52 protein-coding genes (1 of these 52 only partly in view) are annotated in these 56,860 nt (G+C 71.2%); 24 read left to right on the top strand and 28 right to left on the bottom strand.

Annotated features, from left to right (window positions below; genetic code table 11):
- From glmU to ACWGKT_RS04445, 6 genes are all read left to right on the top strand, one after another.
- Positions 1–123 carry the 3' portion of a bifunctional UDP-N-acetylglucosamine diphosphorylase/glucosamine-1-phosphate N-acetyltransferase GlmU gene (glmU, locus tag ACWGKT_RS04470; RefSeq protein ID WP_453272428.1) on the top strand. Its footprint begins 1,326 nt before the window's first position, so the window shows 123 of its 1,449 coding nt (coding positions 1,327–1,449); the start codon falls outside the window, past its left edge; its stop codon occupies positions 121–123.
- A 133-nt stretch (positions 124–256) separates the two neighbouring features.
- Positions 257–1,237, top strand: a complete 981-nt coding sequence (locus ACWGKT_RS04465; protein ID WP_356144188.1) for a ribose-phosphate diphosphokinase — start codon at positions 257–259, stop codon at positions 1,235–1,237.
- A 205-nt stretch (positions 1,238–1,442) separates the two neighbouring features.
- Entirely contained in the window at positions 1,443–2,039 is a 597-nt protein-coding gene (locus ACWGKT_RS04460; RefSeq protein ID WP_453272427.1) for a 50S ribosomal protein L25/general stress protein Ctc, read from the top strand.
- Positions 2,040–2,144: 105 nt separating this feature from the next.
- Entirely contained in the window at positions 2,145–2,747 is a 603-nt protein-coding gene (pth, locus tag ACWGKT_RS04455; RefSeq protein WP_356144184.1) for an aminoacyl-tRNA hydrolase, read from the top strand.
- Between the two features lie 53 nt (positions 2,748–2,800).
- Positions 2,801–3,304, top strand: coding sequence for a hypothetical protein (locus ACWGKT_RS04450; protein ID WP_453272491.1), 504 nt, complete (start codon positions 2,801–2,803; stop codon positions 3,302–3,304).
- Between the two features lie 123 nt (positions 3,305–3,427).
- Positions 3,428–4,123 (top strand): LPXTG cell wall anchor domain-containing protein, encoded by a 696-nt coding sequence (locus ACWGKT_RS04445; protein ID WP_453272426.1) that lies wholly within the window; start codon positions 3,428–3,430, stop codon positions 4,121–4,123.
- A gap of 63 nt (positions 4,124–4,186) precedes the next feature.
- On the opposite strand, the gene ppc is transcribed toward ACWGKT_RS04445, so the two are convergent.
- Positions 4,187–6,940: a phosphoenolpyruvate carboxylase gene (gene ppc / locus ACWGKT_RS04440; RefSeq protein WP_356146066.1), complete on the bottom strand. Its 2,754-nt coding sequence runs from the start codon at positions 6,938–6,940 to the stop codon at positions 4,187–4,189.
- A gap of 300 nt (positions 6,941–7,240) precedes the next feature.
- On the opposite strand from ppc, the gene ACWGKT_RS04435 reads away from it, so the two are divergent.
- Together ACWGKT_RS04435 and ACWGKT_RS04430 are read left to right on the top strand one after the other, a co-directional pair.
- The gene (locus ACWGKT_RS04435; protein WP_356146063.1) at positions 7,241–8,251 is read left to right on the top strand and encodes an acyl-CoA desaturase; all 1,011 of its coding nucleotides are present in this window, start codon (positions 7,241–7,243) and stop codon (positions 8,249–8,251) included.
- Entirely contained in the window at positions 8,248–8,922 is a 675-nt protein-coding gene (locus ACWGKT_RS04430; protein ID WP_235458709.1) for a TetR/AcrR family transcriptional regulator, read from the top strand. The genes ACWGKT_RS04435 and ACWGKT_RS04430 overlap by 4 nt, the downstream gene beginning before the upstream one ends.
- Before the next feature lie 42 nt (positions 8,923–8,964).
- On the opposite strand, the gene ACWGKT_RS04425 is transcribed toward ACWGKT_RS04430, so the two are convergent.
- The gene (locus ACWGKT_RS04425) at positions 8,965–9,327 is read right to left on the bottom strand and encodes a VOC family protein (RefSeq protein ID WP_356146060.1); all 363 of its coding nucleotides are present in this window, start codon (positions 9,325–9,327) and stop codon (positions 8,965–8,967) included.
- A gap of 2 nt (positions 9,328–9,329) precedes the next feature.
- On the bottom strand, positions 9,330–10,142 hold the full coding sequence (locus ACWGKT_RS04420) for a trans-aconitate 2-methyltransferase (RefSeq protein WP_453272425.1): 813 nt from the start codon (positions 10,140–10,142) through the stop codon (positions 9,330–9,332).
- Positions 10,143–10,261: 119 nt separating this feature from the next.
- Between ACWGKT_RS04420 and tamR the strand changes: the two genes are divergently transcribed.
- Positions 10,262–10,759 (top strand): MarR family transcriptional regulator TamR, encoded by a 498-nt coding sequence (gene tamR / locus ACWGKT_RS04415; protein WP_235458711.1) that lies wholly within the window; start codon positions 10,262–10,264, stop codon positions 10,757–10,759.
- Here the strand turns inward: tamR and ACWGKT_RS04410 are convergent.
- Positions 10,718–11,485 (bottom strand): response regulator transcription factor, encoded by a 768-nt coding sequence (locus tag ACWGKT_RS04410; protein WP_356146054.1) that lies wholly within the window; start codon positions 11,483–11,485, stop codon positions 10,718–10,720. The two genes, tamR and ACWGKT_RS04410, sit on opposite strands and share 42 nt — an antisense overlap.
- A 260-nt stretch (positions 11,486–11,745) precedes the next feature.
- Between ACWGKT_RS04410 and ACWGKT_RS04405 the strand changes: the two genes are divergently transcribed.
- Positions 11,746–12,201, top strand: a complete 456-nt coding sequence (locus ACWGKT_RS04405; RefSeq protein ID WP_453272490.1) for a GNAT family N-acetyltransferase — start codon at positions 11,746–11,748, stop codon at positions 12,199–12,201.
- 333 nt (positions 12,202–12,534) lie between these two features.
- On the opposite strand, the gene galK is transcribed toward ACWGKT_RS04405, so the two are convergent.
- Genes galK through galT form a run of 3 tightly spaced genes read right to left on the bottom strand, consistent with a single transcriptional unit; the run spans position 12,535 to position 15,727 of the window.
- Positions 12,535–13,701: a galactokinase gene (galK, locus tag ACWGKT_RS04400; protein WP_453272424.1), complete on the bottom strand. Its 1,167-nt coding sequence runs from the start codon at positions 13,699–13,701 to the stop codon at positions 12,535–12,537.
- A complete protein-coding gene (gene galE / locus ACWGKT_RS04395) occupies positions 13,701–14,669 on the bottom strand; it encodes a UDP-glucose 4-epimerase GalE (RefSeq protein ID WP_453272423.1) in 969 nt (322 codons plus the stop codon). Before galE ends, galK begins: the two co-directional genes overlap by 1 nt.
- Positions 14,666–15,727: a galactose-1-phosphate uridylyltransferase gene (gene galT, locus ACWGKT_RS04390; protein ID WP_356146045.1), complete on the bottom strand. Its 1,062-nt coding sequence runs from the start codon at positions 15,725–15,727 to the stop codon at positions 14,666–14,668. Before galT ends, galE begins: the two co-directional genes overlap by 4 nt.
- A gap of 126 nt (positions 15,728–15,853) precedes the next feature.
- Between galT and ACWGKT_RS04385 the strand changes: the two genes are divergently transcribed.
- Together ACWGKT_RS04385 and ACWGKT_RS04380 are read left to right on the top strand one after the other, a co-directional pair.
- Complete coding sequence (locus ACWGKT_RS04385; RefSeq protein ID WP_453272422.1) at positions 15,854–17,575, top strand: sodium:solute symporter family protein; 1,722 nt, start codon at positions 15,854–15,856, stop codon at positions 17,573–17,575.
- Positions 17,576–17,596: 21 nt separating this feature from the next.
- A complete protein-coding gene (locus ACWGKT_RS04380; RefSeq protein ID WP_453272421.1) occupies positions 17,597–17,968 on the top strand; it encodes a hypothetical protein in 372 nt (123 codons plus the stop codon).
- Between the two features lie 62 nt (positions 17,969–18,030).
- Here the strand turns inward: ACWGKT_RS04380 and ACWGKT_RS04375 are convergent, their stop codons facing one another.
- The 4 genes from ACWGKT_RS04375 to ACWGKT_RS04360 all read right to left on the bottom strand — a co-directional run bounded on the left by ACWGKT_RS04375 (position 18,031) and on the right by ACWGKT_RS04360 (position 24,846).
- Positions 18,031–18,714, bottom strand: a complete 684-nt coding sequence (locus ACWGKT_RS04375; RefSeq protein WP_356146037.1) for a helix-turn-helix transcriptional regulator — start codon at positions 18,712–18,714, stop codon at positions 18,031–18,033.
- 275 nt (positions 18,715–18,989) lie between these two features.
- The gene (locus tag ACWGKT_RS04370; protein WP_453272420.1) at positions 18,990–20,870 is read right to left on the bottom strand and encodes an outer membrane protein assembly factor BamB family protein; all 1,881 of its coding nucleotides are present in this window, start codon (positions 20,868–20,870) and stop codon (positions 18,990–18,992) included.
- Positions 20,871–20,994: 124 nt separating this feature from the next.
- Positions 20,995–22,803, bottom strand: coding sequence for an outer membrane protein assembly factor BamB family protein (locus ACWGKT_RS04365; protein WP_453272419.1), 1,809 nt, complete (start codon positions 22,801–22,803; stop codon positions 20,995–20,997).
- A 234-nt stretch (positions 22,804–23,037) separates the two neighbouring features.
- The gene (locus ACWGKT_RS04360) at positions 23,038–24,846 is read right to left on the bottom strand and encodes an ABC-F family ATP-binding cassette domain-containing protein (protein ID WP_453272418.1); all 1,809 of its coding nucleotides are present in this window, start codon (positions 24,844–24,846) and stop codon (positions 23,038–23,040) included.
- 159 nt (positions 24,847–25,005) lie between these two features.
- On the opposite strand from ACWGKT_RS04360, the gene ACWGKT_RS04355 reads away from it, so the two are divergent.
- Positions 25,006–25,623 carry a Uma2 family endonuclease gene (locus ACWGKT_RS04355; protein WP_453272417.1) on the top strand — a complete coding sequence of 206 codons (618 nt, stop codon included), beginning with the start codon at positions 25,006–25,008 and terminating at the stop codon, positions 25,621–25,623.
- Positions 25,624–25,626: 3 nt separating this feature from the next.
- On the opposite strand, the gene ACWGKT_RS04350 is transcribed toward ACWGKT_RS04355, so the two are convergent.
- The 6 genes from ACWGKT_RS04350 to rsmI form a co-directional block, all read right to left on the bottom strand.
- Positions 25,627–26,520 carry a 4-(cytidine 5'-diphospho)-2-C-methyl-D-erythritol kinase gene (locus ACWGKT_RS04350; protein ID WP_453272416.1) on the bottom strand — a complete coding sequence of 298 codons (894 nt, stop codon included), beginning with the start codon at positions 26,518–26,520 and terminating at the stop codon, positions 25,627–25,629.
- Positions 26,517–27,386: a 16S rRNA (adenine(1518)-N(6)/adenine(1519)-N(6))-dimethyltransferase RsmA gene (gene rsmA, locus ACWGKT_RS04345; protein ID WP_453272415.1), complete on the bottom strand. Its 870-nt coding sequence runs from the start codon at positions 27,384–27,386 to the stop codon at positions 26,517–26,519. The genes ACWGKT_RS04350 and rsmA overlap by 4 nt, the downstream gene beginning before the upstream one ends.
- Before the next feature lie 50 nt (positions 27,387–27,436).
- On the bottom strand, positions 27,437–28,864 hold the full coding sequence (locus tag ACWGKT_RS04340; RefSeq protein ID WP_453272414.1) for a ubiquitin-like domain-containing protein: 1,428 nt from the start codon (positions 28,862–28,864) through the stop codon (positions 27,437–27,439).
- 157 nt (positions 28,865–29,021) lie between these two features.
- Positions 29,022–29,900, bottom strand: coding sequence for a TatD family hydrolase (locus ACWGKT_RS04335; RefSeq protein WP_235458924.1), 879 nt, complete (start codon positions 29,898–29,900; stop codon positions 29,022–29,024).
- Positions 29,901–29,947: 47 nt separating this feature from the next.
- Positions 29,948–30,361 (bottom strand): hypothetical protein, encoded by a 414-nt coding sequence (locus ACWGKT_RS04330; protein ID WP_453272413.1) that lies wholly within the window; start codon positions 30,359–30,361, stop codon positions 29,948–29,950.
- Between the two features lie 686 nt (positions 30,362–31,047).
- Positions 31,048–31,905 (bottom strand): 16S rRNA (cytidine(1402)-2'-O)-methyltransferase, encoded by an 858-nt coding sequence (rsmI, locus tag ACWGKT_RS04325; protein ID WP_356146010.1) that lies wholly within the window; start codon positions 31,903–31,905, stop codon positions 31,048–31,050.
- 180 nt (positions 31,906–32,085) lie between these two features.
- Between rsmI and ACWGKT_RS04320 the strand changes: the two genes are divergently transcribed.
- The 4 genes from ACWGKT_RS04320 (at position 32,086) to ACWGKT_RS04305 (ending at position 38,260) form a co-directional block, all read left to right on the top strand.
- A complete protein-coding gene (locus ACWGKT_RS04320; protein ID WP_453272412.1) occupies positions 32,086–33,825 on the top strand; it encodes a dolichyl-phosphate-mannose--protein mannosyltransferase in 1,740 nt (579 codons plus the stop codon).
- Positions 33,826–34,005: 180 nt separating this feature from the next.
- Positions 34,006–34,665, top strand: coding sequence for an NADPH-dependent FMN reductase (locus ACWGKT_RS04315; RefSeq protein ID WP_453272411.1), 660 nt, complete (start codon positions 34,006–34,008; stop codon positions 34,663–34,665).
- A gap of 193 nt (positions 34,666–34,858) precedes the next feature.
- Positions 34,859–36,481: a penicillin-binding transpeptidase domain-containing protein gene (locus ACWGKT_RS04310; RefSeq protein WP_453272410.1), complete on the top strand. Its 1,623-nt coding sequence runs from the start codon at positions 34,859–34,861 to the stop codon at positions 36,479–36,481.
- A 114-nt stretch (positions 36,482–36,595) separates the two neighbouring features.
- Entirely contained in the window at positions 36,596–38,260 is a 1,665-nt protein-coding gene (locus ACWGKT_RS04305) for a penicillin-binding transpeptidase domain-containing protein (RefSeq protein ID WP_453272409.1), read from the top strand.
- A 41-nt stretch (positions 38,261–38,301) separates the two neighbouring features.
- Here the strand turns inward: ACWGKT_RS04305 and ACWGKT_RS04300 are convergent, their stop codons facing one another.
- Complete coding sequence (locus ACWGKT_RS04300; protein WP_356145993.1) at positions 38,302–38,664, bottom strand: SsgA family sporulation/cell division regulator; 363 nt, start codon at positions 38,662–38,664, stop codon at positions 38,302–38,304.
- Between the two features lie 177 nt (positions 38,665–38,841).
- Here ACWGKT_RS04300 and ACWGKT_RS04295 point away from each other — a divergent pair, with 177 nt between their 5' ends.
- The 6 genes from ACWGKT_RS04295 (at position 38,842) to ACWGKT_RS04270 (ending at position 43,809) form a co-directional block, all read left to right on the top strand.
- Positions 38,842–39,891 carry an energy-coupling factor ABC transporter permease gene (locus tag ACWGKT_RS04295; protein WP_453272408.1) on the top strand — a complete coding sequence of 350 codons (1,050 nt, stop codon included), beginning with the start codon at positions 38,842–38,844 and terminating at the stop codon, positions 39,889–39,891.
- 1 nt (position 39,892) lies between these two features.
- Positions 39,893–40,654, top strand: coding sequence for a cobalt ECF transporter T component CbiQ (gene cbiQ / locus ACWGKT_RS04290; RefSeq protein WP_453272407.1), 762 nt, complete (start codon positions 39,893–39,895; stop codon positions 40,652–40,654).
- On the top strand, positions 40,642–41,439 hold the full coding sequence (locus tag ACWGKT_RS04285) for an energy-coupling factor ABC transporter ATP-binding protein (RefSeq protein ID WP_453272406.1): 798 nt from the start codon (positions 40,642–40,644) through the stop codon (positions 41,437–41,439). The genes cbiQ and ACWGKT_RS04285 overlap by 13 nt, the downstream gene beginning before the upstream one ends.
- A 10-nt stretch (positions 41,440–41,449) precedes the next feature.
- The gene (locus ACWGKT_RS04280) at positions 41,450–41,941 is read left to right on the top strand and encodes a MarR family winged helix-turn-helix transcriptional regulator (protein ID WP_453272405.1); all 492 of its coding nucleotides are present in this window, start codon (positions 41,450–41,452) and stop codon (positions 41,939–41,941) included.
- A gap of 138 nt (positions 41,942–42,079) precedes the next feature.
- Positions 42,080–42,565 carry an organic hydroperoxide resistance protein gene (locus ACWGKT_RS04275; RefSeq protein WP_453272404.1) on the top strand — a complete coding sequence of 162 codons (486 nt, stop codon included), beginning with the start codon at positions 42,080–42,082 and terminating at the stop codon, positions 42,563–42,565.
- 74 nt (positions 42,566–42,639) lie between these two features.
- On the top strand, positions 42,640–43,809 hold the full coding sequence (locus tag ACWGKT_RS04270; RefSeq protein WP_356145984.1) for a serine hydrolase domain-containing protein: 1,170 nt from the start codon (positions 42,640–42,642) through the stop codon (positions 43,807–43,809).
- A 29-nt stretch (positions 43,810–43,838) separates the two neighbouring features.
- Here the strand turns inward: ACWGKT_RS04270 and ACWGKT_RS04265 are convergent, their stop codons facing one another.
- The 6 genes from ACWGKT_RS04265 to ACWGKT_RS04240 form a co-directional block, all read right to left on the bottom strand.
- Positions 43,839–44,114, bottom strand: coding sequence for a DUF1876 domain-containing protein (locus ACWGKT_RS04265; protein ID WP_356145981.1), 276 nt, complete (start codon positions 44,112–44,114; stop codon positions 43,839–43,841).
- 86 nt (positions 44,115–44,200) lie between these two features.
- Entirely contained in the window at positions 44,201–45,091 is an 891-nt protein-coding gene (locus ACWGKT_RS04260; RefSeq protein WP_453272403.1) for an NAD(P)-dependent oxidoreductase, read from the bottom strand.
- 86 nt (positions 45,092–45,177) lie between these two features.
- Positions 45,178–46,023, bottom strand: coding sequence for an EamA family transporter (locus ACWGKT_RS04255; protein WP_453272402.1), 846 nt, complete (start codon positions 46,021–46,023; stop codon positions 45,178–45,180).
- A complete protein-coding gene (locus ACWGKT_RS04250; RefSeq protein ID WP_356145975.1) occupies positions 46,020–46,541 on the bottom strand; it encodes a YbaK/EbsC family protein in 522 nt (173 codons plus the stop codon). Before ACWGKT_RS04250 ends, ACWGKT_RS04255 begins: the two co-directional genes overlap by 4 nt.
- Before the next feature lie 123 nt (positions 46,542–46,664).
- Positions 46,665–48,893 carry an MMPL family transporter gene (locus ACWGKT_RS04245; protein WP_453272401.1) on the bottom strand — a complete coding sequence of 743 codons (2,229 nt, stop codon included), beginning with the start codon at positions 48,891–48,893 and terminating at the stop codon, positions 46,665–46,667.
- A 129-nt stretch (positions 48,894–49,022) separates the two neighbouring features.
- Complete coding sequence (locus ACWGKT_RS04240; protein ID WP_453272400.1) at positions 49,023–49,625, bottom strand: TetR/AcrR family transcriptional regulator; 603 nt, start codon at positions 49,623–49,625, stop codon at positions 49,023–49,025.
- Between the two features lie 178 nt (positions 49,626–49,803).
- Here ACWGKT_RS04240 and ACWGKT_RS04235 point away from each other — a divergent pair, with 178 nt between their 5' ends.
- Positions 49,804–53,037: a S41 family peptidase gene (locus ACWGKT_RS04235; protein ID WP_453272399.1), complete on the top strand. Its 3,234-nt coding sequence runs from the start codon at positions 49,804–49,806 to the stop codon at positions 53,035–53,037.
- A gap of 87 nt (positions 53,038–53,124) precedes the next feature.
- Here the strand turns inward: ACWGKT_RS04235 and ACWGKT_RS04230 are convergent, their stop codons facing one another.
- The 4 genes from ACWGKT_RS04230 to ACWGKT_RS04215 form a co-directional block, all read right to left on the bottom strand.
- Positions 53,125–53,331, bottom strand: coding sequence for a hypothetical protein (locus tag ACWGKT_RS04230; RefSeq protein ID WP_453272398.1), 207 nt, complete (start codon positions 53,329–53,331; stop codon positions 53,125–53,127).
- Between the two features lie 111 nt (positions 53,332–53,442).
- Positions 53,443–54,327 (bottom strand): SDR family oxidoreductase, encoded by an 885-nt coding sequence (locus tag ACWGKT_RS04225; protein WP_453272397.1) that lies wholly within the window; start codon positions 54,325–54,327, stop codon positions 53,443–53,445.
- Positions 54,324–55,280 (bottom strand): alpha/beta fold hydrolase, encoded by a 957-nt coding sequence (locus ACWGKT_RS04220; protein ID WP_453272396.1) that lies wholly within the window; start codon positions 55,278–55,280, stop codon positions 54,324–54,326. The genes ACWGKT_RS04225 and ACWGKT_RS04220 overlap by 4 nt, the downstream gene beginning before the upstream one ends.
- On the bottom strand, positions 55,277–56,803 hold the full coding sequence (locus tag ACWGKT_RS04215; RefSeq protein ID WP_453272395.1) for a flavin-containing monooxygenase: 1,527 nt from the start codon (positions 56,801–56,803) through the stop codon (positions 55,277–55,279). Before ACWGKT_RS04215 ends, ACWGKT_RS04220 begins: the two co-directional genes overlap by 4 nt.
- Positions 56,804–56,860 lie beyond the last annotated feature (57 nt).

Here is a 56,860-nt window from a genome sequence, read left to right as displayed (position 1 = left end):
TCGCTGGCCGTGGCCCGTGGTCAGCAGCGGAATATCGAGGGTTGGGTGGCTCGCAAGCGTCCGGGGAGCGCGGCGGCGAAGGCTGCGGAGGCGGCCTCGCGGCAGGGCGAGGGCGAGGACTGACCGGAATCGGGTGCGCCGAACACGGCGTACCGTGATAAGTGCACACCCGCACCCCACCAGCTGAGACGGCCTCTCACGCCCAGCCGAGAGGTCGCTGGACACCCAGCTGTGACACCTCTGAGGAGACAGTGCTGTGACCGGGATCAAGACGACCGGCGAGAAGAAGATGATGTTCTTCTCCGGCCGCGCCCACCCCGAGCTTGCCGAGGAGGTCGCCCAGCAGCTGGGTGTCGGGGTCGTCCCGACGAAGGCCTTCGACTTCGCCAATGGCGAGATCTACGTGCGGTACCAGGAGTCGGCGCGTGGTGCGGACTGCTTCCTGATCCAGAGCCACACGGCTCCGATCAACAAGTGGATCATGGAGCAGCTGATCATGATCGACGCGCTGAAGCGCGCGTCGGCGCGTTCCATCACGGTGATCGTGCCGTTCTACGGTTACGCCCGGCAGGACAAGAAGCACCGTGGACGTGAACCCATTTCGGCGCGTCTGGTCGCGGACCTGATGAAGACGGCGGGTGCGGACCGGATCCTGACCATGGATCTGCACACGGATCAGATCCAGGGCTTCTTCGACGGTCCGGTGGACCACCTGTTCGCGCTGCCGCTGCTGGCGGACTACGTGGGCCGGAAGGTGGACCGGGAGAAGCTGACGGTCGTGTCGCCGGACGCGGGTCGTGTGCGGGTGGCGGACCGGTGGTGTGACCGGCTGGGTGCGCCGCTGGCGATCGTGCACAAGCGGCGCGACAAGGACGTGGCGAACCAGGTGACGGTCCACGAGGTCGTGGGTGAGGTCAAGGGCCGGGTGTGTGTCCTGGTCGACGACATGATCGACACGGGTGGGACGATCTGCGCGGCGGCGGAGGCGCTGTTCGCGCACGGTGCGGAGGACGTCATCGTGACGGCGACGCACGGTGTGCTGTCGGGTCCGGCGGCGGACCGGCTGAAGAACTCCCGGGTGGGTGAGTTCGTGTTCACGAACACGCTGCCGACGCCGGGTGAGCTGAGCCGTGAGCTGGACAAGATCACGGTGCTGTCGATCGCGCCGACGATCGCGAGCGCGGTGCGTGAGGTGTTCGAGGACGGTTCGGTGACGAGCCTCTTCGACGAGCAGTGAGGTTTCTGCACTAGCGGATCCCGCGGCCTCTGAAGATCCTTTTGGGTCCGGCCTCCCCTCCGAGTAGACTGCTGCAGTTGCTCGGCGAGGGAGGCCGTTCCCGTTCTCAACGGGGTACGGCGATCCGTTATCGACGCGCTCTTCGTAGCAGGCCGTTCGTGGCCGGGTGACCACGTTCGTTCCCTATGTACTACGAGGAGTGATCATGTCCGAGGTCAAGATCTCCGCCGAGACCCGTACCGAGTTCGGCAAGGGTGCCGCCCGTCGTATCCGCCGTGACTCGAAGGTCCCCGGCGTTCTGTACGGCCACGGCTCGGACCCGCTGCACCTGACCCTTCCGGGCCACGACCTGCTGCTGGCGCTGCGTACGCCGAACGTCCTGATCTCCCTGGACATCGACGGCAAGTCCAACGAGCTGGCGATCCCGAAGTCCGTGCAGCGCGACCCGATCAAGGGCTTCCTGGAGCACGTCGACCTGCAGCTGGTCAAGCGCGGCGAGAAGGTCACGGTCGAGATCCCGGTGCACGCCGAGGGTGAGCTGGCCGCCGGTGGCAACCTGCTGGAGCACGTCCTGAACGCGCTGCCGGTCGAGGCCGAGGCCACGCACATCCCCGAGGGCCTGACGGTGTCCGTCGAGGGTCTGGAGGCCGGTGCCTCGGTCCTGGCCAAGGACATCACCCTGCCGTCCGGTGTCACGCTGGCCGTCGACGACGACGCCGTCGTCCTGCAGGTCCTGGCCGCGCAGGCCGAGGAGGCCGTCGAGGGCGAGGCCGCCGAGGGCGAAGAGGTCGCCGAGGCCTGATCCTCGCCGTCGTCGTTCTGTCAGCCGCTGTTCCCGTCGGGGACGGCGGCTGGCGTGTATCAAGAAGACGTACCGGCGCGTATCGTCGGCACGTATCGAGGAGACATGGACGTGAGCACCCCCGCCAATGCCCCGTGGCTGATCGTAGGCCTGGGTAATCCCGGACCCGAGTACGCGATGAACCGGCACAACGTCGGGTTCATGGTGGCCGATCTGCTGGCCGAGCGGATCGGGGGGAAGTTCAAGCGCGCCGGGAAGGCGCAGGCACAGGTTCTGGAGGGGCGGATCGGTCCGCCCGGGCCGGCGAACCGCCGTGTCGTCCTGGCCAAGCCGATGTCGTACATGAACCTGTCGGGCGGCCCGGTCAACGCGCTGCGGGACTTCTACAAGGTGCCGCTCGCGAACATCGTGGCGGTGCACGACGAGCTGGACATCGACTACGGGATCCTGCGGCTGAAGCTGGGCGGCGGGGACAACGGGCACAACGGGCTGAAGTCGATGACGAAGGCGATGGGGCCGGACTATCACCGGGTGCGGTTCGGGATCGGGCGTCCGCCGGGCCGTATGCAGGTGGCCGATTTCGTGCTGAAGGACTTCGCGTCGGCGGAGCGCAAGGAGCTGGACTACTTCGTGGACCGGGCGGCGGACGCGGTGGAGTGTCTGGTGATCGAGGGGCTGGAGCGGGCGCAAAGCTCGTACAACTCCTGACTTGTCCGCCCGGTGGACCCGGCCGGAGTTGACCGGGCGTGCGGGCATGGCCAATGATCCCGGCCATGCCTGCCTCAGCCATCTCCTCCCGTCAGGCCTCGGCCGCCGCGCTGCGGTTCGGGCAGCTCGCGGCGATGGGTACGGTCGCCGTTCTGATCCTGATCGCGGGTGTGTTCGGTTCCTGGTCGACGGCGCAGCACGTGATGCTGACGAAGGGCCGCGAGCGCGGCACGATCGAGGTGACGCGGTGCGGGAAGGACACCTGCACGGGGCCGTTCACGCCGCTGTCCGACGGGGCGGGGGCGCGGCGGCAGGTCGTCATCGAGAAGACGGTGGCGGTGCGGCGGGGGCAGACGTACACGGTCGTGATCAAGCCCGGTACCGATGAGGTCGTCCGTTCGGGTCCGGCCGGGGTGCTGTACGCGTGGGTGCCGTTCGGCGGGGCGCTGTTGCTGGCGTCGGTGGTCGTCGCGGGCGGGCTGCGGCGGACGCGGGCGGCGTGGGTGCTGGCGGGGGCCGGGGCCGTGTTGCTGACGGCGGCGTTCGCGGTGATCTGAGCCCTGTGGGCCTGGTGGAATCCGAGTGTTGTGTGTTCGTGATTGACCGCGGGTCAGTCGGGGCTGGAAGCTGAGCCGCCCCCTCCACATCTTCCCGTCCGTAACTCGAAGATGGACTGCCCCATGCGAACCCTCACTCGCGCCGGCGCCCTGTGCGCCGTCTCGGCGGCCGCGCTGTTCGCCGCCCCTTCCGCCTACGCCACCGCTCCGGGTGACAACGGCACAGTGAAGATCCACGATGCGAAGACGGGCGAGGAGTTGCGCCGCAACGAACCGCACGTCTGCACGTTCTACCTGGACGCCTTCGGCTTCGACGGCGTGCAGAAGGTCGACTGGCACATCGAGGCGTGGGCTCCCACGGCCGCCCCGAAGGGCGAGACCGTGAAGTCCGGAGCCATCACCCTGGACGGCGAGGGACACGGCCGGACCCAGGACCTGTCGCTGCCCGACGGCCACTACAAGCTGTTCTGGAACTTCGACGGCGAGAAGGGCGCGGCCAAGCACAAGGTGTTCTGGACGGACTGCACCGACTCGGAGGGCGGCGGTACGACGCCGTCCGCGTCCCCGAGTTCGTCCGCCAGTCAGCCGACGAGCCCGTCCGGTTCCGCGTCCCCGAGCGCGTCCCCCAGCGAGTCGGCGGGCGGAAGCGAGTCGACGGCGCCGGCCGCGTCGTCGTCGCCCTCCGCGCCGGGCGGTGGCTCGGGCGGTCTGGCCGAGACGGGCAACGGCGCCCCGGTGGGGCTGCTGTCGGGTGTCGCGGCCGCGCTGGTCGGCGCGGGCGGCTACCTGGCGTTCCGGCGCCGCAAGGTCCAGGGCTGACAGACGAACGGTGCCCCCGTGCCGCGTACACGGCACGGGGGCACCGTCATGGTGTGGGCGCGGTCAGCCGGTGTTGCGCAGACCCGCCGCCACGCCGTTGACGGTCAGCAGGAGGGCCCTGGACAGCAGCGGGTCGGCTTCCTCGCCGGCGGCCGCCGCGTCGCGCTGCCGCTTGAGCAGGGCGACCTGGAGGTAGGAGATCGGGTCCAGGTAGGCGTCGCGGATGGCGAAGGTCTGCTCCAGCTCGGGCTGGGCGTCGAGCAGTTCCTTCTCCCCGGTGACGCGGAGCACCTCGCTCACGGTGAGCTCGTGCTCGGCGCGAATGGTGTCGAACACGTGCTTGAGCTCGTCGGGGACGAGGGTGTCGACGTAGTGCTGGGCGATCCGCAGGTCGGTCTTGGCCAGGGTCATCTCCACGTTGGAGATGAAGTTCTGGAAGAAGTGCCACTGCTCGTGCATCTCGCCGAGGACGGTGTCCCCTTCCTGCCGCAGGCCGGCCTCGCGCAGCGCCTTCAGTCCCGAGCCGACGCCGAACCAGCCGGGGACGATCTGCCGGGACTGGGTCCAGCCGAACACCCAGGGGATGGCGCGCAGGCCGTCGAGTCCGGCGCCGGAGTCGGGCCGCCGCGACGGCCGCGAGCCGAGGTGCAGGTCGGCGAGCTGGTCCACGGGGGTGGAGGCGAAGAAGTACGCGGGCAGGTCGGGGTCCTCGACCAGCTTGCGGTAGGCGGCGTGGGCGGCGTCGGAGACGACGTCCATGGCCGCGTCCCAGCGGGCGAGGGCCTCCACGGACTGGCGCGGGGAGGTGTGCAGGGCGGAGGCCTGCAGCGTCGCCGCCACGGTCAGTTCCAGGTTCTCCCGGGCGAGGGAGGGGATGAGGTACTTGTCGGAGATGACCTCGCCCTGCTCGGTGACCTTGATCTCGCCCTCCAGGGTGCCCCAGGGCTGGGCGAGGATCGCGTCGTGCGAGGGGCCGCCGCCGCGGCCGACGGTGCCGCCGCGGCCGTGGAAGAGGCGCAGCCGGACGCCGTAGCGGTGGGCGACGTCGCGCAGGCGGCGCTGGGCGCGGTGGATCTCCCACTGGCTGGTGGTGATGCCGCCGAACTTGGAGGAGTCGGAGTAGCCGAGCATGACCTCCTGGACGTCCCCGCGCAGTGCCACCAGGCGGCGGTAGGACGGGTCGGAGAGCATGTCCTCCAGGATGGTGTCGGCGGCCTTGAGCTCGTCGGTGGTCTCCAGGAGCGGGACGATGCCGATCTTGGCCCAGCCGGCGTGCAGGTCGACGAGGCCGGCCTCGCGGGCGAGGACGGCGGCGGCGAAGACGTCGTCGGCGCCCTGGCACATGGAGATGATGTACGACTCGATGACCTCGGGGCCGAACACCTCCAGGGCCTTCTTGACGGTGAGGAAGACGCCGAGGGTCTTCTCGCCGGCCGCGTCGACGGGTGCCGGGGTGGGGGCGAGGGGCCTGCGGGAGCGCAGTTCCTTGGCGAGGAGCTTGGCCCGGTACTCGCGGGGCATGTCGGCGTAGCGCCAGGACTCCTCGCCGAGGCGGTCGAAGAGCTGGCCGAGGGCGTGGTGGTGGGCGTCCGCGTGTTCGCGTACGTCCATGGTGGCGAGCTGGAGGCCGAAGGCGGCCAGGGTGCGGATGGTGCGGGCCAGGCGGCCGTCGGCGAACAGGGCGCCGCGGTTCACGCGCAGCGAGGTCTGGATGATCCGCAGGTCGTGGAGCAGTTCGGCGGTGCCGAGGTAGTCGCGGCCGGGCTCGTGCGCGGTGCCCTTGGCGAGGCGCTGCTTGGTGTTGACGAGCTTCTGCCGGATGCAGGTGGCCTTGAGCCGGTAGGGCTCCTCGGCGTTGAGGCGCTTGTAGCGGGGGCTGATCTCGGGCAGGCGTTCCAGGTCGTCCTGGAGGCACCGCAGGAGTTCGTCGGTGGCGCCGGTGTAGCGGATGGAGTTGGACAGGAAGCCGCGCAGCTCGTCGATCATCTCCAGGGCGTCGTTGATGCCGTGTTCGTGCTGGAGGATGAGGACGTCCCAGGTCACGGCGGGGGTGACGTTGGGGTTGCCGTCGCGGTCGCCGCCGATCCAGGTGCCGAAGGTGAGGGGGCGGGTGTCGTCGGGGAGCTTGACCCCGACGCGTTCCAGTTCGGCGGTGAGGTCTTCGAGGACGTCGCCGACGGCGCCGGCGTGCAGTTCGTCCAGGTAGTAGATCGCGTTGCGGGCCTCGTCGGTGGGTTCGGGTCGTACGACGCGCAGTTCGTCGGTCTGCCAGACGAGGTCGATGTTCTCGGCCAGCCGGGTGTCGAGGCGCCGGCGGTCCGATTCGATGACGGGGGTCTCCAGAAGCGCGGCGATGCGCCGGAGCTTGTTCAGGACCGACCGGCGCGCGGCTTCGGTGGGGTGCGCCGTGAAGACCGGGCGCACGTTCAGGTGCTCGACGGTCTGCCGGAGGTGTTCGGGGTCGGCGTCCTTGAGGCGGTCGGCGGTGCGGGACAGCAGGCCGCCCTCGGCGGCGCGGCGGGCACGCAGCTCGCGGCCGCGGTGGACCTGCTCCGTGACGTTGGCGAGGTGGAAGTACGTGGAGAAGGCGCGGACCAGCTTGGCCGCGGTCTCCAGTTCGGTGCCTCGCAGCAGCTCGGCGGCGGCTTCGCCGTCCTCACGGGTGAGGCGGCGGACCTTCTCGACCAGTTCGAGCAGCTCAGGGCCCTCTTGCCGGACAAGGGTCTCGCCGAGGAGGTCACCCAGTCGCCTGATGTCGGCGCGCAGCTCGGTGCTGGTTGTTGTGGACTGGGTAGTCAGGTCGTCGGCACTGCTCACAGGTGCGGCTCCTTGCAGTGTTGAAGCTCGTCTGGGAGGGAACCCGGGCGTCTGCCGAGCGGCGTGAGCCGCATACGGGCCGGACATCCGGGAAGGAAACAGAGCGGACCGCGCTGTCCGACCGATCCAAGGATAGGTGTCCATGCGGACGCGCAGGCTCACAGGCTCTTGTCGCTGGACACCGCGCTGCCATACTTACGTCGCCGTAGGTTACGGAACCGTAGAGAACTGCGGATACAGTCCCGCTCGGTCGCCGCGACCCGGCGCCCCTCTCCACCCTCGACCCCACAGGGGACGCCCATGACCACGAGTTCCGATGTGATCGACGACGCCCCGCAGGCGAACAACGACACCTCCGTTTCCTCCGCCACCCTGGGCGGCGAGCAGAAGGGCTCGGTCGAGCAGATCACGCTGCTGCTGTTCATCGTCGTGCCGTTCGTCGCGCTGCTGGCGGCGGTACCGCTGGCGTGGGGCTGGGGGGTGAGCTGGCTGGACCTGGGCCTGCTGGTCTTCTTCTACTTCCTGGGCTGCCACGGCATCACGATCGGTTTCCACCGCTACTTCACCCACGGTTCCTTCAAGGCGAAGCGCCCGCTCAGGATCGCGCTGGCGATCATGGGGTCGCTGGCGGTCGAGGGCCCGCTGGTCCGCTGGGTAGCCGATCACCGCAAGCACCACAAGTTCTCCGACGCGGAGGGCGACCCGCACTCGCCGTGGCGGTTCGGGGAGACGGTTCCGGCGCTGATCAAGGGCCTGTGGTGGGCGCACATCGGCTGGATGTTCGACGAGGAGCAGACGCCGCAGGAGAAGTACGCGCCGGATCTGATCAAGGACCCGGCGATCCGGACCATCTCCCGCCAGTTCATCTACTGGACGATGCTCTCCCTGGCCCTGCCGCCGCTGATCGGCGGTCTGGTGACGATGTCGTGGTGGGGCGCGTTCACCGCGTTCTTCTGGGGTTCACTCGTGCGGGTGGCGCTGCTGCACCACGTGACGTGGTCGATCAACTCGATCTGCCACGCGGTCGGCAAGCGCCCGTTCAAGTCCCGGGACCGCTCCGGCAACGTGTGGTGGCTGGCCGTCCTGTCGTGCGGTGAGTCCTGGCACAACCTGCACCACGCCGACCCGACGTCGGCGCGGCACGGTGTGGAGCGGGGTCAGGTGGACTCGTCGGCGCGGTTCATCCGCTGGTTCGAACTGCTCGGCTGGGCGTACGACGTGCGCTGGCCGTCACGCTCACGTATCGATTCGCGCCGCAACACCGAGGAAGGCGGCTCCCGGCGCGGGTCGGAGGTCGAGAACGCGGCATGATTGACGCCGTGGCGACCGACTCCAGCACCCCCAGCACCGACAAGCCGCGGCGAGCGCGTCGCACCCGTATGACCGGTGCCGAGCGCCGCCAGCAGCTTCTGGAGATCGGTCGCACCCTCTTCGCGGCGAAGGGCTTCGAGGGCACGTCGGTGGAGGAGATCGCGGCGAAGGCCGGGGTGTCCAAGCCGGTGGTGTACGAGCACTTCGGCGGCAAGGAGGGCCTGTACGCGGTGGTGGTGGACCGCGAGATGCGCCGACTCCTCGACATGGTCACCGGCTCGTTGACCGCGGGTCACCCCCGCGAGCTGTGCGAGCAGGCCGCCTTCGCGCTCCTCGACTACATCGAGGAGTACACGGACGGCTTCCGGATCCTGGTGCGCGACTCCCCCATCCCCCAGTCCACGGGTTCCTTCGCCTCGCTGATCTCGGACATCGCCACCCAGGTCGAGGACATCCTGGGCCGCGAGTTCAAGAGCCGCGGTTTCGACCCGAAGCTGGCTCCGCTGTACGCCCAGGCACTGGTCGGCATGGTCGCGCTGACCGGCCAGTGGTGGCTGGACGTCCGCCGCCCGAAGAAGGCGGAGGTGGCGGCCCACCTGGTCAACCTGGCGTGGCACGGTCTGGACGGGCTGGAGCCGAAGCCGCGGCTGATCGGGCACCGGAAGAGCTGACGGGTCCGCCCGGGACGGTGACGACGACGTCGGCCGACGGTGTCAGCCGGTCGGTTCCAGGAACTCCAGGCGGTTGCCGACCGGGTCCCGGGCGTAGAAGCGCCGGTGGCCCGGCAGGTCGTCGTCCCAGGTGAGCTCGACGCCGTGGGCCGCGAGCCGGGCCGCGTACGCCTCGATGTCCGTGACCCGCAGTCCGGGGTGGGCCTTTCCCGACGGGCGGAAGCCGTCCTCGATGCCCAGGTGGAGCTGGACGGCCCCGGCCGAGAACCAGCAGCCGCCGCGCGCGGCGAGTGCCGGCGGCTTGGGGATCTCGGTCATGCCGAGCGCGTCCACGTAGAAGGGCCGCAGCAGGTCCTCGGAGCCGGGCGGGGCCGCGAGCTGAACGTGGTCGACGGCGGCGAGCACTCTCACTTCTCCTTCGTGGCCACGGCGAACAGCCGGCGGAAGGGCAGCACGGTGCCGTACGGGGCGCTCGGGTAGGCCTCCCGCAGCAGGTCCCGGTACTCCGTCACGAAGGCGTCCCTGGCCTCGGGGTCGTCGGCCAGCGCGGTGAGGGCGGGCCGCAGTCCCGTGCCCTTGACCCAGTCCAGGACGGGGTCCTCGCCCTGGAGGACGTGGAAGTACGTCGTCTGCCACACGTCGGCCGCGCAGCCGAGGCGGGCGAGCCGGTCGAGGTAGACGCCGGGGGCGTGCACGGAGTCCTCGTGGCGCAGGACGTCGGCGAGCCGGGCCCGCCAGCGGGGCGTGGCGGCGAGTTCGCGCATCAGGGCGTGCAGGGGCGCGTCGATGTTGTCGGGGACCTGGAAGGCGAAGCTGCCGCCAGGCGCGACGGCGTCGAGCCAGACGGGCAGGGCCTGAAGATGTCCGGGGACCCAGTGCAGCGCGGCGTTCGAGACGATCAGGTCGTACGTCCCGGTCGGCGCCCAGGTGCGCAGGTCGGCGTCGGCGAAGTCGAGGCTGCCGCCGCCGGGGGTGGGGCCCGCGTACTCCACGAGCGCCTTGTCGAGCATGGCACGCGAGTTGTCGTACCCGGTGATGTGCGCGGTGGGCCAGCGCCCGGCGAGGACGGCGGTGACGTTGCCGGGGCCGCAGCCGAGGTCGGCGATGCGGGGCGGGTCGCCGGGCAGGCCGGGGATGCGGGCGAGGAGGTCGGCGAAGGGGCGGGCCCGGTGGCCTGCGTGGCGGAGGTACTGGGCGGGGTCCCACGTGGGGGAATTCATGCGCGTAACCTTCCCGATCCATTTAGCTCGACGTCAAGAGACTTGATATCAAGATAATGACCATCGAGAGGGTGGACGTCAAGAGACTTCATGTCGACACAACCACTACACTGATCGTCATGGAGGACGAGGTCGATCGGCTGGTCGCTGCGTGGCGCCGGGAGCGCCCGGACCTCGACGTGGAACCGCTCGAAGTGCTGAGCCGGGTGAGCAGGCTGGCCCGGCACCTGGACCGGGCACGTCGGCTGGCCTTCGCCGAGCACCAGCTGGAGCCCTGGGAGTTCGACGTCCTGACCGCGCTCAGGCGTGCGGGAACCCCGTACCAGCTCTCGCCGGGACAGTTGCTGACGCAGACCCTCGTCACCTCGGGCACGATGACCAACCGTATCGACCGGCTGGCGAAGAAGGGCCTGGTGGAGCGGCTGCCCGACCCGAGCGACCGGCGCGGCGTGCTGGTCCGGCTGACGGCGGAGGGGCAGGACCGCGCGGACCAGGCCCTGGCGGGTCTGCTGGACCAGGAACGCGCGATCCTCGCGGAACTCTCCCGCGCCCAGCGTGGCGAACTGGCCGCGCTGCTACGCCAGTTGACCGCCCCGTTCGACAACATCCCCGGCTAGGTCGACCGGTCCCACGCCCGCGCGGCGGGCCAGGGCGACGGCGGCGAGGGTGGAGTGGACCCCCAGCTTGCCGAGGACGTTCTGCATGTGGGTGCGCACCGTGTGCGGGGAGAGGAACAGCCGCTCGGCCACGGCCTTGCGGCCGAGCCCGGCGACCATGCAGCGCAGCACCTCCCGCTCGCGCGGGGTCAGGGACTCCACCAGCCGTTCGCTCTCGGTGCGGTGCTTGCGGGCCGCGGTCAGCTCGCGCAGGACGCCGGTGAGCAGGGCGGGCGGCAGATGGGTCTCGTCGCGCAGCACGCCCCGGATCACGTTGAGCAGCCGGGACAGCGAACAGTCCTTGGCCACCCACCCGCAGGCGCCGGCCTGCAGGGCCAGGGCCGCGCGCCGGGGATCGTCCTTCTCGGCGAGGACGACGGTGCGTACGCCGGGCTGCGCCGAACGGACGCCGACGACCAGCGAGATCCCGTCGACCAGTCCCTCCTCGTTTCCCTCCTGCACCGGCACGGCCGGCCGTATGCCCGGCACATGGCCGCCCAGATCGGCGTCGACGAGCAGGACGTCGAAGCGGCGGCCCTCGGCGGCCGCCCGTTCCAGGCAGCGCAGCGCGGCCGGACCGCTGCCGGCCGCGGCGACGTCGACGTCGGGCTCGGCGGCAAGCGCCGCGGCCAGCGACTCGGCGAAGATACGGTGGTCGTCGACGACCAGGACTCGGATGCGAACCATGAAACCCCCTAGCCCAAGCTCCGAAAGGAGCAGGGGACACCCCATCGTCCGGAGAACGCCGACCGGCGCGGGTACGACCCCCACGGGTGACGGAAACCGCACGGCCGCCGCCGTGCAGACACTGCTACCCCCACCGCGGGCGTCGTACCCGACTGTCTCGCCCCCTGATCAACACCGGCCCCCACCGGTGCTGTTCATCAGGGTACGGCCGGTGGCCGGGAGCGGAAGGTAATTTGCAGAACTGGCTGTCCAGCACGTTTATGGTGTGCCGCATGTTTCGTATTGAGACGGAAGTCGACAAGGCGAGGCGCGATCTTCTCCGTTCCCGGCTGCTGGACACCAACACCAAGGCCTCCCCCGTCCTGGCGGCGCTGCGCGGCACCCCCGCCGAACGCGAGGTCCCCCTCCACGTCTGGGCGTCGACGGAATCGGGCGAACTGGCCGGCGGCCTCGTCGGCCACACCTGGGCGTCCTGGCTGCACGTCACCTATCTCTGGGTCGACGACCGCCACCGCGGCGCGGGCCTCGGCTCCCGGCTCCTCGGCGAGGCCGAACGCGTCGCCCGCCGGGACCGCGGCTGCCGCTCCGCCCGCCTGGAGACCTGGGACTTCCAGGCGCCGGACTTCTACCGGAAGCAGGGCTACCAGGTGGTGTGCGTGATCGAGGACTACCCGCCCGGACTCACGGAGTACACGCTGACGAAGACACTCGTCTGAGTCTCGGCAACGGCTTCCCGCAGGCGCCCGGTTCGCCCTCCTGGGCCGGCATCCGGCCGCCGCGGCCCGGTCCCGGCACGAGGCCGTCCCGGACCGGACTCCGCGGGAGGCCGCGGCCCGCGTCTTCGGCTACATGACGGCGATGCAGGGCCCCGCACCGGAGATCCCCGACGTCCTGCGGCCGCTGTGCCGCGCCTGGGGCTGCCTCCGACCGCCGCCGGTCCAGGGCCCGCGCCGGACACGCGTCGGCCCCGTACGCGCTCACGCGCACGGGACCGGTCGCTCACGGTCGTGCCGAGGCTCAGCCGCACGCGGGCCGCACCCCACGCGGGCTCAGCCCACCCGTCGGGCCCCCGCCGCCGGTACCGCCTCGAACACCCGCGGTGCGGTGAAGCCCGCCGCCGCGAAGGCCTCTTCGACGGCCTTGCCGAGGGTGTCCACCTCGGCGGCCTCCGCCAGGACGATCGCCGAGCCGCCGAAGCCGCCGCCGGTCATCCGGGCGCCGAGGGCACCGGCGGCCAGCGCGGTGTCCACCACGAGGTCCAGTTCCGGGCAGGAGATGCGGAAGTCGTCGCGCAGGGAGGCGTGGCCCTCGGTGAGGACCGGGCCGATCACGCGCGGCTCGCCCGACTCCAGCAGGGCCACGACACGTTCGACGCGCTGGTCCTCGGTCACGACGTGGCGCACGAGGCGGCGCACCTCCTCCTCGTCGTCGCCGAGCCGGGCCAACGCCTCGTCCAGTCCGTCGTACGGCACGTCCCGCAGCGCGTCCACGCCCAGCAGTGCCGCGCCCTTCTCGCAGCCGGCGCGCCGCTTGCCGTACTCGCCGTCGCTGTGCGCGTGCTTGACCCGGGTGTCCACGACGAGCAGCCGCAGACCCTCGGCGGCCAGGTCGAAGGGGATCTGCCGCTGGGACAGGTCACGGGTGTCGAGGAACAGGGCGTGCCCGGCCTCGCAGCAGGCCGATGCCGTCTGGTCCATGATCCCGGTGGGCGCGCCGACGTAGACGTTCTCGGCGCGCTGGCACAGGCGGGCCAGCTGCCAGCGCTGGAGGCCGAGCCCGAACAGGTCGTTCAGGGCGAGGGCGATCACGACCTCCAGGGCCGCCGACGAGGACAGGCCGGCGCCGCTCGGGACCGTCGAGGCCAGGTGGATGTCCGCGCCGGTGACCGGGTGGCCGGCCTCGCGTAGCGCCCAGACCACGCCCGCCGGGTAGGCCGTCCAGCTCCGGTCGCTCTGCGGCTCCAGGGCGTCCAGCGACAGCTCCACGACCCCGCCCGCGTCACCCGCGAGGTTCGCCGAGTGCAGGCGCAGCACGCCGTCGTCGCGGCGCGAGAGGGCCGCCGTCGTCGCGTGCGGCAGCGCGAACGGCATGACGAAGCCGTCGTTGTAGTCGGTGTGCTCGCCGATCAGGTTGACCCGGCCCGGCGCCGACCAGACTCCCTCCGGCGCGGCGCCGTACAGCGCGGCGAAGCCCTCCCGGACCTGCTGTGCCCCCACTAGTTCTCCCTTGCGATCTTCTGCGTGAACTCCCACGCGTCCGCGACGATTCCGGCGAGGTCCGTGCGGGACGGGTTCCAGCCGAGGCGCTCGCGGGCGGCCCGGGCCGAGGCGACCAGGACGGCGGGGTCGCCGCCCCGGCGCGGGGCCACGACCTCGGGGATCGGATGGCCGGTGACCTGGCGGACGGTCTCGATGACCTCGCGGACCGAGAAGCCCTCGCCGTTGCCGAGGTTGCAGATGAGGTGCTCGCCGGACCGGGCGGCCGTCAGGGCCAGCAGGTGGGCCTCGGCCAGGTCCGCGACGTGGATGTAGTCGCGCACGCAGGTGCCGTCCGGCGTCGCGTAGTCGTCACCGAAGACCGAGATCGCCTCGCGGCGGCCCTGGGCAACCTGGAGGACCAGGGGGATCAGGTGCGACTCGGGGTCGTGCCGCTCGCCGCACGCGCCGTAGGCGCCCGCCACGTTGAAGTAGCGCAGCGACACCGCGCCCAGGCCGTGGGCGGCCGCCTCGCCGGTGATCATGTGGTCGACGGCGAGCTTGGAGGCGCCGTAGGGGTTGGTGGGCCGGGTCGGCGCGGTCTCGACGATCGGGACCTGCTCGGGCTCGCCGTAGGTCGCGGCCGTGGAGGAGAAGACCAGCTTGCGCACGCCGGCCTCGCGCATCGCGCCGAGCAGCGCCATGGTGCCGCCGACGTTGTTGTCCCAGTACTTCTCGGGCTTGACGACCGACTCGCCGACCTGGGAGAAGGCCGCGAAGTGCAGGACGCCGTCGTAGGAGGAGTCGAGCCACTTGCCGGCGTCGCGGATGTCGCCCTCGACGAAGGTGGCGCCGGCCGGGACGCCCTCGCGGAAGCCGGTGGAGAGGTTGTCGAGGACGGTGACCTCGTGCCCGGCCTCCAGCAGGTGCTGGGCGACCACGCCGCCGACATAGCCCGCGCCGCCGGTCACCAGATACTTGCCGCTCATGTGCTCGCTACCTCTCGCAGTCGCTCGGCCGCGCGCTCCGGCGGCACGTCGTTGATGAACACGCTCATGCCGGATTCGGAACCCGCGAGAAACTTCAGCTTGCCGGAAGTGCGGCGGATGGTGAAAAGCTCAAGGTGAAGACCGAAATCGTCGCGGCCCACACCGTCGAACTCCTCCAGCGCGCCGAACGGGGCCTGGTGCCAGCCCGCGATGTAGGGCGTCGGAGGTTCACCCTCGCCGAAGATACGGTCGAAGCGCCTCAAGAGTTCCAGATAAACCTTGGGGAACTCTGAGCGCGCCGCCTCGTCGAGGGCGAGCAGATCGGGCACACGGCGCTTCGGGTACAGGTGGACCTCGTAGGGCCAGCGCGCGGCGTACGGCACGAAGGCCACCCAGTGTTCACCCTCAAGGACGACCCGCTCACCGGCGAGTTCCCGTTCCAGGACGGCGTCGAAGAGGTTCTCCCCGCCGGTCGCCTCCCGGTGGGCGGCCAGGGAGCGCAGCATCAGGGCGGTGCGAGGAGTGGTGAAGGGGTACCCGTAGATCTGGCCGTGCGGGTGACCGAGCGTCACACCGATCTCCTCGCCGCGGTTCTCGAAGCAGAACACCTGCTCGACGGAGGGGAGATGCGACAGCTCCGAGGTCCGGTCCGTCCACGCGTCCAGCACCAGGCGCGCCTGCTCCTGACCGAGGTCGGCGAAGGAGGCGCTGTGGTCGGAGGTGAAGCAGACGACCTCGCACCGGCCGGAGTCGCCGGCCAGCGACGGAAAGCGGTTCTCGAAGACGACGACGTCGTAGGAGGAGTCCGGGATCTCGCTGAGCCGGCCGTCCCGGGAGGGGCACAGCGGGCACTCGTCGGCGGGCGGGTGATAGGTGCGGCCCTGCCGGTGCGAGGCGATCGCGACCGAGTCGCCGAGCAGCGGGTCGCGGCGGATCGCGGAGGTGGTCACGGTGCGGTCGAGCGGTCGTCGGTCCACCGCGTCGCGCACGGTGTCGTCCCGCAGGTCGTAGTAGATCAACTCACGACCGTCGGCCAGTCGAGTCGAGGTCTTCTTCACTGCGGACTCCCTATCCGAGCCACCACTCAACCATCAAACAGAAACGCACATACCAAAACACAACTCACCAGGGCAGTCAACAACGCAATCAGAGGAGGTGTATGAGCGGACGTGTTGAATGACGGTGTGCAAACCCCCACATTCCCCCTCACACCCGCCCACACAGCCCGGGAAGCCCTTCCCGCGCTGGCGGCCGAGCTGCGGCTCCCCACGAACTGGCTCGACTACACGATCCTGGCGATCTACTTCGTCGTCGTGCTCGGCATCGGCTTCGCGGCCCGCCGCTCGGTCAGGACCAGCCTCGACTTCTTCCTGTCCGGGCGCTCACTGCCGGCCTGGATCACCGGTCTCGCGTTCATCTCGGCCAACCTGGCCGCCACCGAGATCCTGGGCATGGCCGCCAACAGCGCCCAGTACGGTGCCTACACCGTCCACTGGTACTGGATCGGTGCCATCCCCGCCATGGTCTTTCTCGGCCTCGTGATGATGCCCTTCTACTACGGCAGCAAGGTGCGCTCGGTCCCCGAGTTCCTGCTGCTGCGCTTCGACAAGTGGGCACATCTGCTGAGTTCGATCCTGTTCGCCTTCGCCGCGATCCTGATCGCCGGGGTGAACCTCTACGCCCTGGCGATCGTCGTGGAGGCGCTGCTCGGCTGGCCCCAGTGGGTGGCGATCGTGGTCGCCGGCCTGTTCGTCCTCGCCTACATCACCCTGGGCGGCCTGTCCTCCGCGATCTACAACGAGGTGCTCCAGTTCTTCGTGATCCTGGCCGCGCTGATCCCGATCACGGTGCTCGCCCTCAGGAAGGTCGGCGGCTGGAACGGCCTGACGGACCGGCTCACCGTCCTGCACGGGCACGACTTCGTCACCGCCTGGGGCGGCACCGGCATCGGCAGCCCCAACCCGCTCGGCGCGAACTGGCTGACGATCGTGCTGGGCCTGGGCTTCGTGCTGTCCTTCGGCTACTGGACGACGAACTTCGCCGAGGTGCAGCGCGCCCTGTCCGCGAAGAACCTCTCCGCCGCGCAGCGCACGCCGCTGATCGCCGCGTACCCGAAGATCTTCATCGTCTTCCTGGTGATGATCCCGGGTCTGGTCGCGGCGGCGCTCGTCCCGAAGATCGGCACCAGCGCCTCGGGCCTGCAGTACAACGACGCGATCCCCTACCTGATGCAGGAGCTGCTGCCCAACGGCGTGCTCGGCATCGCGGTGACCGGTCTGCTGGCCGCCTTCATGGCCGGCATGGCGGCCAACGTGTCCTCGTTCAACACCGTGTTCACCAACGACATCTGGTCGAAGTACGTGGTCCGGCACCGCGAGGACGCGTACTACGTCCGCTTCGGCCGGCTGATCACGGCGATCGGCGTGATGGCCTCCATCGGCACCGCGTTCCTCGCGTCCTCGTTCTCGAACATCATGGCCTACCTGCAGACGCTGTTCTCCTTCTTCAACGTGCCGATGTTCGTCGCCTTCATCATCGGCATGTTCTGGAAGCGCGCGTCCGCGAAGTCCGGCTTCTGGGGCCTGCTCGCCGGGACCGTGACCGCGATGGTCAACTACTTCGTGATGTACAAGCGGCACATCATCGACATCCCCACCGACCAGGGCGCCAACTTCGTCTCCGCGATCGCGGGCTTCGTCGCGGGCGGGATCGTGATGTTCGTGGTGTCGCTGTTCACCTCGCCGAAGCCGGCCGAGGAACTGGAGGGCCTCGTCTACGGCACCCGGTCGCCCGGCATGGCCGAGCCGCCCGCCGCCGGCGACGACGCCTGGTACCGCAAGCCGGCCCTGCTGGGCTGGGGCGCGGTGATCATCGCCGCCGCCTGCTACATCCCGTTCTCGCTCTGACCGCGGGAGGATGGAGACACCATGTCCGACCACCCCGAGCACCGCGACCGTCCCGACGGCCCCGAGCGCCCCGAGGACTTCGGGTACTCCGGCTTCACCGAGCGGGACCTCCAGCGGGAGGTTCTGGACCTGGAGCACAGGTCCACGACCGCGGCCCGCATCTTCGACCTGCGCCGCATCATCGGCGGCCTGTTCGTCCTCTACGGCGTCATGGTCACGATCGCCGGCATCACGGCCTCCGACGCGGCCATCGCCAAGGCCGAGGGCGTCAACATCAACCTGTGGACCGGCATCGGCATGCTCCTGCTGGGCCTCTTCTTCCTGGCCTGGCTGAAGCTGCGCCCCACACCGCCGCCGCTGCCCGACACCGCACCGGACGACAGGGCCCGGTAGCGCGCCGCCCACAGGGGCGCGGAGCACCGGACTCCGGGCCCCTGTGGACGGCGGACGCGCGCCTAAGAGTCCCCGTGCGGCGCCGCCGAGTTCGGCAACGGGCCCGCGCGGTCCAGCAGACCCGTGCGGGCCGCCAGGGCCGCCGCCTCCAGCCGGGAGCCGACGCCGAGCTTCATCAGAACGCGCTGGACGTGGGTGCGGGCGGTGGAGGGGGCGATACCCATGCCCGCGGCGATCAGCCGGGTGTCCTCACCGTCGGCGACCCGGACCAGGACCTCCACCTCGCGCGGAGTGAGCATCTGGAGCAGGCGCTGGCCCTCGTCGTCGGGCTGCGCCGCCGGGTTGAGGAGTTCACTGAACGCGCCCTGCAGGAGCTGCGGCGCCACGGCCGCCTCGCCCGCCCGCGCCTTCATGATCGCCCGCTCGACGCCTTCTATGCGCTCGTCGTGCCGTACGTAGCCCGAGGCGCCCGCCGCGAACGCGGCCGCGATCCCGCGCGGCGACGGCACCGGACCCAGCACCAGGACCGCGACCTGCGGACGCTCCCGCTTGATCCGCACCACCGGGTCGAAGACCCCCGGCTCGGCCGGCGCCGCCGTCCCCAGCAGGCACACCTCGGGGGCCCGCGTGATCACCAACTCCGCCGCGCCCGCGGCCGGCGCCGCCGCCGCGAGCACCCGATGCCCGCGCAGCTTGAGCGCCGATGCCAGCGCCTCGGCGAGCAATCGGTGGTCGTCGACCACCATGAGCCGCACTCCCACAGAGCAACCCCCCAGTCCCCCCAATGGATGCCCCACTATGGATGCCCACTGGTACTCATGGACAGAGGGCCCCCCGGCACCTCGTCCTTCATGCCCCCGGAAGCTACACGCTTGTTCGACGTTGCGCTGCCCCTACTGATGAGAAGTGCCCCGGATCGACGGAATTTCTGGCATTGCTCGCATTCGAGGGTGATGAGCGGTACGCGTACGGCCCCGCCCCTGACCAGGGACGGGGCCGTCGGCCACCAGGGGGCGCGCGCTCAGCCGCCCGCGCCGAATGCCACCACCAGGTACTCCTTGCCGTACGTGGAGTCCGACTTGTGGGCGAAGACGGCCGACATGTACAGGTGCCCCTCCGAGTAGAGGATCTCCGCGTAGTCCGGCAGCATGCTCGTCTCCGCGTCCCGCTCCTTCTCGGTGGCCGGGTTCTGCAGCAGCTCGGTCTCCTTGAAGGAGCCGCCGGCGATGCTGACGATCTGGCCACCCTTGTCGTACGGCGGACGCTTGTACGCGATCAGGTTGCCGCCGTCCATGCGCAGCGGGGAGATCGTGTAGCCGTCGCCGGCGTCGGCCCGCTGGCCGGTCTGCTTGCCGGTGCCCAGGTCGAAGGCGACGATCTCGTTGGTCTTGCTGTAGTCGCCGGTGCCGTCGTGCTCCTCGGTCGGCACGTACAGCTTGTCGTTGCCGACCACGATCTGCTTGCAGAACTCGATGCGGGAGATGCCGTCGCAGCGCCCGCCGTACGAGTCGCCCGGCGCAGAGATCCGGGTGCGCAGCTTTCCGGTCTTGTTGTCGATGGAGAAGTAGTCCGAGATGCCGCTGCCGTCGCCCGCGCTGTCGCCGACGTCGGCGGCCACCACCAGCGGGTCCGTCGAGACGATGCTGGCGTACTCGATGCCCGCGGACATCTTGTACTCGGAGATCACCTTCCCGGACTTCGGGTCGATGTTCTGGACGTGCAGCTGCCGGTTGTCGTACTCGCCGCACTTGCGCAGCGCCACCAGCTTCGCGCCGCCGCCGTAACCCGCGTCGTAGCAGCTGTCGGTCTGCTTCGGCTTCCACAGCGGCTTGCCGGAGTCGATGTCGAAGGCCGCGCCGCCGTTGGTGCTGCCCACGGCGACGGTGTGCTGGGCGACCGTCACATTCTCGAAGTTGATCGGGTAGTCACCGGAGTCGACCGGCTTCGACCACAGCTTCTTGCCCGCGGCCAGGTCGATCGCGGCGACCTGGGTGCAACCCGCGGAGGAGCTCTTCGCGGGCATCTTGGGCTGGTAGACGATCGCCGTCCGGTCGTCCTCGGTCACGTGGTCGGTCACCGCGCACACCGGGCCGGCCAGCTTGATCGTCCACAGCTTCGAGCCCTTGTCGGGGTCGTAGCCCACGATCTCGGCGATGCCGGTCTTGGCGTACACCTTGTCGGTGAGCCACGAACCCGAGGTGACGACCGTGTCGTTCGCCTTCGGCAGCGGGACCTGGAAGAGGAGCTTGGAGGCGGTGTCGGCGGGCACGTTCTCCTTGCCGCCGGTCGTGCCGCCGTTCGCGCCGCCCGTGCCGGCCGTACCGCCGCTGGAGCTCGCGGTCTCGTGCTTCTTGTTCTTGCCGTCGTCGCCGGACGAACTCGCGTACCAGAAGCCGCCGGCGGCGATCAGGGCGATCGCCACGAGCGCCGAGACGATGATGACGAGCGAGGTGTTGGACTTGCCTCCGCCACTGCCCGGCGGGCCGGCCTGCGGCTGCATCGGCATGGTGGGCTGGCCCGGGTAGCCGTAACCGGGCTGGCCGTACGCGGTGGGCTGCTGGCCGTAGGCGTTCGGCTGTCCGTAGGCGTTCGGCTGGGCGTACGGGTTCGGCTGCTGGCCGGGGTAGCCGTAGCCCGGGGGCGGCGTCTGTCCGGCCTGCGGGGCCGGGGGGCCCTGCGGGTAGCCGTAGCCGGGCGGCGGCGGCGGGGGCGTCTGCGGGGCCTGCTGTGGGTAGCCGTACCCGGGCTGGGGCGCCTTCTGGAGGTCCGGCGGGGTCTGCGGGGCCGGAGGGGTGTTCTGGGGCGCCTGAGGCGCCGGAGCGGCCGCGGGCGGCTGGTCCTGGGGCGGGCCGAAACCGCCCTGCTGCGGGGGCTGGTTGGGCGGCGGAGGCGGCTGGGTCATGGCAGGTAAACCTCGGAAGTGACGCAAGGGACGACGAAGGCGGCGCTGGTGGCGCGGGTGGCGCTGGTGGCGAAGCCGCCGGGAAGGCGACGGGAGGGCGACGGAGTCACCGGAGAAGGGGGGATCACTTGCCGAAGGCAAGCATCAGCTTCTCCTTGTCGTCGTCGTTGCCGGACAGCCGGGTGGAGGAGATGTAGAAGCGTCCGCCGACCCAGTCGACGGCACCGTCGTAGAAGGTGTCCTCGATCTCCGCGGTGCTCGCGGGGTTCTGCAGCAGCTTCGTCGGCTTGTGGGCGCTGCCGGTGGTCGGGATGGACACGATCTCGCCGCCCGCGTCGTACGACGGATGGACGTACGCGACGAGTTGGCCGCCTTCCACCCTCACCGGCGTCATCGACTCGTCCGCCGGGGACTTCACTCGCCACTTCTCCTTGCCGTTGGCCAGGTTGATCGCGACGATCTCGTTGGCGCCGGTGGTGGCGTCGGTGGGCAGGTAGAGGGTGTCCGCGTCGACGGCGACGCCCTGGCAGCCCTGCAGGTCGCGTTCGAGGATCGCCCAGCCGCACTGGGGGGCGAAGTGTTCGTCGACGCCGACCTCCGAGCGGAACTTGCCGCCCGGGGTGAAGGTGGAGATGTTCCAGGCCTTCTTGTCCTCGTTGGTCAGGTAGACCACGAGCGGGTCGAGCGAGTAGGTCCGGGCGACCCGCCAGCCCTTCTTCACCGGCTGGGTCCACTTGGCCCTGCCGGTGGTCGGGTCGAGTTCCTGGATCTCGTCGTGCTCGTTGCTGCCGGAGGCGTCGCAGGAGGCCACGGAGATCAGCCGGTCGGGGCCACCCGCGAACGCGGTCGGGAAGCAGTTGGTGCCGTACTTCTTCTTGTCGAACAGCTTGCGGCCGCTGGCGAGGTCGTACGCCGTGCCCGACTGCGAGCGGCCCACCATCAGGGTCTTGCCGCTGATGGTCAGCTCGATGCTGATGGCGCTGTCGAACAGCGCGCCGTCGGCGACCTCGCCGCTCCAGCCCTTCGCGCCGGAGTCGAGGTTGACCACCTGGAGCTTGTTGCACTTGGCGCGGTCGCTGGTACCGCTCATGTACGCCACGACGACCTTGTTGTCGGCCGACTTCTCCGGAGTGACCGCGCAGATCTTCGTCGGGAAGGTGATCGGGGCCCAGGCGGGGTCGCCGCTGCCCACGCGGTACCCGAAGACCTGCTTGTACGCCGCCTTGACCGCCGTCTTGTCCGTGATCCACATGCCGGGCGCGTCGGCGCCGGAACCGGGCGCGTCCGGTGCCGACTTGTACCAGAGCACCTTCGACTCGCCGGGCTTGCGGCCCTCGTTGAGGTTGTCCGGGTCCGCACCGCCGTCGCCGCTGCCGTCGCCGGGGTTGACCGGACTGTCGGAGGCGGAGGGCTTGGGGTCGTCGCTCTTGCCGGCCACCGGCTTCTTCTGGCCGTCGTCGTCACCGCCACGGGCCACGTAGAAGCCGACGCCGACGACCAGCAGCGCCGCCACCGCCGCCGCGGTGATCACCGCGGGCTTCCCCGTGAACGGGCTCTTGGGGCCACCGGGCGGCGTGCCGGGCGCGCCGGGGAACTGCGGCTGCTGCGGATAGCCGTAACCGGGCTGCTGTCCGTACGGGCCCGGCTGCTGCGGCTGCCCGTACGGGCCGGGCGCGGCGTAGGGACCGGGCTGCGCGTAGGGGCCGGGCTGCTGCTGCGGGTAGCCGTAGCCGGGCTGGGGCTGCTGCGGAGCCGGAGGGGTCGGGGGAGCCTGGGGCGGCTGGGCCGGCGCAGGGGGCGTGCCCTGCGGGGCGCCGAAACCTCCCTGCGCGGGCGGCGTCTGCGGAGCGCCGAAGCCGCCGTCCTGTGCCGGCCGGTCCTGCGGCGCTCCGAAACCACCTTGCTGCGGTGGCTGGTTGGGCGGCTGGGACATCAGCGCTCTTCCCCCTCGTTCACTGATTTTTAGCCACGCCCTGAGGTTCGTGATGGACCCAAGGTCGTACTCAGAAAGTTCTCAGACGGCCCTTTGTATCACTCGGTACTGACAGCGCACGGGACCGTGCCCTCCCCTGTTCCCAAGGGAGAACCGGCCCGTGATGTCCCTGTTATGCGCCTTCACGCCCCCTTCACCCGGCGCACGCGCCCCCTGCGCGGGAGGAATGAAAGGTCAGGCGTCCTCCGCCAGTTCCAGCCACCGCATTTCCAGTTCCTCCCGCTCCGCGGCCAAGTCCCGCAGCTCGGAGTCGAGTTCGGCGACCTTCGCGAAGTCCGTTGCGTTCTCGGCGATTTGGGCGTGCAGCTTGGCCTCCTTCTCGGAGACCTTGTCCAGCTGACGCTCGATCCGCTGCAGTTCCTTCTTGGCGGCACGCTGGTCGGCGGCGTTCTTCTCCGAAGCGGTGGCCTTGGGTGCCGCGGCGGCGGCCGAGACGGCGACCGCCTCCTCCATCCGCTGCCGCCGCTCCAGGTACTCGTCGATGCCGCGCGGCAGCATCCGCAGAGTGGCGTCGCCGAGGAGGGCGAAGACCCGGTCGGTGGTGCGCTCGACGAAGAACCGGTCGTGGGAGATGACGATCATCGAGCCGGGCCAGCCGTCGAGGACGTCCTCCAGCTGGGTGAGCGTCTCGATGTCGAGGTCGTTGGTGGGCTCGTCGAGGAAGAGGACGTTGGGCTCGTCCATCAGCAGCCGCAGCAGCTGCAGCCGCCTGCGCTCACCACCGGACAGGTCCCCCACCGGCGTCCACTGCTTCTCCTTGTTGAAGCCGAACGTCTCGCACAGCTGCCCGGCGGTCATCTCGCGCCCCTTGCCGAGGTCGACGCGCTCGCGCACCTGCTGCACGGCCTCCAGCACCCGCAAGGCCGGGTCGAGTTCGGCGACCTCCTGGGACAGGTAGGCGAGCTTGACGGTCTTGCCGACGGCGATCCGGCCGCCCGCCGGCTGCGTCTCCCCCTCGGTGCGCGCCGCCTCGGCCATGGCGCGCAGCAGCGAGGTCTTGCCCGCGCCGTTGACGCCGACCAGGCCGATACGGTCGCCGGGGCCGAGCTGCCAGGTGACGTGCTTGAGCAGCATCTTGGGCCCGGCCGAGACGCTCACGTTCTCCAGGTCGAAGACGGTCTTGCCGAGCCGGGAGGAGGCGAACTTCATCAGCTCGCTGGTGTCGCGCGGCGGCGGCACGTCCTTGATCAGCTCGTTGGCGGCCTCGACGCGGAAGCGCGGCTTGGAGGTACGGGCGGGCGCGCCGCGCCGCAGCCAGGCCAGCTCCTTCCTGACGAGGTTCTGCCGCTTGGTCTCCTCGGTGGCGGCGATGCGCTCGCGCTCGGCGCGGGCGAAGACGTAGTCGGAGTAGCCGCCCTCGTACTCGTACACCGCCCCGCGCTGCACGTCCCACATGCGCGTGGACACCTGGTCCAGGAACCACCGGTCGTGCGTCACGCAGACCAGCGCGGAGCGCCGGTTCCGCAGGTGCCGGGCCAGCCAGGAGATGCCCTCGACGTCGAGGTGGTTGGTGGGCTCGTCGAGGACGACCAGGTCCTGTTCGTCGATGAGCAGCTTGGCGAGCGCGATCCGCCGCCGCTCACCACCGGACAGCGGCCCGATGACGGTGTCGAGCCCCTTCGGGAAGCCGGGCAGGTCGAGACCGCCGAACAATCCGGTGAGTACGTCCCTGACCTTCGCGTTGCCCGCCCACTCGTGGTCGGCCATGTCGCCGATGACCTCGTGCCGGACGGTGGCCGTCGGGTCGAGGGAGTCGTGCTGGGTGAGCACGCCGAGTCGCAGCCCGCCGGACTGCGTGACCCTTCCGGTGTCGGGCTCCTCCAGCTTGGCCAGCATCCGGATGAGGGTGGTCTTTCCGTCGCCGTTGCGTCCGACGACCCCGATCCGGTCCCCTTCCGACACGCCGAGCGAGACACCGTCCAGCAGGGCACGGGTGCCGTACACCTTGCTGACGTTCTCGACATTGACCAGGTTGACGGCCATTTCACTCCTGCGCAGGGGGGTCGGTCAGCCTTCTAGCCTAGGGCCTGCGGGGGTGGGGGCGGGGCGCGAGGGGGTGGTCACTCTTTGTGATGACGTGATCGTTGATCGGCCGCTACGGTGGAAGAGCAGGCTGCAGGATTCCGTTCCATGGGAGGAACCATGACTGCCGAGCCGATCTCCGAGGCTGCGGAGCCCGTCGCCGAGCCGACGCCGCGGTGGCCGGTGCCTCCGGCGGACGGTTGGAGTGTGGACGACCTGTTCACCCTGCCCGACCTCCCGCCGCACACCGAATTGATCGACGGGAGCCTGGTCTTCGTGAGCCCGCAGCGTCGTTTCCATGCCAATGTGATCGACCTGCTGGTCACCGGCCTGCGTCAGGACCTGCCGAGCGAGTTCAGAGTCAGTCGGGAGATGACCGTCGTCCTCGACAAGCGCAATGGTCCCGAGCCGGATGTCAGCTTGGTCCTTTCCGAAGCCGTCTCCGGTCCGGGCCAGACCAGCTTTGAAGCCAAGGACGTGGTCCTGGCCATTGAGGTCGTGTCCCCCGAGTCGGAGTCTCGGGACCGCACGACCAAGCCGCACAAATACGCCCGCGCCGGCATCGAGAATTTCTGGCGCGTCGAGGAGAACGGCAGCGCCGGAAGGCCCGTCGTCCACGTCTACGAACTCGACCCTGTCACCCAGACTTACGTCCACTCAGGCATGCACCGCGACCATGTCAAAGTCGACAAGCCCTACCCCATCGACATCGACCTGACCGCCATCGACGCCCTCTGACCGTCAGACCACCGTCGCCCCAGCCACCGGCCCCGCCGCCACCCGCACCGACCTGCACGTGCCGGGCGTCCGCAGCGCCGCCGCCACCTTCTCCGCCGACTCGGCATCACGCGCAAGGAACGCCGTCGTCGGCCCCGACCCGGAGACCAACGTGGCAAGCGCACCGGCCCCGCGTCCCGCCTCCAGCGGGTCGGCCAGTTCCGGGAAGAGGGACAGCGCGGCGGGCTGAAGGTCATTGGAGACGGCCGCCGCCAGCGCGTCCGGGTCGCCCTTGGCGAGCGCCTCAAGGAGGTCCGGCGATGCCACCGGCTCCGGAATGTCCCGCCCCTGCGCGAGCCGGTCGAACTCACGGAAGACCGCCGGGGTCGACAGCCCCCGCTCGGCCATCGCGAACACCCAGTGGAAGGTCCCGCCGACCTCCAGAGCCGTCAACTGCTCCCCGCGCCCGGTGCCCAGGGCCGCCCCGCCCACCAGACCGAAGGGCACGTCGCTGCCCAACTCGGCGCAGATGGCGAGGAGTTCGGCACGCGAGGCGCCTGTACCCCACAGCCGGTCGCAGGCGAGCAGCGCGCCCGCGCCGTCCGCGCTGCCGCCCGCCATGCCGCCGGCGACCGGGATGTCCTTGGCGATGTGGATGTGCACCGCGGGCTCGATGCCCCGGCGCTCGGCGAGGGCGAGGGCCGCGCGCGCCGCGAGGTTCGTACGGTCCAGCGGGACCTGCGCGGCGTCCGGCCCCTCGCAGGTGACGCGCAGCTCGTCCGCCGGCGTCACGGTGACCTCGTCGTACAGGCCGACCGCGAGGAAGACGTTGGCCAGGTCGTGGAACCCGTCCGGCCGCGCGGCACCCACGGCGAGCTGGACGTTGACCTTGGCCGGGACCCGTACCGTGACGCTCACTTGCCAGACTCCCTGTGCTCGGCGATCCGGGCGAACTCCTCCACCGTCAGTGACTCCCCGCGCGCCTGCGGCGAGACGCCGGCGGCGACGAGGGCCGCCTCGGCGGCCGCGGCCGATCCGGCCCAGCCGGCGAGCGCCGCGCGCAGCGTCTTGCGGCGCTGGGCGAACGCCGCGTCGACCACCGCGAAGACCTCCCGCCTGGCGGCCGTGGTCTTGATCGGCTCGGCCCGCCGGACGAGGGAGACGAGCCCGCTGTCGACGTTCGGCGCGGGCCAGAAGACGTTGCGGCCGATGGCACCGGCCCGCTTCACGTCGGCGTACCAGTTCGCCTTGACCGAGGGCACGCCGTACACCTTGGAGCCGGGCGGGGCGGCGAGCCGGTCGGCGACCTCGGCCTGCACCATCACCAGCGTCCGCTCGATGCTCGGGAAGGTGTCGAGCATGTGCAGCAGCACCGGTACGGCCACGTTGTAGGGCAGGTTCGCGACCAGCGCGGTCGGTGCGGGGCCGGGCAGCTCGGCGACGTGCATCGCGTCGGAGTGCACCAGCGCGAACCGGTCGGCGCGCTGCGGCATGCGGGCGGCCACCGTCGCGGGCAGCGCACCGGCCAGCACGTCGTCGATCTCGACGGCGGTGACCCGGTCGGCGGCCTCCAGCAGCGCGAGGGTGAGGGAGCCGAGCCCCGGGCCGACCTCGACGACCACGTCGTCGGGGCGGACCTCTGCGGTGCGGACGATGCGGCGGACCGTGTTGGCGTCGATCACGAAGTTCTGGCCGCGCTGCTTGGTGGGACGCACGCCCAGCGCTGCCGCGAGTTCGCGGATGTCGGCGGGGCCCAGGAGGGCGTCGGGGGTGGGGCTGCTCACGGGACAAGGGTACGGGGCCATGACGGGCCCCCTCGTCCGGCGCCCGGCGCTCACCCCTGCAGACGGTCCCCGCAGTGCGGCCAGGGGCTCGCGCCCCGCCGCAGGTACAGCTTCTTCGCCCGGTAGGTCTGCTCGGTCGCGGGCGCGTCCTGCGGGCGCCCGCGGCCGCCGAGGCTGTGCCAGGTGTGCGCGTCGAACTGGTACAGGCCCCCGTACGTCCCCGACGCGTCCACCGCGTGGGGTCGCGCGCCGGACTCGCAGACCGCGAGGCCGTGCCAGTCCAGGTGATCGGCGCCCTTCGTCGAGTCGGGGTGCGGTTTCGTACCCACCTGCACCAGCTGCGTCCGCGGCTGCCGCACCACCTCGGACGTCTCCCGGCGCGGCTTCTGCCGGACGCCGTTGACGGACCGCATGAGGTAAGTGACCCGTCGCAGGCCCGGCTGCCCGGGCCGCTCGACGACCTCCGTGCCCCGGAACAGCGTGGGGTCCTCGGTCCGCGCCACGGCGAAGGGGATCAGCTCCTCGCGGACCTCCTTCTTGCCGACCACCCGCAGCACGGTGACCGCCTGTCCGTCGCGCGGGAAGCTGGCGGGCGAGACGGAGGTGGTGTCCTGGCCGTGCAGGGTGATCCCGGCCTCCTCGATCGCCTCGCCGACGGTGGCCGCGTTGGTGCGGATGGTGCGGGACCGGCCGTCCGCCATGATCGTGACGGCGCGTTCGGTGCGTACGTCGAGCGCGAGACCGGCGCGTCCGATGGGCAGGGAGCGCGAGGTCGACAGGTAGGCGCCCTCGGCCCGCACCCCCCACTGCTGGAGGGCCTCGTCCACGGTGCGCGCCGTAGTCCACACCTCGCGCCGGTGACCGTCGAGGGTGAGCCGGACGGGGCGGCCGTGGTGCACCGCGACCTCGTCGCCGCTGGCGAGGGCCGCACCGGGGGCGGGCGCGACCACGTCGTGCGCGCCGACCTTCAGGCCTTCCTCGGTGAGCAGCTCGGTCACGTCGTCGGCGAAGGTGTGCAGGGTACGCGGCTTCCCGTCGACGCTCAGCTCGATCGCCTTGTCCTTGGCGACGAACGCGGTGGTGCCGCCGGCGAGGAAGGCGACGACGAGCGCCTGCGGCAGCAGGCGGCGCACGGCGCTCTCCGGGCGCTCACCGAACCGCGCCCTGCGCCGACGCCCGGCACGCCTGCCGAGGCCGGAGCGCGCACCGGGCGCCCACGCCGCGCCCTCGGGCTCGCCGCCCGCCTGACGTGGCAGCACCGGTTCGGGGGCCGTGCGCCGACGCGTCTCGTAGGCGGGGCGGTACGTGTCGTCGTGCTCCGTCGGCCGGTTCACCCCGTACGGCACCGTGTCCGCGGTGTGCACGTCGTGGGGGACGCGGTGGGCGCCGTACGCCGGTAGTGGCGGTTCGGGCACCCAGCCCCAGCTCGGGCCGTGCGTTCCGTACATCTCGTACGTCTCGTACTGCGAGTTGCTCACGCCGACACGCTCCAGAGAGCCAGAGGGGTCCGGATCGGGCCACCAGAACCTAGCGGAGCGTCCGTCACTCTCCAAAGCGGCACGACTACGCACCGTCGCGACCAGCTGCAGGCCAGGCCCGTGTGAGCGTCATCCATCAGTTACGGATCGAACACGTTCAGTAATCGAAGGCGCGGGCCGTGTTCGCCCCCAGGGCCGTGGCCAGCGCGTCCTCGTCGATGCCGCGCACGGCGGCCATCGCGCGCACCGTGACCGGAATGAGATACGGGGCGTTGGGCCGTCCGCGGTAGGGCGCCGGGGTGAGGAAGGGCGCGTCGGTCTCCACGAGGACCAGTTCCAGCGGGGCGACGACCAGGGCGTCGCGCAGGTTCTGGGCGTTCTTGAAGGTGACGTTGCCGGCGAAGGACATGTAGTAGCCCTCGCGGGCGCACACCTCGGCCATCTCGGCGTCTCCCGAGTAGCAGTGGAAGACGGTGCGCTCGGGGGCGCCCTCCTCCTTGAGCACGCGCAGCACGTCGGCGTGGGCGTCGCGGTCGTGGATGACCAGGGCCTTGCCGTGCCGCTTGGCGATCTCGATGTGCCCGCGGAAGGACCTCTCCTGGGCGGCCTTGCCCTCGGGTCCGGTGCGGAAGTAGTCGAGCCCGGTCTCGCCGACGCCCTTCACCTGGGGCAGCCCGGCCAGCCTGTCCATCTCGGCCAGGGCCTCGTCGAGGGCCGCGTCGCCGCCCGGCTCGCGGGCGCCCTGCCGCGACCAGCCGTCGGGGTCTCCGTGGACGATGCGCGGGGCCTCGTTGGGGTGCAGGGCGACGGTCGCGTGGACGCTGTCGTACGCCGCCGCGGTCTCGGCGGCCCACCGTGAGCCCTTGATGTCGCAGCCGACCTGGACGACGGTCGTCACTCCCACCGACGCGGCCTTCGCGAGGCCTTCCTCCACCGTGCCGGACTGCATGTCGAGGTGGGTGTGGGAGTCGGCGACCGGCACCCGGAGGGGCTCCGGGAGGGGCGGTGCCGCGTTCTTGTCGGCGTTCGAAGGCATGCCCCGATCCTACGAAAGGAGGATGCCCGCGAACGCCGGCGATCCGCTCAGCTCGCCCTGCGGTGGAACGGATGCAGGAGATCGGACAGATGCCAGTGGTGATGTCCCTTGGCCCGCGCCGGTGCCTCCGTCGCCTCCGACCCCTCGGCCGGTGCGGTCTGCGGCGCCGGGCCGTGCTGCCGTCGCGCCGCGCTGAGCACCGACGAGACCTGCCCCGGCCGCATGATCCGTACGAGGTGGCCGTCGCAGTTGTGGCACTCGGGCCGGCTCAGCGGGGACGGGACGATCTGGCCGTTCGCCACGTATATGACGAACTCCTGGCCGTCGGCGTCCGTGTGGTGCTCTATCTCGTACGACTGCTCCCAGCCGTGCCCGCAGCGCATGCAGGCGAAGGAATAGGACTCGTGAACGACGGCTGTCGCCCCACCGCGGAGGCCGGTCTGCCCTGGGATCTCACTCATGCCAACTGCTCCTCTTGTCCGCTGGACAAGCGCCCCCGGTACGGGGATTCCCCCCGGAATCCCTTTGGGGGCGAGGGACGGGTGCGTCCCTTCGACCAGTGGACGCCTCCACCGGCGCGAATGCATCCGGCCTGTCGAGTGTTGGAGGCGATTTGGACCTTCCTTGCCAAAGCGGCCCCGGGCGCCGGGTCTGGGCTTTGCCTTGCACAACGCCCCTTTGCCCTCCCATGGGGCGTGTGCTCATGGGAGAAGCCTGCTGCTCAGAGGGCAAGTCCAGGGGCCAGGGGCGCGCGCCCGACCGTCACACGCCCCAATCGGACAACAGCGCACACCGGCTCACCGAGCACGGCACGCCACGCCACCCGTTCGCCGTACACATCCGGCGCGCGAGGCCCGGCGCGGGGCGAGAGCCGAGTGCGCCTACTCGCGTCACGCGCGCCTCAGCCGGCTGTACACGACCTGGCTGCGCACGACCGGGCTGCGCGGCTACCCGGCGGCCGCGGCGACCTGGTCGCCAGCGCCTCAGCCACGTGCGACCCGGCCACATGCGACCCGTCCGAGCGCGCCCCGACCACGTGCGCCGCGCCCGAGTCACACGCGACCCGGCCACGCGCGCCCAGGCACATGCGCCCCGGCCGAGCACGCCCCCAGCCACATGCGCCCCGGCGTTCGCGTTCACGAACCGCTCAGCGGCCGGCGTCGCCCGCGTTCTTGGCCGCCACCACCGCGTCGAACACCTCGCGCTTGGGGAGACCGGCCTCCGCGGCCACCGCCGCGATCGCTTCCTTGCGACGCTCCCCCGCCTCCTCGCGCACCCGCACCCGGCGCACGAGTTCCTCGGCGTCGAGCTCCTCGGGACCGCGCTCGGGGGCGCCCTCGACCACGACGGTGATCTCGCCGCGTACGCCCTCGGCCGCCCAGGCCGCCAGCTCGGCGAGCGGTCCGCGGCGTACCTCCTCGTACGTCTTGGTCAGCTCACGGCAGACGGCGGCGCGCCGCTTAGCGCCGAACACCTCGGCCATCGCGGCGAGGGTGTCGTCGAGGCGGTGTGGCGCCTCGAAGTAGACGAGCGTGCGCCGCTCCTCGGCGACCTCGCGCAGCCGGGACAGCCGTTCGCCGGCCTTGCGCGGCAGGAACCCCTCGAAGCAGAACCGGTCGACCGGCAGCCCCGACAGGGCGAGCGCGGTGAGTACGGCGGACGGTCCGGGGACGGCCGTGACATGGACGTCCTTCTCGACGGCCGCGGCGACCAGCCGATAGCCGGGGTCGGACACCGACGGCATCCCGGCGTCCGTGACGAGGAGCACGCGCGCGCCGCCCAGCAGTTCCTCGACCAGCTCGGGCGTCCGGGCGGACTCGTTGCCCTCGAAGTACGACACCACCCGCCCCTTGGGCGTGACGCCCAGCGCCTGCGTCAGCCGACGCAGCCGACGCGTGTCCTCGGCGGCGACCACGTCCGCGCCCTCCAGCTCCCGGGCGAGCCGGGGCGGCGCGTCCGCGATGTCACCGATGGGGGTGCCCGCCAAAACAAGGGTTCCAGTCACCCCCCCATCCTCCCAGGGCCGCGGACACCCGAACGCACCCGCGGCCACGGGCACCGCCCAGGCCACACCCCCGGGCCCCGCCCCACGTCACCGCCCCGTCCTCCCGCCGGAGGCCAACGCACCGCAACCGGTACGGCCCATGCACGGGACTCACACAGAAGGGTTCCCTACGATGGCGCGGTGACCAGTACCGCGTCCTCGACGGACACCCGGCATGGCCTGGCCCCGCACGACGAGCGGCCGACGTGGCAGCAGCGGCTGCGCCGCTTCGGCTACACGGCGGGGCCGAGAGTCGACGTCCGCGACCGGCTCGTGCCGCCGTACACCGAGCCCAGCCCCCGCCTGTGGCTGGCGCTGGGCGTGCCGAAGACGGCGGCCGAGCGGATCACCCGCTGGTCGGGCTGGGGCGGTCCGCTGCTGGTGACGCTGATGGCGGGCCTGATGCGGTTCTGGAACCTGGGCAGCCCGAAGGCGGTGATATTCGACGAGACGTACTACGCCAAGGACGCCTGGGCGCTCGTCCACCGCGGCTTCGAGGTCAACTGGGACAAGAACGCCAACGATCTGATCCTGCAGAAGGCGGGGCACATCGGCATCCCGACGGACGCGGCGTACGTCGTGCACCCGCCCGTCGGCAAGTACGTCATCGGGCTCGGCGAACTGATCTTCGGGTTCAATCCGTTCGGCTGGCGGTTCATGACGGCGCTGCTGGGCACGCTCAGCGTGCTGTTGCTGTGCCGGATCGGGCGCCGTATGTTCCGCTCCACGTTCCTGGGCTGTCTGGCGGGCGCGCTGATGGCGGTGGACGGCCTGCACTTCGTGATGAGCCGGACCTCGCTCCTCGACGGCGTGCTGATGTTCTTCATGCTGGCGGCCTTCGGCTGCCTGGTCATCGACCGGGACAAGTCCAGGGAGCGGCTCGCCGCCGCGCTGCCCACCGACCCGGACGGCCGTGTCCGCCCCGACGCGTACATCGGCGACACCCTCCAACTGGGCTGGCGGCCGTGGCGCTGGGCGGCCGGTCTGCTGCTCGGCCTCGCCATCGGCACCAAGTGGAACGGCCTCTACATCCTGGCCGCGTTCTGCGTGATGGCGCTGCTCTGGGACGTCGGCGCCCGCAAGGTGGCCGGCGCCCGACGCCCGTACACGGCGGTTCTCAAGCACGACACGGGCATCACGTTCGTGGCGACGGTCCCGGTGGCGATCGCCGTGTACCTGACCTCCTGGATCGGCTGGATCCTCTCCCCGACCGACGGCACCGGCGGCTACTTCCGCAACTGGGCGGCCACCGACGGCAAGGGCGGCAGCTGGGCCTTCCTGCCGGACTGGGTGCGCAGCCTGTGGCACTACGAGCACGAGGTGTACAAGTTCCACGTCGGCCTGTCGTCCCCGCACACGTACCAGTCGAACCCGTGGAGCTGGATCGTCCTGGGCCGCCCGGTCTCGTACTTCTACGAGTCCCCCTCCCCCGGCTCGGACGGCTGTCCCGCCGACGCGGGCCAGAAGTGCGCCCGGGAGGTCCTCGCCCTCGGCACGCCGCTGCTGTGGTGGACGGCCTGCGTCGCGATCCTGTACGTCCTGTGGCGCTGGTTCTTCCGCCGCGACTGGCGCGCGGGCGCCATCGCCTGCGGGATCGCGGCCGGCTACCTGCCCTGGTTCCTGTACCAGGAGCGCACGATCTTCCTCTTCTACGCGGTCGTCTTCGTACCGTTCCTCTGCCTGGCGGTCGCCATGCTGATCGGCGCGATCATCGGCCCCCCGGGCTCCACGGACACCCGCCGCGTCATCGGCGCCGCGGGCGCCGGCGTCCTGGTCCTCCTGATCAGCTGGAACTTCATCTACTTCTGGCCGCTGTACACGGGGACGGCGATCCCGATCGACGACTGGCGGTCGCGGATGTGGCTGGATACGTGGGTCTAGCCGGGCAGCCGCCCCCCGAGGACCGAGAGCAGCAGGCGGCCGTCACCCGCCTGCTGCTGTACTACCTCCCCTGACCGACTGGTGAGGGCGGCGTCGGTCGCACGGTGGCCCCGTGCGAATCACACTGGTCTGTGGGGCGCCCCGGCCGGTGGCGCGTAGTTACGACGGAAGGGCGGGACCATGACCCCGGACACGTCTCCCGGACCGTTGCGGTTTCTTGTCTTCGGTGCGGCGCTGCGGGCCGATTCGGCCAACGCGCGCCTCGCTTCTCTCGTGGCCCGGCTCATCTCCGACACCGGTGCCACCGTCGATCTCGCCGCCATGCGCGACTTCGACATGCCCTTGTACGACGGCGACATGGAGACCGCCGAGGGGCTGCCGCCCGGCGCCCTCGCGCTGCGCGAGCGGCTGGAGAGCAGCGACGCCGTCGTCATCTCCTCGCCGGAGTACAACGCCTCCGTGCCGGGCGTGCTGAAGAACGCGATCGACTGGGTCTCCCGCGTCCGGCCGCAGCCGTTCAGGACCAAGCATGCGATGCTCGTCTCGGCATCACCGTCCCTCGTCGGCGGGAACCGTGGGCTGTGGGCCCTGAGGATCCCCCTGGAACACCTGGGCACCCGCGTCTACCCGGACATGTTCAGCCTGCCCGACAGCTATCAGGCCTTCGCCGAGGACGGAACGCTGGCCGACCGGGGCCTGCAGGAACGCCTCACCGAGACCGTGTCGGGATTCCACAGCCTCGTCGAGGCGGACGTCCGCTACGTCTGCCTGGAACGCCGGTGGTACGAGTTCCTCGGCGACCGCACCGAGGCGGCCATCACCCAGCGCGCCGAGGCCTGACGCCGGGACCTCCACGCCGGGATCTTCGCATCGGCGCGGCCGTCTCTGCCGTCACCGTTCCGATCTCCGTTCGGACAACAATCGACAACTCCGGCCCCCGACAGTCATGAAAGCGCATACAGTGCGATCCGCGACCTGCTTTTGAACGCGTTCACAAAGGGCGGCAGGCCTACACGGGGAGAGGGATCGCGCCATGCGCAAGGGGGTCAGGACCGCCGTCGTCGGCGGGGTGTTCGTGGTGATGGTGGGCGGGGCCGGATACGGGGCGTACAACATCCTGTCCGCGCTGCACGACCCGGGGACCGGCGGCGGGGCCGCCGCCGTGAGGACCGGGCCGCCCAGCGGTGACGAGGTGAAGGAGACGACGGGGAAGTTCTTCGCCGCCTGGGAGAAGGGGCAGGCGACGACCGCGGCGTCGTACACGAACAACGCGGCCGAGGCCGGTCCCCTGCTCACGGCGTACGGCACGGACGCGCACATCACCAAGGTGCGCATCACTCCCGGGACGGCGACCGGCACCACCGTGCCCTTCACGGTCGCGGCGACGGTGTCCTACGACGGCAAGTCCGAGCCGCTCGCCTACAAGAGCCGCCTGACCGTGGTGCGCGGCCGGACCACGCATCGCGCGCTCGTCGACTGGCAGCCCTCCGTCGTCCACCCCCAGCTGCGCAAGGGCGACACACTCGTCACCGGCGAGTCCGCGAACCCGCCCGTCGAGGCCGTGGACCGCGACGGGAAAGTGCTGACGAAGGAGCGGTATCCGTCCCTCGGCCCCCTCCTGGACGAGCTGCGCAAGCGGTACGGCGAGAAGGCCGGCGGCACGCCCGGGATCGAGCTGGCGATCCGGCACGAGGCCGCCGAGCAGGCGGACACCTCCCTGCTGACCCTCGTCAAGGGCAAGGCGGGCCGGCTCCCCACGACACTGAGCGCGAGCGCGCAGGCGGCGGCCGAGACGGCGGTGCTCAAGTACGCCGAGTCCTCGGTGGTGGCCGTCAAGCCGAGCACCGGTGAGGTGCTGGCCGTCGCCAACCACCGCGCCGACGGCTTCAACGCGGCCTTCCTCGGCGAGCTCGCCCCCGGCTCCACGATGAAGATCGTCAGCGCCGCGACCCTCATCGACAACGGGATCACCGCGGCCGACCGCCCGGCTCCCTGCCCGCCGACCGCGACCTGGCAGAGCCAGACCTTCAGCAACCTCAAGGGCCTGGCCCCCGACGAGCACGCCACCCTCTCCGACAGCTTCGCCCGCTCCTGCAACACGGCGTTCGTGAAGTTCGCGGACGAGGTGAAGGTGGACTCGCTCACCCGGGAGGCCCAGGAGCGGTTCGGGCTCGGACGGAACGACTGGAAGGTCGGCATCCCCTCCTTCGACGGCAGGGTCCCCGCGTCCGGCGGCCCGGACACCGCCGCCGACCTGATCGGCCAGGGCCAGGTCCAGATGAGTCCGCTGAACATGGCGTCGGTGACGGCGACCGCGATGACGGGCTCCTTCCGGCAGCCGGTCGTCGTCCCGCTGCGCCTGGACGGCCGCGAACCGGCACGCGCGCGTGGCCTGTCGGCGGGTACGGTCCAGCAGCTGCGCGCGATGATGAACCGCACCGCGACCAGCGGCACCGCGGCCGGTGTGATGTCCGGCCTGAGCGGCAGGATCGGCGCGAAGACGGGCTCCGCCGAGGTCGACGGGCAGACCAGGTCCAACAGTTGGTTCACGGGCTACCGCAACGACATCGCCGCGGCCGCCATGACCCAGGACGGCGGACACGGCGTCGACGCGGCCGGGCCGATTGTCGCAGCTGTGCTACGGACAGGCGGCTGACGTCACCCGGACAGGTCGGGACTCTAGGGTGGGGGGCGTCGTTGAAGAGCATGGGGGCTACGAGGGCTACATAGACGACACAGACCCTGGGGAAAACGCGGAGGAACAGAACAGGTGGGCAAGAGAAGGCGTGTCGACGACAGACGGAAGCACCGGCCGGCCGTCATCGGCGGAGTGATCGCCGTCGTGGTCGGCGGCGCCGGTTTCGGCGTCTACGCCCTGTACGGCGGCGGGGCGACGGCCGACGCGCAGTCGTCCTCGGTCGGCCACAAGAAGGTGAAGACCGGCCCGCTGTCCGCGACCGAGGTCCGTACGACCGCCGAGCGCTTCCTCACGGCGTGGCAGCGGGGCCAGGTCGCCCAGGCCGCCGCCGCGACGGACGACGCCACCGCCGCCGCCTCCCAGCTCACCGGCTACACCAAGGACGCCCGCATCAAGGACGTCACGCTCACCCCCGGCGCCCGCAAGGGCGATCAGCTCCCCTTCTCCGTCAAGGCGACGGTGTCCTACGACGGCGTCAGCAAGCCGCTGACGTACGACAGCGCGGTCACCGTCGTCCGCGGCGCCCGTGACGGCAAGCCGGTGGTCGACTGGCACGCCTCGGTCGTCCACCCCGATCTGAAGGACGGCGACAAGCTGGTCACCGGCGAGTCCGGCACCCCGCCGATCAAGGCGCTGGACCGCGCCGGCGCGGAGCTGACGGCCGCCAAGTACCCCTCCCTGGGGACGGTCCTCGACGGGCTGCGCGAGAAGTACGGCAAGAAGGCGGGCGGCAAGGCCGGCGTCGAGCTGCGCGTGGTCCGCGGCAAGAATTCGACGGCGGACAAGCTGTCCGACAAGACGCTCGTGGAGCTGAGCAAGGGCACCCCGGGCACGGTGAGGACGACGCTGAGCCCGACCCTCCAGGCGGCCGCCGAGCGGCAGGTGAGCAAGAAGGCCCGGTCCTCGGTGGTGGTGATGCGCCCCTCGACCGGCGAGATCCTCGCCGTGGCGAACGCCAACCACGGCTTCAACACCGCCTTCCAGGGCTCCCTGGCGCCCGGCTCCACGATGAAGGTCATCACCTCGTCGCTGCTGATCGAGAAGCACCTGGCGTCCGCGGACGAGCCGCACCCCTGCCCCAAGACCGTGAAGTACGGCGGCTGGACCTTCCACAACGACGACGACTTCGAGATCAAGGGCGGCACGTTCAAGGCCAGCTTCGCCCGCTCCTGCAACACCGCCTTCATCAGCCAGGCGAAGGAGCTCCACGACGCCGACCTGACCCGGCAGGCCCAGCAGGTCTTCGGCCTGTCCATGAACAACTGGGCGGTCGGCGTGCCGACCTTCGACGGCGCGGTGCCGGTGCAGTCGGCGGCCCAGATGGCGGCCTCGCTGATCGGCCAGGGCGGGGTGCGGATGAACCCGCTGAACATGGCGTCGGTCGCCTCGACGGTCAAGGAGGGCGTCTTCCACCAGCCCTACCTGGTCTCCCCCTCGGTGGACCATCGCACGACGGCCACCGCGTCCCGCAAGATGTCCGCGTCCACGCTCGCGCAGCTGCGCGATCTGTTGAAGTACACGGCCACGTACGGCACGGCGGCCGAGGCCATGTCCGGTCTCGGCCCCGACTACGGCGCCAAGACGGGCTCGGCGGAGGTCGACGGCCAGAAGAAGCCCAACGGCTGGTTCACCGCGTACCGGGGCGACCTCGCGGCCGCGGGTGTGGTCCAGGCGGGCGGACACGGCGGCGACACGGCGGGGCCGATCGTGGCGGCGCTGCTCAAGCTGGGCGGCTGAGCCGGCGCGCCGGCGGCCCGACGGGCGGCCGATCCGGTACGTCAGCGGGCCACGGGCTCCGCGGCCATGTACGTCCGGCGCAGGAACCTCAGGAGCGCCTTCGACTCGAACTGCACGACGGAGACGCCGTGCGACGAGTGGAGCTCCACGACGGCCTGGACGCGGCCGAGCGGCCACACCCGTACGTCGCCGCTCTCGGCCGGCGCTCTCAGCCCCTGTTCCAGCAGCGCTCGCGAGAACGTCCACTCGTGCGGCTGGTCGTGCGGCCCGGGCAGATCGACCCGCACCGACCGCGGATCATGCTCCGGGTCGTAGCGCAGGACGACCGGCACGGCGTCCGGTTCCTCGCGAATGTCCTCGTCAGTGACTATGTGGGCTCGCGCATACTGTTCGACTACGGACATCGGACAGCCCCTTACGCTGGGTGACCTCTGCGAAAGCTCTGCATCCGCCTCCACTCCAATGTCGCATATATCCCGCAATACGCTCATCGGGTGGGTGCACCTCACGGGTGAGCGAGCCGAAACCGACGACTTACTCGTTCTTGCAAAACGTTCGCAACAAGCCACTAGAATCGGACGGTGCACGTACCTGACGGATTCATCGACGCCCCCACCTCCGCGGTCACCGGAGCGGTCGCCGCCAGCGCCCTCGCCGTGAGCCTGCGCGGCGCGCGACGCGAGCTCGACGAGCGCACCGCCCCGCTGGCCGGTTTGGTGGCGGCGTTCATCTTCGCCGTACAGATGCTCAACTTCCCCGTCGCGGCCGGAACAAGCGGCCATCTTCTCGGCGGCGCCCTCGCCGCGATACTCGTCGGCCCCTACACGGGCGTCCTCTGCGTCTCCGTCGTCCTGCTCATGCAGGGCATCCTCTTCGCGGACGGCGGCCTGACCGCGCTCGGTGTGAACATCACCGACATGGCGATCGTGACGACGGTCGTCTCCTACGCCGTCTTCCGTCTCCTGGTGAAGGTGCTCCCGCGCGGACGGCGCACGGTGACCGCGTCCTCGTTCGCGGCCGCGCTGCTCTCCGTCCCGGCCGCCGCCGTCGCCTTCACCCTCATCTACGCGGTCGGCGGCACCACCGACGTGTCCATCGGCAAGGTCGCCACCGCGATGATCGGCGTCCACGTCCTCATCGGCCTGGGCGAGGCCGCGATCACCGCGCTCACCGTCGGCGCCGTCATCGCCGTACGGCCGGACCTCGTGCACGGCGCCCGCGGGCTCCAGCAGCGGCTGAAGCTCAGGGTGAACGGCGAGCTCGTCGACGCGCCCACGGCCCGGCCGGTCCCCGCCGTGGGCGCCGCCGGCTCGCACCGCAAGCTGTGGACCACCGGCCTGGTCGCCTCCCTCGTGCTCGCCGGGTTCGTCAGCTTCTACGCCTCCGCGAACCCCGACGGCCTGGAGAAGATCGCGCACGACAAGGGCATCGACCGGAAGATGGAGAAGCACGCGTCCTCCGACTCCCCGCTGGCCGGCTACGGCGTGAAGGACGTCTCCGACGCCCGCCTCTCCGGCGGTCTCGCGGGCGTGGTCGGCGTCGGTGTCACGGTCGTCGCGGGCAGCGCGGTGTTCTGGGCGGTGCGCAGGCGCCGTACGCAGGACGTCTCGCCCGTGAGCACGGGCGTCTGACATGGGTGCCGGACACGCGCACAGGCTCTACCGGCACGGGCACTCCCCCGTGCACGCCCTGCCGCCGCACACCAAGCTGGCCGCCGTCTTCGCGTTCGTGGTGGTCGTGGTGTCGACCCCGCGCGAGGCGGTGTGGGCCTTCGGGCTGTACGCCGTACTGCTCGCGTACGTGGCGTACCTCGCGCGCGTGCCCGCGGGCTTCCTGCTCAAGCGGCTGCTGATCGAGGTGCCGTTCGTCGCGTTCGCGGTGCTCATGCCGTTCGTGGCGGAGGGCGAGCGGGTCCACGTCCTCGGCCTGTCGCTGAGCGTCAACGGCCTGTGGGGCGCCTGGAACGTGCTCGCCAAGGGCACCCTGGGCGTCGCCGCCTCCGTACTGCTGGCCGCCACCACCGAACTGCGCGAACTCCTCCTCGGCCTGCAGCGGCTCAAGCTCCCGCCGCTGCTGGTGCAGATCGCGTCCTTCATGATCCGCTACGGCGACGTCATCACCGACGAGATGCGCCGGATGCGCATCGCGCGCGAGTCGCGCGGCTTCGAGGCGAGGGGCGTGCGCCACTGGGGCGTGCTCGCCAAGTCCGCCGGCGCGCTGTTCATCCGCTCCTACGAGCGCGGGGAGCGCGTGCATCTGGCCATGGTGAGCCGGGGGTACGCCGGTTCGATGCCGGTCATCGACGAGGTGACCGCGTCCCGGGCGCAGTGGTCGTACGCCCTCGCCCTCCCCTTCGCCGCCCTTGTCGTCTGTCTGCTGGGATGGGCCCTGTGACTGCTGCCGTGACCGATGTGTCCGCCGTGCCCGCCTCACTGGCGGTCTCCGGCCTCGCCTTCGCCTACCCCGACGGCCATCAGGCCCTGTTCGGCGTGGACTTCTCCCTCGCGCGCGGGGAGCGCGTCGCGCTGCTCGGCCCGAACGGCGCCGGCAAGACGACGCTCGTGCTGCACCTCAACGGCATCCTGAGCGGCGGCGCCGGGACGGTGACCGTGGCCGGGCTGCCGGTCGGCAGGAAGCACATGGCCGAGATCCGGCAGAAGGTCGGCATCGTCTTCCAGGACCCGGACGACCAGCTGTTCATGCCGACCGTGCGCGAGGACGTGGCGTTCGGCCCGGCGGCCGCCGGGCTGAAGGGGGCCGCGCTCCTGGAGCGGGTGCGTACGGCCCTGGAGCGGGTCGGCATGCAGGACTTCGCCGAGCGGCCGCCGCACCACCTCTCCTTCGGCCAGCGCCGCCGCGTGGCCGTCGCGACCGTGCTGGCGATGGAGCCGGAGATCCTCGTCCTGGACGAGCCCTCCTCCAACCTCGACCCGGCCTCCCGCCGTGAACTGGCCGACATCCTGCGCTCGTTGGACGTCACCGTCCTGATGGTCACGCACGACCTGCCGTACGCGCTGGAGCTGTGCCCGCGCTCGCTGATCCTGAGCGACGGCGTGATCGCGGCGGACGGTCCGACGGACGAACTGCTGTCCGACGACGCCCTGATGAGCGCCCACCGACTGGAGCTGCCCTTCGGCTTCGACCCGCGGTCCGTGGCCGCCCGGCCCGGCCGTCCCTGACAATGGGCGCGTGACGAACGAGGGCCACGGGGACAACGCGGGCGCGGACACCCCGGCGGCCGACTCCCCGCGCCTCGACGACCAGCTGTGCTTCGCGCTGTACGCCGCCCAGCGCGCCGTGACCGCCGCGTACCGCCCGCTCCTCGACGACCTCGGCCTCACCTACCCGCAGTACCTGGTGCTGCTCGTGCTCTGGGAGCGCGGCGAGACCACGGTGAAGGAGCTGGCGGCCGCCCTGCGGCTGGACTACGGCACGGTGTCACCGCTGCTCAAGCGGCTGGAGAGCGCGGGCTACGTACGCCGGGAGCGCGCCGAGCACGACGAGCGTTCGGTGCTCATCACGTACACCGAGCGCGCGGAGGAGCTGAGGGAGCGGGCGGCACGGGTGCCCGGCGCGCTGCTCACGGCGACGGGGCTCGGCGGGGCGGAGGTCGTGCGGTTGCGCGAGGAGTTGCGGCAGCTCGCGCAGCGGGCGGAGGCCGCGGCCGACCGCACGCGCTGAACGCCGCGTGCACCCGGTTACCCCCGGTCTCACCCCCTGACGTGGATCACATCCTTACCGGTCGGTACCTTGTGCGCGATGTACTTGCACGCACTTGTATTGCCTGCCGTCGCCTAACCCCCTGAGGGAGGTCCCGCCATGCTCGAAGGCCGCGCCGTCGACACCGCCGCCGACACCGACAGCGACACCGCCGCGATCGACACCCGTCCCACGAAGATCATGTACCTCGCCGAGGCGACCGCGCACGGCGGCCGGGACGGCTATGTGACCAGTCAGGACGGGCAGATCGACCTGAAGGTGGCGATGCCGCCGGAGCTGGGCGGCGACGGCAACGGCACCAACCCGGAGCAGCTGTTCGCCGCCGGCTACAGCTCCTGCTTCCACAACGCGCTGATCCTGGTCGGCAACCGCGCCGGCTACGACCTGACCGGCTCCACGGTCGCCGCGAAGGTCGGCATCGGCCCCAACAAGACGCGCGGCTACGGCCTCGCGGTCGCCCTCAGCGTCTCCCTCCCGGTCCTCGACGAGGAGATCGCGGGCAAGCTGGTGGACGCGGCCCACGAGGTGTGCCCGTACTCCAACGCCACCCGAGGCAACATCGACGTAACGATCCTGCTCGGCTAGCGGCGCAGAGGAATCCCAGGCTCGGGGTGGTTGTTCCACCCACTGTCGAAGGCGAGCTGAAGGGAGCCGCGGGCGTGGACGTGAACGGCACAGTGGCCGAGGGCTTCGAGCCGGTCCGGGACGCGTTCGTGCGCAACTTCGAGCTGCTCGGCGAGCGGGGCGCGGCGGTCACCGTCTACCGGGACGGCCGCCGGGTCGTCGACCTGTGGGGCGGCACCGAAGCCGTCGACGGCACCGGTCCCTGGCAGCGGGGCACCGCGCAGATCGTGCGCTCCGCGACCAAGGGCGTCGCCGCCGCCGTACCGCTGCTGCTGCACCAGCGCGGAGAGCTGGACCTGGACGCGCCGGTCGGTGCGTACTGGCCGGAGTACAAGACGGCGGGCAAGGAGCGCACGCGGGTGTGGCACCTGCTCGCGCACCGGGCCGGCGTTCCCGTCCTGGACCAGCCCCTCACCCCCGAGCAGGCCGCCGACCCCGACCTCGGCGCGCGGGCCGTCGCGACGCAGGCGCCCGCCTGGGAGCCGGGCACGGATCACGGCTACCACGCGCAGACCTACAGCTGGCTGACGGGTGAACTGGTGCGCCGGGTCACCGGCCGGCCGATCGGTAAGTGGATCGCGAGCGAGATCGCCGGTCCGGCCGGGGCGGACCTGTGGCTCGGGCTGCCCGAGACGGAGGCCGGCCGCGTCGGCCGGGTGGGCCCGATCGAGGCCCCGGCGGCCGGCGGGCTGAAGACCCGGCCCAAGCGGGCGGTCTCGGACGCCTACGCCGACCCCGAGTCGCTGACCCGCCGCGCCTTCGCCGTGATCACCCCGCTGCCCGACGAGAACGACCCCGCCTACCGCGCCGCCGTGCTGCCCGCCTCCAACGGCATCGCCACGGCCGACGGGCTGGCCCGGTTCTACGCCGCGCTGATCGGCGAAGGAGACGGCGGCACACGGCTGTTCAGCCCCGAGACGGTGGAACTGGCCCGGGGCGAGCGGTCGGCGGGCCCGGACCGGGTGCTGGTCGTGGGCACGCGGTTCGGCCTCGGCTACATGCTGCACGGAGCGGCTTCCCCGCTCCTTTCCCCCGCCTCCTTCGGGCATCCCGGCCGGGGCGGCCCGCTCGGCTTCGCCGATCCCGAATCGGGCATCGCCTTCGGCTATGTGACCAACGGCTTCCGCAAGAGCGTGACCGCGGACCCGCGGGCGCAGGCGCTGGTACGCGCGGTCCGTACGGCCCTGGACGCGGGCGCGCGCTGAACCGCGTCACCGCCTCCGGCCGAATCCGCTCACACGTGGATCGGGTGCGAGGTCCGCCCGGACTCCGCGTCTATCTCCCCGTGTGCCTTGGTCAGCAGTTGCATCGCCAGTTCGTTGAGCGCCCGCGCTCCGGCGATCTCCTCGCCGACCCGTGGCTGATTGGAGTCGGTGTGATGCCGGGTGGCATGCCCGTGCGCCCGTACCTCCGAGCTGTCGGGCAGCCGCACCAACGCGACCGCACGCGTGTGCTCGTCGTCCTCCTGGAACTCCAGCTCGACATGCCAACCCACAGTGGTGTGCGTCATCTGGACCACCTCCGGAATTACTGCTTCCAGGGTGCGCCTCAGCGCCTCCGGCGTCACGTCGGCGGCCGTGGTCCACCGCGGCGATTTCAGGAGGCGGGTTCCTCGTCGAAGCTCGCGAAGTACGCGGCGGCCATGTCCTCGTCGGCGTGCCCCTGCGCGGCGGCCCGGGCGAAGCGCTCGGCGGACGCGGCGGCGACGTCGAGGCGGACGCCGTGGGTCTCGCCGGCCCGGACGATCAGCCGCGCGTCCTTTTCGGCGGTGCCCACCGCGAACTGTGCCGGGGTCAGCCGACCGTCCAGGACGAGCCCCGCCTTGGCCCGCAGATAGCCCATGTCGAGCGGGCCGCCCGCGATGAGGTCGAAGAAGTTCTGCGGATCGACGCCGAGTGCCTGAGCGAGGGCGAGGACCTCGCCGGTGGCCGCGGTGGCCGCGAGGACCCAGCTGTTGGCGACCAGCTTCAGCCGGGTGGCACCGGCCGCGGCCCCGTCGTCGCCGCTCCACACGGTGTGGGCGCCGACCGCCTCGAACACCGGCACGACCGCCGCCCGGCCGTCCTTGGGGCCCGCGGCCAGCACGGTCAGCTGCCCGGCCTCCGCCGGCTGCCGGGTGCCGAGCACCGGGGCGTCGTAGAAGACGAGCCCGTGCTCGTCGGCGAAGGCGGCCAGTTCGGCGACCGCCTCGATGCCTGCCGTCGTCGACTGCATCCAGGCGGCGCCGGGGCGCAGCGCGGGAGCGGCCTCGCGCATGACCTGAAGGGTGACCGGGCCGTCGTACAGCATGGTCAGGACGACGTCGGCGCCCAGGACCGCCTCGGCGGGGCTGCTCGCGACATGGGCGCCGTCGGCGGCCAGCGGCTCGGCCTTGGCTCGGCTGCGGTTCCAGGCGCGGACGGTGTGCCCGGCCTTCATGAGGTTGCGGGCCATCGCGGCCCCCATGATCCCGGTGCCCAGGACGCTCACGGTGAGCTTGTCTGTCATGACGTCAACTTCCTGATCCGTGCGGTCGGTACGGCGCTTCGGCGGGCCGCCCAGGCCATGTTCCCCCAGCCCGCCGTCCCGTACCGCTAACCGGCGTGCAGCATCAGCCCGATCCCCGCCACCAGGAGCCCCGCGGCGGCGATCCGGGGCGCACCGAACCGCTCCTTGAAGAACAGGGCCCCGATCGCCGCGCCGACCAGGATCGACGACTCCCGCAGGGCCGCGATCGGCGCCAGCTCGGCCCGGGTCTGCGCCCACAGCACGAGCCCGTACGCGCAGACCGACAGGACGGCGCCGAACAGTCCGAGCAGCGCGTACGGCCGCAGGCGGGCGACGGTCTCGCCGCGCCAGCGGCCGACGGCGTACGCCGGGATCGCCATGCCCTGGATCACCATCAGCCAGGCGGTGTACCCGACGGGGGAGCCGGAGGCGCGGACGCCGAGTCCGTCGACGACGGTGTACGCGGCGATGGACAGCCCCGTCGCCAGGGCGGCCCCGATCGCGGCCCAGTCGGGCCGGCGCCCGCGCAGCCCCCACAGCGCGACACCGGTGATGCCGGCACAGGTCAGCGCGATCCCGGCGGCTCCCCAGCGGTCGGGCACCTCGTGGGCGAAGACGGCCGCGAACACGGTGACGGCCAGCGGGGCGCTGCCGCGGGCGATGGGGTAGGCCTGCCCGAAGTCGCCGAGCCGGAAGGACGTCATCAGCAGGACGACGTACAGCAGGTGGATGAGGGCCGAGGCGATCAGGTACGGCCATGCCCCGCACGCCGGCAGCGGCGCGAACGGTGCGGCGGCCAGGCCGATGAGCACACCCCCGGCCAGGATCAACGTGAACCCGACCAGCTTGTCGGTGATCCGGTGGGCGATCGCGTTCCAGCAGGCGTGGGTGACCGCGGCGAGCAGGACGGCCGCGGTGACCAGCGGCGTCACGAGGTGCGCTCGCGCACGTCCACCAGGGTGCCGCCCGCGTGGGCGATCAGCGTCTTCGGCTCCATGGGGAAGACCGTGTGCGGAGTGCCCGCGGCGGCCCACACGAGGTCGTGCTCCAGCAGCGACCGGTCGGCCAGCACCCGGGTCCGGGTCCGGTGCCCGAAGGGCGGCACGCCCCCGATCGCGTACCCGGTCGTCTCCCGTACGACGTCGGCGGCGGCCCGGGTGACCTTCTCGGCGCCGAGCTCCTCGCGGACGCGCTCCACGTCCACCCGGGAGGCCCCGTCCATGAGCACCAGCACCGGGGCCTTGTCCACGGTGAAGATCAGGGACTTGCAGATCTGGCTCAGCTCGCAGCCGACGGCCGCGGCGGCCTCGGCCGCGGTACGGGTCGCGTCCGGGAAGCGCCGGATCCGGGAGTGGAGTTCGCCGAGGCCCAGTTCTTCCAGGGCGGCGGCGAACCGGGGGTGGGCTCCGGAGCCCTCGTCATCGGCGTCAGTGGCGGCTGTCGTCGTCATGCCCGGCACGCTAGCGGTACGGGTACGAGGCAGGCGAACGGGTTTACCGCGGGAAAGTGGCCGGTGAGGGCGCCCCGTCCCCACGGATCCCTCACCGGCCGGTCCTTCGGTGGAAGCGGCGCGTCAGGCGCGCACCAGCTCCCGGTCCACGTCCCCGTCCCGGGGGCGGTCCTCGTCCCGCGTACGCAGGCCCTCGCCCTCCACATCGACGTTGGGCAGTGCGCGGTCCAGCCACTTCGGCAGCCACCAGGCCTTCTTGCCGAGCAGCGCGAGCACCGCCGGGACGATCGCCATCCGGACGATGAAGGCGTCGAAGAACACCGCGACCGCCAGCCCGAAGCCGATCATCTTGATCATCGACTCGCTGGAGCCGATGAAGCCGGAGAAGACCGCGATCATGATCACCGCGGCGGCGGTCACCACCCGGGCTCCGTGCTTGAAACCGGTCACCACGGCCTGGCTCGGCTTCTCCCCGTGGACGTACGCCTCCCGCATCCGGGTCACGAGGAACACCTCGTAGTCCATGGCGAGACCGAAGACCACGCCGACCATGAAGATCGGCATCATCGACATGATCGGTCCGGTCTCCTCGACGCCCATGAGTCCGGACAGCCAGCCCCATTGGAAGACCGCGACCACGGCGCCGAGGGCCGCCATCACGCTGAGCAGGAAGCCGAGGGCCGCCTTGAGGGGGACCAGGATCGAGCGGAAGACCAGGATCAGGAGGAGGAAGGCCAGTCCGACGACCAGCGCCAGGTACGGGACGAGCGCGTCGTTCAGCTTCTGCGACGTGTCGATGTTCATCGCCGTCGTGCCGGTGACCAGGACCTGCGCGTCCGTGTCGGCCTTGATGTCCGCGCCCTTGTCGCGGATCGCGTGCACCAGGTCCTCGGTGGTCGTCGAGGACGGCTTGGACTTCGGGATCACGGTGATCGTCGCGGTGTCGCCGGCCTCGTTGGGCGCGGCCGGGGTCACCGTCACGACGTCCTTGAGGCCCTTGATCTCCTTGCCGACCTCCTTGAAGGCGGTCTTGGGGTCGTCGCTGCCCTTGGCGTCGACCACGACCATCAGGGGGCCGTTGAAGCCGGGGCCGAAGCCGTCGGAGAGCAGGTCGTAGGCGCGGCGCTGCGTGGTCGACGTCGGCTGGGAGCCGTCGTCGGGCAGTCCGAGTTCGAGAGAGGCGGCGGGGACGGCCGCGGCACCGAGGCCGACGACGCCCAGCAGCAGGACGGCGACCGGGCGGCGCACGACGAAGCTCGCCCAGCGGGTGCCCATGTTCGGGCGGCCGGCCTTGTGGGGGTGCTTGGCCTTGCGGCCACCGCCCAGCAGCTTGCTCTTCTCGCCCGCCGGGCGCACCTTGCGGCCCGCGTAGCCGAGCAGCGCCGGGATGAGGGTGAGCGCGATGAGGACCGCGATGGCGACCGTGCCCGCGGCGGCCACGCCCATCTTGGTCAGCATCGGGATGTTGACCACGGACAGGCCGACCAGGGCGATCACCACGGTCAAGCCCGCGAAGACGACCGCTGAGCCCGCCGTGCCGGCGGCCCGCCCGGCCGCTTCCTCGCGCTCGCGGCCCTCGGCCAGTTCGGCGCGGTAGCGGGAGACGATGAACAGGGCGTAGTCGATGCCGACGGCGAGGCCGATCATCGAGGCCAGGGTGGAGGTGGTGGTGCCCAGGTCCAGGGCGCTGGCGAGCGCGGCGATGGTGGAGACGCCGATGCCGACGCCGATGAGGGCGGTGACCAGCGGCAGTCCGGCCGCGAGCAGCGAGCCGAAGGTGATGACGAGGACGACCGCGGCGATGGCGATGCCGATGACCTCGGTGGCGCCGGTCTCGGGCGCGGCGGTCAGCGCGTCACCGCCGACCTCGACGGTCAGCCCGGCGCCCCGCGCGGCCTGCGCGGCCTCCTTGAGGGCGTCCCGCGTGGAGTCCTTCAGCTCCATGCCGGAGACCTTGTAGCGCACCGAGGCGTAGGCGACCGTGCCGTCCTTGCTGACGGCCCTGGTCTTGTAGGGGTCGTCGACCAAGGCGACCTCGGAGCCGTCCTTCAGCTCCGCGACCGTCTTCTTCACGATCTTCTTGTTGGCGGCGGCCGTCATCTTCTCGCCGCTCGGCGCCCTGAAGACGACACGTGCGGTGGCGCCGTCGGCGGTCGTGCCGGGGAAGCGCTGTTCCAGCAGGTCGAAGGCCTTCTGGGACTCCGTGCCGGGAACGGAGAAGGAACTGTTTCCGGCCGCGGGCGCACTCGCCGCGCCGACGCCCGCCAGTGTCAGCAGCGCCACCCATATGAGGGCGACGAAGTGCCGTCGCCGGAAGGCGAGTCGGCCCAGTTTGTAGAGGAACGTGGCCACGAGGGCGTACTCCCGATCAGTCGTGGGGTGTTCAGGGCAGGGTTGATCAACCCCGTGGGTGGCAGGGGTGACCGGCCCGACGACGTGAGCGGTGACGTCAGGTGGGGCTGCTGGGACTACGGGGAAGTGTCAGTGAGTGGGGGCGCCGAGGGCGGGGAGCACAACGGCGTCGATGTACGACAGCAGGAACGCCTGTGTCGGCGGCTGCTCGTCGATCAGGGTGCGGGCGGCGAACCCGCCGATCATCATGTGCATCACGTAGTCGATCGCGGGGTTGTCCGCACGGACCTCGCCCCGGTCGACCGCCCGTTGCAGCACGGTCCGGAACTCCGCCGTCTCCGGCTCGATCAGGTGCTCCCGGAACGCCTTCAGGAGGTCCGGGTTGCCGTGGATCGCCATGGCCAGACCCCGCATCAGCGCGGAGTTCTGCTCCATCTCGCAGTCGTCCGACCGCAGGGTGAGGGCGTGCAGATCGCCCCTGAGCGACCCGGTGTCGACCTCGTCGGCGGAGCCGCCCGGCTTGTTGTGCCGCACCGCCTTCGCCACCAGTTCGGCCTTGCCGCCCCACTGGCGGTAGAGCGTGGCCTTGCTGGACCGCGTGCGAGCGGCCACGGCGTCCATGGTCAGGGCGTCGTAGCCGACCTCGCGGAGCAGGTCGAGCACGGCCTCGTACAACTCGGCCTCGCGCTCCGGCGTGATACGACTGCGGCGCGCTGTCGCGACCTCGGTCATCTCTCCCACCTTCCCGCTTCGACGTTCTGCGTCGAACGACACCGTTTCGTACGACACGAATGTAGCGCAGGCTCCTGCGAAACGAAACAGTTTCGTACGTGTCCTGGGTCACGCCGTACCGAGTCGCCCGGACCTGTCACGAGTTGCTCCACTCCATCCCCGGGAAAAGCATGGGTAGGTGAGCTATCTGCGCATGCCGCATCTCAGCGGCGAACAGCTGTGCTTCGTGGCGGAGGACGATCTCTGGCTGGCCCCCCTCGACGCCCCGGGCCGCGCCTCGCGGCTCACCGTGGACCGCGCCAAGACCGGCCACCCCCGCTTCTCCCCCGACGGCAGCCACATCGCGTACACGAGCTGGCGCAGCCTCGCGCCCGAGATCCACCTGGTCGGCGTGGACGGCGGGCCCGGGCAGCGGCTGACGTACTGGGGAAGCGCCGACACCCGGGTCTGCGGCTGGACCCCGGACGGCGAGATCCTCGCCGTCGCCTCCCACGGCCAGCCCTTCTCGTACTTCACCTGGGCCTACAAGGTCGCCACCGACGGCGACCCCGGCCGCCAGCTCCCCTGGGGACCGGTCTCCGACATCCAGGTCGCCGACCTCGACGAGGGGCACCGGACCCTGCTCCTGACCGGCACCCCGCCGCACGAACCCGCCTCCTGGAAGCGCTACCGCGGCGGCGCCATGGGCCGGTTGTGGCTGCACGGGCAGCGGCTCCTTGAGGGCATCGGCGGCCATCTGGACTCCCCCATGTTCGTCGGCGGCCGGATCGCCTTCCTCTCCGACCACGAGGGCGTCGGCAACCTCTACTCCTGCGCGTACGACGGCACCGACCTGCGCCGTCACACCGACCACGACGCCTTCTACGCCCGGCACGCCGCCAGCGACGGCACCCGGATCGTGTACCAGTGCGCGGGCGACCTGTGGCTCGTGGACGACCTGGCGCCGAACGCGGTGCCGCACAAGCTCGACGTGCGCCTGTCCGGCCCGCGCGCGGGGCGCCGCCGCTACCAGGTGCCGGCCGCCCAGCACGTGGGCGGACTCTCGGTCGACGAGACCGGACGCGCCAGCGCCGTCGTCGTACGCGGCAGCCTGTACTGGCTCACCCACCGCGACGGCCCCGCCCGCACCCTCACGGACACGCCCGGCGTCCGCGTCCGGCTGCCGGAGATGCTCGGCTCGACCGGGCAGGTCGCCTACGTCACCGACGCCGAGGGCGAGGACGCGATCGAGATCGCCTGCCTGCCCCGGGCCACCGGCGACCGCCCGCCGCGCCGGCTGGCCTCCGGCGAGCTCGGCCGGGTCCTGGAACTGGTATCGGACCCGCTGGGCGAACGCCTCGCCATCGCCGCGCACGACGGCCGACTGCTGCTGCTCGACGCGACCGAGGACTCGGGCGGCGAGGTCACCGAGCTGATCCATTCCCTCAACGGGCCCGTGCGGGACCTGGCCTTCGCGCCGGACGGCTCCTGGCTGACCTGGTCGCACCCGGGGATCGGCCGGACGCTGCGGCAGATCAAGCTGGCCCGGATCAAGGACCGGCTGATCGTCGACGTCACCAACGGCCGCTTCGAGGACGAGAACCCGGTGTTCACCCGGGACGGCCGCTATCTGGCGTTCCTGTCCTGGCGCGGCTTCGACCCGGTGTACGACGTGCACACCGGCGACCTGTCCTTCCCGCTCGGCTGCCGCCCCTACCTCGTCCCGCTGTCCTCGGCCACCCCCTCCCCGTTCGCCCTGAACCCGGAGGGCCGGCCGGCCGCCGGGGGCCTGGATCCCCTGGAGGACGAGGACACCGGTGACAGCAGCGCGGTGACCGTGGAGACCGAGGGACTGGAGAACAGGGTCACCCCGTTCCCGGTCTCGGCCTCCAAGTACTCGGGGCTGCACCCGGTCAACGGTGGCGGTCTGGTCTGGCTGCGCTGGCCGATCTCGGGCGCGCTGGGCGAGACGTTCGCGAACCCCAGCGACCCCAGCGAGCGCCCCACCCTGGAGTACTTCAACCTCACCAAGGCGAAGAAGTCCGAACTCGTGGCCCACCTGGACTGGTTCAGGGTCAGCGGCGACGGGACCCGGCTGGTGGTCATGGACGAGGGCGACCTGCGGGCCGTGCCCTCCACCGAGTCCGGCGACAGCGACACGACCACCTGGATCGACCTGCGCCGGATCCTGCACTGGGTCGACCCGCCCGCCGAATGGCGCCAGGCCTACGACGAGGCCGGCCGCCTCATCCGGGCCTACTTCTGGGATCCCGGGATGTGCGGCATCGACTGGGACGCGGTCCTCGACCAGTACCGGCCGCTGGTCGAACGGGTCGCCTCCCCCGACGAGTTCGCCGACCTGCTGCGCGAGGTGCTCGGCGAGCTGGGCACCTCCCACGCCTATGTCACCGCCGCCCGCCGCAACGAGGGCCCGCCCAGCTACCAGCGCTACCAGGGCCTGCTCGGCGCCAACCTCGTGTGCCGGGACGGCGGCTGGGTCGTCCGGCGGATCCTGCCCGGCGACTCCTCCGACTCCAAGGCCCGCTCCCCGCTGGCCGGTACCGGCATCCGCGAGGGCGCGGTGCTCACCCACGTGGACGGCCGGCCGGTGGATCCGGTGACGGGACCGTATCCGCTGCTCGCCGGCTCCGGCGGTACGACCGTGGAGCTGACGTTCGTCCCGGCGGAGGGGGAGGCCGGGCGGGCGCGGCGGGTCGCGGTGCTCCCGCTGATCGACGAGCGGCCGCTGCGCTACCAGGACTGGGTGGCCAAACGCCGCGCGGTGGTCCGGGAGTCGAGCGGCGGCCGGTGCGGCTATCTGCACATCCCCGACATGGGCGGCTCGGGCTGGGCCCAGTTCAACCGCGACGTGCGCATGGAGGTGTCCCGGCCCGCGCTGATCGTGGACGTGCGCGGCAACGCGGGCGGGCACATCAGCGAGCTGGTCATCGAGAAGCTGACGCGGGTCATCCTCGGCTGGGACCTGACGCGCAACGCCCAGCCGGTGTCGTACACCTCGAACGCGCCCCGCGGCCCGATCGTCGCCCTGGCGGACGAGGCGACCTCCTCCGACGGCGACATGATCACGGCGGCCTTCAAGCTGCTCAAGCTCGGTCCGGTCGTCGGCCAGCGCACCTGGGGCGGCGTGGTCGGGATGACCGGGCGGCACCGGCTGGGCGACGGCACGGTGATCACGGTGCCGATGAACGCGGCCTGGTTCGACGCGTACGGCTGGTCCGTGGAGAACCACGGTGTCGCCCCCGACCTGGACATCCTGCGCACCCCGCTGGACTGGGCGGAGGGCCGCCATGTCGAGATGGACGACGCCGTGCAGCTGGCCCTGGACCTGCTGACCACGAACCCGGCGGCGACCCCGCCCGACCTCAGCGACGTACCGGACCGCTCCCGGCCGAAGCTGCCGCCGCGGGCGTAGCGAGGACCGGGAAAGACACGGACGGACATGGAAAAGGGTGCCCCTCGTCAGGGGCACCCTTTCCGGCCGACGGCCTACCGCACTGCGTCAGGCGTCATAGTCCCGGTCGAGGCGGTCGCGCATCTCCATGTCCGTGTCCTCGCCCTGCTGGTGGGCACGGTCACGCGGCTGCTGGCCACGCTGCGGCTGCTGCTGACCCCGCTGGGGCTGCTGCTGGGCGCGCTGGCCGGCCTTCTCACGGGCCTGGCCCGCCTTCTGCTTGCCCTGGTCCTGGTGCTGGTCCTTCATACCCATGAGGGTTCACTCCCGTGGTGGGTGGGGGAAACGGCCCCGGGATCGGCCCCGCGACGGGGCCCGGTGGGGCCTCGACCAGATTCACACGGCCGGACACGCTCCGCATGTCGATCAGTCACGGTGCGTAGCACGCGCCTGTTCGTCGGCCTCTCCGCCCGCACCGACCAGCCCCGTGCGCATGCCGCGCAGCCGCGGCGCGAACCGCCGCATCTCGCGCCCGCCCACCGTCCCGATGAGCCCCGGCAGATACCCGCGCACCCCCTGCATGCCGCGCAGCCACCGCTGCCCGTACACATGGCTGGAGCGGCGCTCGATCCCGGCGACGATCCGGTCCACCGCCGGGCCCAGCGGATAGGTCTTGTTGGCCGGCCAGGGCAGCCGCTGCCGCAGCTCCCGCATGACGTCGTCCTGGTCGGCACCACGCACCATGTCCGTGTCGGTCCACGACAGATACGCGACGCCGACGCGCACGCCCTCGTGGGCGACCTCGGCGCGCAGGCAGTGCGCGTACGCCTCCACGCCCGACTTGGACGCGCAGTACGCCGTCATCATCGGCGCCGGGGTGATCGCGGCGAGTGAGGCGACCTGCAGCAGATAGCCGCGGCTCTCGGTGAGCACCGGCAGGAAGGCGCGCGCGGTCACCGCCGAGCCGATCAGGTTGACCTCGATCACCCGCCGCCAGGCCTGCGGATCGGAGTCGACGAACGGACCGCCGTTCGCCACACCGGCGTTGGCGACGACGATGTCGACCTTGCCGAAGCGCTCCTTGACCTCGTGCGCCACCCGGGCCATCGCCTCGTGGTCGGTGACGTCGGCGTACCAGTGGTCGCTCTCGCTGTGCAGCCGCCCGGAGACCTCCTTGAGCGCGTCCGCCTCCAGACCGACCAGCGCCACCTTGGCGCCGCGCGCGGAGAGTTTGCGGGCGAGCAGCTCACCGACACCGCGCGCGGCTCCGGTGACGACCACTACCTGTCCTTCGAGGCCGACCCTGCTCATGCGCCCTCCTTGATGTGTGCGTACGTGGCGACGAGTTCCCGGATCTTCCCGGTGACCAACTCGGGTGCCTCCACCGGTGTCATGTGGCCGAGCCCGGGAAGCTCGGTCATGCCGACGCACGCCGGAAGCGCGGCGACGAGCGCCCGCGCGTGCACCGGTGGCGTGAGCCGGTCGGCGGTGCCGACGACGACCGCCGTCGGCACCTTCAACTCCCGTACGCCCTGGTCGAGGTCGAGCCGCTCCAGCACCTTCGACCAGGCGTGCCGCACGGTGCGCGGGCAGGCGTGCACGATCCGCGCGCAGGCCTCGACCATGTGCGGGGCGGAACCGGCGCCCATCGTGGCGTACTTGAGGATCCGCTTGGCGACGGGAGTGACCGGACCGAGCGGGGCGGACGATCCGAGAACGCGCGCGGTGAGCCAGGTGCGCAGGCGGCAGGCGCGCAGCGGCACCACACGGGACTCCGCGACGAGCCGCGAACTGCCCGTGCTGCACAGCAGGACGGCCACCGCGTGTTCCCGGAACCGGGGGCGCGCGGAGGCGGCCATCACCGTCATCCCGCCCATGGAGTGCCCCACGACGACGGCCTTCTCGCCGGCCGCGAGCGTGTGGGCGAGCACCGCCTCCAGGTCGTCCGCGAGCGCCTCGGTCGTGCAGGCGGGGCTCGCCGGGCTGTGCCCGTGGCCCCTCTGGTCGTACGCGATGACCCGGTGATCCGCGGCCAGGTCCCGGATCTGCGCCGCCCAGAAGGCGGTCGAGCAGGTCCAGCCGTGGGCGAGGACGACGGGGGGCGCGTCCTCGGGGCCGTGCACCTCGACGTGCAGGCGGGCGCCGTCGGCGGAGACGGCGGTGAGTTCGCGGGCGGGGGCGGGCGGGGCGTAGGGGCCGGTGGCGACGGGGGTCCCCCCTGCTCGAGCGGAGCCGAGAGCTTGGGGGCGGGTGAGCCGGCTCATGCCGCCACCTCCGCGCCCTCGCCGAGGGTGTCGCTCTCGGACGCCCTCTTCGCCTGCGGGCGGAGCACCTCGTACTCCGCGAGGTCCACCCGTCGTGTGGCCCGCCGGAACTCGGAGGTCGTGCCGGGCCAGATGGTGGTGTTGCGGCCGCTCGCGTCCAGGTACCAGCTGGTGCAGCCGCCGGTGGACCACACTGTGCGCCGCATGCGCTCCTGCACCGTGTCGTTCCACGCCTGGACGGCACCCGGGCGGGCGTCCAGGGCGACTCGGCCGCCGAGCACACCGAGCTGCCGGACGAAGTCGGCCATGTAGTTCAGCTGGGACTCGATCATCAGGATCATGGAGGAGTTCCCGAGGCCGGTGTTGGGCCCGATGATCGTCATCCAGTTGGGGAACCCGGCGGCCGAGGCCCCGCGCAGGGCCTGCATCCCGCCCTTCCACTCCTCGGCCAGCGTCGTGCCCTGCGCCCCGACCACCCGCTCGGCGATCGGCATGTCGGTGACGTGGAAGCCCGTACCGAAGATGATCGCGTCGACCTCGGCCTCGCTGCCGTCGGCGGCGACGAGCGTCGAGCCGCGGATCTCGTCGAGCCCGCCGGCGACCACGTCCACATTGGCCTTGGCCAGGGCCGGGTAGTACGCGCTGGACAGCAGGATCCGCTTGCAGCCGATGCGGTAGTCGGGGGTCAGCTTGGCGCGCAGCGCCGGGTCCTTGATGGCGCGGGCCATGTTGCGCCGGGCCAACTGCTCGACGAAGCCGAGCTCGTCTGGGTGCTTGGTGAAGGCCTGGACCTGCAACTCCCGGATGCCCCACAGCAGTCCGCGCCGCAGTTGCGCGGTGAACGGCAGGGAGCGGTGCAGCAGACGCTCGGCGCCGCTGATGGCCCGATCGATGCGGGGCATCACCCAGGGCGGGGTGCGCTGGAAGAGGGTGAGCTTCGCGACCTCGGGCTGGATGGAGGGCACGATCTGGATGGCGGACGCGCCGGTGCCGACCATCGCGACGCGCTTGCCGCGCAGGTCGTAGTCGTGGTCCCAGCGGGCCGAGTGGAAGACCTTTCCGGGGAAGGAGTCCAGGCCCGGGACGTCCGGCGTCTTCGGGTCGGACAGCGGCCCGGTGGCGGAGACGACGACGTCGGCACTGAGCGCCCCGCTCGCCGTCTCGATGTCCCAGCGCAGCCGCTCCGGGTCCCAGGTCATCCGCTTCACCTCGGCGCCGAACCGGATGTGCGGCCGGAGGTGGAAGACGTCGGTGACGTGCTCCAGGTAGGCGCGGATGTGCTCCTGTCCGGAAAAGGTGCGCGGCCAGTCGGGGTTGGGCGCGAAGGAGAAGGAGTACAGGTGGGAAGGTACGTCGCAGGCGCACCCGGGGTAGCTGTTGTCCCGCCAGGTGCCGCCGACGCTGTCCGCCCGCTCCAGGACGACGAAGTCGGTGATCCCCTCGCGGCGCAACCGGACGGCCGCCCCCAGCCCGCCGAACCCGGATCCGATCACCGCCACCCGTACATGCTCGTGCTCGGCCATCCCGAAGCCTCCAGGCGTCGCATAGGACTCGTTGAACCGTGCCAGTGAACACTGGCG

Source organism: Streptomyces sp. NPDC054794 (genome assembly GCF_053611585.1).
Note: the sequence above shows the minus strand (reverse complement) of the source record. Positions and strands in the feature narration are given on the sequence as shown.

Bases quoted from the DNA above. Each gene is read 5' to 3' on its own strand.
- ACWGKT_RS04310 (WP_453272410.1), top strand. From the start codon at position 34,859: ATGCGCAAGGGGGTCAGGACCGCCGTCGTCGGCGGGGTGTTCGTGGTG.
- ACWGKT_RS04410 (WP_356146054.1), bottom strand. From the start codon at position 11,485: ATGGTTCGCATCCGAGTCCTGGTCGTCGACGACCACCGTATCTTCGCC.
- ACWGKT_RS04285 (WP_453272406.1), top strand. From the start codon at position 40,642: ATGGGCCCTGTGACTGCTGCCGTGACCGATGTGTCCGCCGTGCCCGCC.
- ACWGKT_RS04265 (WP_356145981.1), bottom strand. From the start codon at position 44,114: ATGACGCACACCACTGTGGGTTGGCATGTCGAGCTGGAGTTCCAGGAG.
- ACWGKT_RS04230 (WP_453272398.1), bottom strand. From the start codon at position 53,331: ATGGGTATGAAGGACCAGCACCAGGACCAGGGCAAGCAGAAGGCGGGC.
- ACWGKT_RS04450 (WP_453272491.1), top strand. From the start codon at position 2,801: ATGATCCCGGCCATGCCTGCCTCAGCCATCTCCTCCCGTCAGGCCTCG.
- ACWGKT_RS04420 (WP_453272425.1), bottom strand. From the start codon at position 10,142: ATGAATTCCCCCACGTGGGACCCCGCCCAGTACCTCCGCCACGCAGGC.
- ACWGKT_RS04370 (WP_453272420.1), bottom strand. From the start codon at position 20,870: ATGACCCAGCCGCCTCCGCCGCCCAACCAGCCCCCGCAGCAGGGCGGT.
- ACWGKT_RS04240 (WP_453272400.1), bottom strand. From the start codon at position 49,625: ATGACCGAGGTCGCGACAGCGCGCCGCAGTCGTATCACGCCGGAGCGC.
- ACWGKT_RS04375 (WP_356146037.1), bottom strand. From the start codon at position 18,714: ATGGTGGTCGACGACCACCGATTGCTCGCCGAGGCGCTGGCATCGGCG.
- ACWGKT_RS04220 (WP_453272396.1), bottom strand. From the start codon at position 55,280: ATGAGCCGGCTCACCCGCCCCCAAGCTCTCGGCTCCGCTCGAGCAGGG.
- galE (WP_453272423.1), bottom strand. From the start codon at position 14,669: ATGAGCGGCAAGTATCTGGTGACCGGCGGCGCGGGCTATGTCGGCGGC.
- ACWGKT_RS04315 (WP_453272411.1), top strand. From the start codon at position 34,006: ATGACCCCGGACACGTCTCCCGGACCGTTGCGGTTTCTTGTCTTCGGT.
- ACWGKT_RS04250 (WP_356145975.1), bottom strand. From the start codon at position 46,541: ATGACGACGACAGCCGCCACTGACGCCGATGACGAGGGCTCCGGAGCC.
- ACWGKT_RS04275 (WP_453272404.1), top strand. From the start codon at position 42,080: ATGCTCGAAGGCCGCGCCGTCGACACCGCCGCCGACACCGACAGCGAC.
- ACWGKT_RS04365 (WP_453272419.1), bottom strand. From the start codon at position 22,803: ATGTCCCAGCCGCCCAACCAGCCACCGCAGCAAGGTGGTTTCGGAGCG.
- cbiQ (WP_453272407.1), top strand. From the start codon at position 39,893: ATGGGTGCCGGACACGCGCACAGGCTCTACCGGCACGGGCACTCCCCC.
- ACWGKT_RS04460 (WP_453272427.1), top strand. From the start codon at position 1,443: ATGTCCGAGGTCAAGATCTCCGCCGAGACCCGTACCGAGTTCGGCAAG.
- ACWGKT_RS04355 (WP_453272417.1), top strand. From the start codon at position 25,006: ATGACTGCCGAGCCGATCTCCGAGGCTGCGGAGCCCGTCGCCGAGCCG.
- ACWGKT_RS04380 (WP_453272421.1), top strand. From the start codon at position 17,597: ATGTCCGACCACCCCGAGCACCGCGACCGTCCCGACGGCCCCGAGCGC.
- ACWGKT_RS04445 (WP_453272426.1), top strand. From the start codon at position 3,428: ATGCGAACCCTCACTCGCGCCGGCGCCCTGTGCGCCGTCTCGGCGGCC.
- ACWGKT_RS04405 (WP_453272490.1), top strand. From the start codon at position 11,746: ATGGTGTGCCGCATGTTTCGTATTGAGACGGAAGTCGACAAGGCGAGG.
- ACWGKT_RS04335 (WP_235458924.1), bottom strand. From the start codon at position 29,900: ATGCCTTCGAACGCCGACAAGAACGCGGCACCGCCCCTCCCGGAGCCC.
- ACWGKT_RS04430 (WP_235458709.1), top strand. From the start codon at position 8,248: ATGATTGACGCCGTGGCGACCGACTCCAGCACCCCCAGCACCGACAAG.
- ACWGKT_RS04300 (WP_356145993.1), bottom strand. From the start codon at position 38,664: ATGTCCGTAGTCGAACAGTATGCGCGAGCCCACATAGTCACTGACGAG.
- ACWGKT_RS04260 (WP_453272403.1), bottom strand. From the start codon at position 45,091: ATGACAGACAAGCTCACCGTGAGCGTCCTGGGCACCGGGATCATGGGG.
- ACWGKT_RS04360 (WP_453272418.1), bottom strand. From the start codon at position 24,846: ATGGCCGTCAACCTGGTCAATGTCGAGAACGTCAGCAAGGTGTACGGC.
- tamR (WP_235458711.1), top strand. From the start codon at position 10,262: ATGGAGGACGAGGTCGATCGGCTGGTCGCTGCGTGGCGCCGGGAGCGC.
- ACWGKT_RS04435 (WP_356146063.1), top strand. From the start codon at position 7,241: ATGACCACGAGTTCCGATGTGATCGACGACGCCCCGCAGGCGAACAAC.
- ACWGKT_RS04330 (WP_453272413.1), bottom strand. From the start codon at position 30,361: ATGAGTGAGATCCCAGGGCAGACCGGCCTCCGCGGTGGGGCGACAGCC.
- ACWGKT_RS04225 (WP_453272397.1), bottom strand. From the start codon at position 54,327: ATGAGCAGGGTCGGCCTCGAAGGACAGGTAGTGGTCGTCACCGGAGCC.
- ACWGKT_RS04215 (WP_453272395.1), bottom strand. From the start codon at position 56,803: ATGGCCGAGCACGAGCATGTACGGGTGGCGGTGATCGGATCCGGGTTC.
- pth (WP_356144184.1), top strand. From the start codon at position 2,145: ATGGACGTGAGCACCCCCGCCAATGCCCCGTGGCTGATCGTAGGCCTG.